Origin of the sequence: Anaerotruncus sp. G3(2012), from assembly GCF_000403395.2 — a bacterium.
Lineage (GTDB): Bacteria > Bacillota > Clostridia > Oscillospirales > Ruminococcaceae > Anaerotruncus.
The window spans coordinates 358,538-413,692 of record NZ_KE159657.1 but is presented as its reverse complement, the minus strand read 5'-3'; the positions used below and the strand labels follow the sequence as shown (position 1 = coordinate 413,692).

General features: G+C 57.1%; 63 protein-coding genes, 1 tRNA gene and 1 pseudogene (1 of these 65 running past the window's edge). 32 read left to right on the top strand and 33 right to left on the bottom strand.

Annotated features, from left to right (window positions below; genetic code table 11):
• The 13 genes from C814_RS07775 to C814_RS07735 form a co-directional block, all read left to right on the top strand.
• Positions 1-1,127 carry the 3' portion of an AAA family ATPase gene (locus C814_RS07775; RefSeq protein ID WP_016315100.1) on the top strand. Its footprint begins 253 nt before the window's first position, so 1,127 of the gene's 1,380 nt are visible here — the last part of the coding sequence; its start codon lies off the left edge, out of view; it ends in the stop codon at positions 1,125-1,127.
• A gap of 36 nt (positions 1,128-1,163) precedes the next feature.
• Positions 1,164-1,406, top strand: a complete 243-nt coding sequence (locus C814_RS22780; protein ID WP_081644929.1) for a helix-turn-helix domain-containing protein — start codon at positions 1,164-1,166, stop codon at positions 1,404-1,406.
• Positions 1,403-3,463 carry a cobaltochelatase CobT-related protein gene (locus C814_RS07770; protein WP_022788218.1) on the top strand — a complete coding sequence of 687 codons (2,061 nt, stop codon included), beginning with the start codon at positions 1,403-1,405 and terminating at the stop codon, positions 3,461-3,463. The genes C814_RS22780 and C814_RS07770 overlap by 4 nt, the downstream gene beginning before the upstream one ends.
• Positions 3,464-3,478: 15 nt before the next feature.
• Positions 3,479-3,904, top strand: coding sequence for a hypothetical protein (locus C814_RS07765; protein WP_016315098.1), 426 nt, complete (start codon positions 3,479-3,481; stop codon positions 3,902-3,904).
• A gap of 62 nt (positions 3,905-3,966) precedes the next feature.
• Positions 3,967-4,713, top strand: a complete 747-nt coding sequence (locus C814_RS07760) for a phage replication initiation protein, NGO0469 family (protein WP_016315097.1) — start codon at positions 3,967-3,969, stop codon at positions 4,711-4,713.
• Positions 4,714-4,766: 53 nt separating this feature from the next.
• A complete protein-coding gene (locus C814_RS22045) occupies positions 4,767-5,573 on the top strand; it encodes an N-6 DNA methylase (protein ID WP_016315096.1) in 807 nt (268 codons plus the stop codon).
• Positions 5,563-6,081: a hypothetical protein gene (locus C814_RS07755; protein WP_016315095.1), complete on the top strand. Its 519-nt coding sequence runs from the start codon at positions 5,563-5,565 to the stop codon at positions 6,079-6,081. Before C814_RS22045 ends, C814_RS07755 begins: the two co-directional genes overlap by 11 nt.
• Positions 6,082-6,167: 86 nt before the next feature.
• The gene (locus C814_RS23415; protein WP_155846326.1) at positions 6,168-6,353 is read left to right on the top strand and encodes a hypothetical protein; all 186 of its coding nucleotides are present in this window, start codon (positions 6,168-6,170) and stop codon (positions 6,351-6,353) included.
• 35 nt (positions 6,354-6,388) lie between these two features.
• On the top strand, positions 6,389-8,404 hold the full coding sequence (gene ligA, locus C814_RS07750) for an NAD-dependent DNA ligase LigA (protein WP_016315094.1): 2,016 nt from the start codon (positions 6,389-6,391) through the stop codon (positions 8,402-8,404).
• A 64-nt stretch (positions 8,405-8,468) separates the two neighbouring features.
• A complete protein-coding gene (locus C814_RS07745) occupies positions 8,469-9,332 on the top strand; it encodes a BRCT domain-containing protein (protein ID WP_016315093.1) in 864 nt (287 codons plus the stop codon).
• 18 nt (positions 9,333-9,350) lie between these two features.
• The gene (locus C814_RS22040) at positions 9,351-10,334 is read left to right on the top strand and encodes a YkgJ family cysteine cluster protein (protein WP_016315092.1); all 984 of its coding nucleotides are present in this window, start codon (positions 9,351-9,353) and stop codon (positions 10,332-10,334) included.
• Positions 10,335-10,384: 50 nt separating this feature from the next.
• Positions 10,385-11,749, top strand: a complete 1,365-nt coding sequence (locus C814_RS07740; protein WP_016315091.1) for an AAA family ATPase — start codon at positions 10,385-10,387, stop codon at positions 11,747-11,749.
• A 218-nt stretch (positions 11,750-11,967) separates the two neighbouring features.
• Positions 11,968-12,465: a hypothetical protein gene (locus C814_RS07735; RefSeq protein WP_016315090.1), complete on the top strand. Its 498-nt coding sequence runs from the start codon at positions 11,968-11,970 to the stop codon at positions 12,463-12,465.
• Positions 12,466-12,520: 55 nt separating this feature from the next.
• Here the strand turns inward: C814_RS07735 and C814_RS07730 are convergent, their stop codons facing one another.
• The 29 genes from C814_RS07730 to C814_RS07610 all read right to left on the bottom strand — a co-directional run bounded on the left by C814_RS07730 (position 12,521) and on the right by C814_RS07610 (position 40,683).
• Positions 12,521-13,378 (bottom strand): tyrosine-type recombinase/integrase, encoded by an 858-nt coding sequence (locus C814_RS07730; protein WP_016315089.1) that lies wholly within the window; start codon positions 13,376-13,378, stop codon positions 12,521-12,523.
• Positions 13,379-13,624: 246 nt separating this feature from the next.
• Positions 13,625-13,888, bottom strand: coding sequence for a hypothetical protein (locus C814_RS07725; RefSeq protein WP_016315088.1), 264 nt, complete (start codon positions 13,886-13,888; stop codon positions 13,625-13,627).
• Between the two features lie 200 nt (positions 13,889-14,088).
• The gene (gene dltD, locus C814_RS07720; protein ID WP_016315087.1) at positions 14,089-15,300 is read right to left on the bottom strand and encodes a D-alanyl-lipoteichoic acid biosynthesis protein DltD; all 1,212 of its coding nucleotides are present in this window, start codon (positions 15,298-15,300) and stop codon (positions 14,089-14,091) included.
• Positions 15,301-15,346: 46 nt separating this feature from the next.
• Positions 15,347-16,024: a DUF4405 domain-containing protein gene (locus C814_RS07715; protein WP_016315086.1), complete on the bottom strand. Its 678-nt coding sequence runs from the start codon at positions 16,022-16,024 to the stop codon at positions 15,347-15,349.
• A 17-nt stretch (positions 16,025-16,041) separates the two neighbouring features.
• Positions 16,042-16,674, bottom strand: coding sequence for a flavodoxin family protein (locus C814_RS07710; protein WP_016315085.1), 633 nt, complete (start codon positions 16,672-16,674; stop codon positions 16,042-16,044).
• Between the two features lie 17 nt (positions 16,675-16,691).
• Positions 16,692-19,136 carry a carboxylesterase family protein gene (locus C814_RS24065; RefSeq protein WP_016315084.1) on the bottom strand — a complete coding sequence of 815 codons (2,445 nt, stop codon included), beginning with the start codon at positions 19,134-19,136 and terminating at the stop codon, positions 16,692-16,694.
• 17 nt (positions 19,137-19,153) lie between these two features.
• Positions 19,154-19,654, bottom strand: coding sequence for a prolyl oligopeptidase family serine peptidase (locus tag C814_RS07705; RefSeq protein ID WP_016315083.1), 501 nt, complete (start codon positions 19,652-19,654; stop codon positions 19,154-19,156).
• Positions 19,655-19,672: 18 nt separating this feature from the next.
• A complete protein-coding gene (locus C814_RS24475) occupies positions 19,673-20,080 on the bottom strand; it encodes a hypothetical protein (RefSeq protein WP_016315082.1) in 408 nt (135 codons plus the stop codon).
• Positions 20,077-20,841, bottom strand: a complete 765-nt coding sequence (locus C814_RS22775; RefSeq protein WP_016315081.1) for a flavodoxin — start codon at positions 20,839-20,841, stop codon at positions 20,077-20,079. Before C814_RS22775 ends, C814_RS24475 begins: the two co-directional genes overlap by 4 nt.
• Before the next feature lie 71 nt (positions 20,842-20,912).
• The gene (locus tag C814_RS24060; protein WP_016315080.1) at positions 20,913-22,694 is read right to left on the bottom strand and encodes a flavodoxin; all 1,782 of its coding nucleotides are present in this window, start codon (positions 22,692-22,694) and stop codon (positions 20,913-20,915) included.
• Positions 22,695-22,723: 29 nt separating this feature from the next.
• A complete protein-coding gene (locus tag C814_RS07695; RefSeq protein ID WP_016315079.1) occupies positions 22,724-23,896 on the bottom strand; it encodes an iron-containing alcohol dehydrogenase in 1,173 nt (390 codons plus the stop codon).
• Positions 23,897-23,924: 28 nt separating this feature from the next.
• On the bottom strand, positions 23,925-25,262 hold the full coding sequence (locus C814_RS24470; RefSeq protein WP_016315078.1) for a flavodoxin: 1,338 nt from the start codon (positions 25,260-25,262) through the stop codon (positions 23,925-23,927).
• Between the two features lie 117 nt (positions 25,263-25,379).
• Positions 25,380-26,222, bottom strand: a complete 843-nt coding sequence (locus C814_RS07685; RefSeq protein ID WP_016315077.1) for an aldo/keto reductase — start codon at positions 26,220-26,222, stop codon at positions 25,380-25,382.
• A 12-nt stretch (positions 26,223-26,234) separates the two neighbouring features.
• Entirely contained in the window at positions 26,235-26,609 is a 375-nt protein-coding gene (locus tag C814_RS07680) for a nuclear transport factor 2 family protein (RefSeq protein ID WP_016315076.1), read from the bottom strand.
• A gap of 13 nt (positions 26,610-26,622) precedes the next feature.
• Positions 26,623-27,492 (bottom strand): aldo/keto reductase, encoded by an 870-nt coding sequence (locus tag C814_RS07675; protein WP_016315075.1) that lies wholly within the window; start codon positions 27,490-27,492, stop codon positions 26,623-26,625.
• 18 nt (positions 27,493-27,510) lie between these two features.
• Positions 27,511-27,837 (bottom strand): carboxymuconolactone decarboxylase family protein, encoded by a 327-nt coding sequence (locus C814_RS07670; protein ID WP_022788217.1) that lies wholly within the window; start codon positions 27,835-27,837, stop codon positions 27,511-27,513.
• A gap of 18 nt (positions 27,838-27,855) precedes the next feature.
• On the bottom strand, positions 27,856-28,413 hold the full coding sequence (locus C814_RS07665; protein WP_016315073.1) for a flavin reductase family protein: 558 nt from the start codon (positions 28,411-28,413) through the stop codon (positions 27,856-27,858).
• 21 nt (positions 28,414-28,434) lie between these two features.
• Positions 28,435-29,436 (bottom strand): aldo/keto reductase, encoded by a 1,002-nt coding sequence (locus tag C814_RS07660; RefSeq protein WP_016315072.1) that lies wholly within the window; start codon positions 29,434-29,436, stop codon positions 28,435-28,437.
• A 5-nt stretch (positions 29,437-29,441) separates the two neighbouring features.
• Positions 29,442-30,164, bottom strand: coding sequence for a dihydrofolate reductase family protein (locus C814_RS07655; protein WP_016315071.1), 723 nt, complete (start codon positions 30,162-30,164; stop codon positions 29,442-29,444).
• Positions 30,165-30,174: 10 nt separating this feature from the next.
• Positions 30,175-31,491, bottom strand: a complete 1,317-nt coding sequence (locus tag C814_RS22035; RefSeq protein ID WP_016315070.1) for a cyclophilin-like fold protein — start codon at positions 31,489-31,491, stop codon at positions 30,175-30,177.
• Positions 31,492-31,495: 4 nt separating this feature from the next.
• On the bottom strand, positions 31,496-32,524 hold the full coding sequence (locus C814_RS07650) for an alpha/beta hydrolase (RefSeq protein ID WP_016315069.1): 1,029 nt from the start codon (positions 32,522-32,524) through the stop codon (positions 31,496-31,498).
• 126 nt (positions 32,525-32,650) lie between these two features.
• Positions 32,651-34,846 (bottom strand): transglutaminase-like domain-containing protein, encoded by a 2,196-nt coding sequence (locus tag C814_RS07645; RefSeq protein ID WP_016315068.1) that lies wholly within the window; start codon positions 34,844-34,846, stop codon positions 32,651-32,653.
• A gap of 22 nt (positions 34,847-34,868) precedes the next feature.
• Positions 34,869-35,276: a hypothetical protein gene (locus tag C814_RS22770; RefSeq protein ID WP_016315067.1), complete on the bottom strand. Its 408-nt coding sequence runs from the start codon at positions 35,274-35,276 to the stop codon at positions 34,869-34,871.
• Positions 35,263-35,940: a hypothetical protein gene (locus C814_RS24465; RefSeq protein WP_016315066.1), complete on the bottom strand. Its 678-nt coding sequence runs from the start codon at positions 35,938-35,940 to the stop codon at positions 35,263-35,265. The genes C814_RS22770 and C814_RS24465 overlap by 14 nt, the downstream gene beginning before the upstream one ends.
• Positions 35,937-36,884 carry an AAA family ATPase gene (locus tag C814_RS07630; RefSeq protein ID WP_016315065.1) on the bottom strand — a complete coding sequence of 316 codons (948 nt, stop codon included), beginning with the start codon at positions 36,882-36,884 and terminating at the stop codon, positions 35,937-35,939. The genes C814_RS24465 and C814_RS07630 overlap by 4 nt, the downstream gene beginning before the upstream one ends.
• A 107-nt stretch (positions 36,885-36,991) precedes the next feature.
• Positions 36,992-37,885, bottom strand: coding sequence for a LysR family transcriptional regulator (locus tag C814_RS07625; protein WP_016315064.1), 894 nt, complete (start codon positions 37,883-37,885; stop codon positions 36,992-36,994).
• A 73-nt stretch (positions 37,886-37,958) separates the two neighbouring features.
• Positions 37,959-38,873, bottom strand: a complete 915-nt coding sequence (locus tag C814_RS07620) for a permease (RefSeq protein WP_016315063.1) — start codon at positions 38,871-38,873, stop codon at positions 37,959-37,961.
• Complete coding sequence (locus C814_RS07615) at positions 38,866-39,783, bottom strand: DUF362 domain-containing protein (RefSeq protein WP_016315062.1); 918 nt, start codon at positions 39,781-39,783, stop codon at positions 38,866-38,868. The genes C814_RS07620 and C814_RS07615 overlap by 8 nt, the downstream gene beginning before the upstream one ends.
• 102 nt (positions 39,784-39,885) lie before the next feature.
• On the bottom strand, positions 39,886-40,683 hold the full coding sequence (locus tag C814_RS07610) for an EFR1 family ferrodoxin (RefSeq protein ID WP_016315061.1): 798 nt from the start codon (positions 40,681-40,683) through the stop codon (positions 39,886-39,888).
• Between the two features lie 119 nt (positions 40,684-40,802).
• On the opposite strand from C814_RS07610, the gene C814_RS07605 reads away from it, so the two are divergent.
• The 18 genes from C814_RS07605 (at position 40,803) to C814_RS22030 (ending at position 52,931) form a co-directional block, all read left to right on the top strand.
• Entirely contained in the window at positions 40,803-41,633 is an 831-nt protein-coding gene (locus tag C814_RS07605) for a LysR family transcriptional regulator (protein WP_016315060.1), read from the top strand.
• Positions 41,634-41,962: 329 nt separating this feature from the next.
• Positions 41,963-43,075 (top strand): hypothetical protein, encoded by a 1,113-nt coding sequence (locus C814_RS07600; RefSeq protein ID WP_016315059.1) that lies wholly within the window; start codon positions 41,963-41,965, stop codon positions 43,073-43,075.
• 49 nt (positions 43,076-43,124) lie between these two features.
• Positions 43,125-44,159 (top strand): YqaJ viral recombinase family nuclease, encoded by a 1,035-nt coding sequence (locus C814_RS07595; RefSeq protein WP_016315058.1) that lies wholly within the window; start codon positions 43,125-43,127, stop codon positions 44,157-44,159.
• Positions 44,160-44,172: 13 nt separating this feature from the next.
• A complete protein-coding gene (locus C814_RS07590) occupies positions 44,173-44,433 on the top strand; it encodes a hypothetical protein (RefSeq protein WP_016315057.1) in 261 nt (86 codons plus the stop codon).
• A gap of 193 nt (positions 44,434-44,626) precedes the next feature.
• Positions 44,627-46,855, top strand: a complete 2,229-nt coding sequence (locus C814_RS07585; protein ID WP_016315056.1) for an SF1B family DNA helicase RecD2 — start codon at positions 44,627-44,629, stop codon at positions 46,853-46,855.
• A 57-nt stretch (positions 46,856-46,912) separates the two neighbouring features.
• A complete protein-coding gene (locus tag C814_RS07580) occupies positions 46,913-47,278 on the top strand; it encodes a hypothetical protein (RefSeq protein ID WP_016315055.1) in 366 nt (121 codons plus the stop codon).
• Positions 47,257-47,685: a hypothetical protein gene (locus C814_RS07575; protein WP_016315054.1), complete on the top strand. Its 429-nt coding sequence runs from the start codon at positions 47,257-47,259 to the stop codon at positions 47,683-47,685. The genes C814_RS07580 and C814_RS07575 overlap by 22 nt, the downstream gene beginning before the upstream one ends.
• Before the next feature lie 32 nt (positions 47,686-47,717).
• Complete coding sequence (locus C814_RS23410) at positions 47,718-47,855, top strand: hypothetical protein (RefSeq protein ID WP_016315053.1); 138 nt, start codon at positions 47,718-47,720, stop codon at positions 47,853-47,855.
• A 174-nt stretch (positions 47,856-48,029) separates the two neighbouring features.
• Entirely contained in the window at positions 48,030-48,311 is a 282-nt protein-coding gene (locus C814_RS07570; protein WP_022788214.1) for a hypothetical protein, read from the top strand.
• Between the two features lie 68 nt (positions 48,312-48,379).
• Entirely contained in the window at positions 48,380-48,706 is a 327-nt protein-coding gene (locus tag C814_RS0103755) for a hypothetical protein (protein WP_155846325.1), read from the top strand.
• On the top strand, positions 48,669-49,265 hold the full coding sequence (locus C814_RS07565) for a hypothetical protein (RefSeq protein ID WP_196809895.1): 597 nt from the start codon (positions 48,669-48,671) through the stop codon (positions 49,263-49,265). Before C814_RS0103755 ends, C814_RS07565 begins: the two co-directional genes overlap by 38 nt.
• Before the next feature lie 81 nt (positions 49,266-49,346).
• Positions 49,347-49,577, top strand: a complete 231-nt coding sequence (locus C814_RS0103750; RefSeq protein WP_022788212.1) for a hypothetical protein — start codon at positions 49,347-49,349, stop codon at positions 49,575-49,577.
• A gap of 150 nt (positions 49,578-49,727) precedes the next feature.
• Positions 49,728-50,678, top strand: coding sequence for a ParM/StbA family protein (locus C814_RS07560; protein WP_016315048.1), 951 nt, complete (start codon positions 49,728-49,730; stop codon positions 50,676-50,678).
• An 11-nt stretch (positions 50,679-50,689) separates the two neighbouring features.
• A complete protein-coding gene (locus tag C814_RS07555) occupies positions 50,690-51,088 on the top strand; it encodes a hypothetical protein (RefSeq protein WP_016315047.1) in 399 nt (132 codons plus the stop codon).
• A gap of 211 nt (positions 51,089-51,299) precedes the next feature.
• The gene (locus C814_RS07550) at positions 51,300-51,773 is read left to right on the top strand and encodes an RNA polymerase sigma factor (RefSeq protein ID WP_016315046.1); all 474 of its coding nucleotides are present in this window, start codon (positions 51,300-51,302) and stop codon (positions 51,771-51,773) included.
• Positions 51,760-51,945 (top strand): helix-turn-helix domain-containing protein, encoded by a 186-nt coding sequence (locus C814_RS07545; RefSeq protein ID WP_016315045.1) that lies wholly within the window; start codon positions 51,760-51,762, stop codon positions 51,943-51,945. Before C814_RS07550 ends, C814_RS07545 begins: the two co-directional genes overlap by 14 nt.
• A gap of 239 nt (positions 51,946-52,184) precedes the next feature.
• Positions 52,185-52,496: a helix-turn-helix domain-containing protein gene (locus tag C814_RS0103740; RefSeq protein ID WP_369750535.1), complete on the top strand. Its 312-nt coding sequence runs from the start codon at positions 52,185-52,187 to the stop codon at positions 52,494-52,496.
• A 48-nt stretch (positions 52,497-52,544) separates the two neighbouring features.
• On the top strand, positions 52,545-52,931 hold the full coding sequence (locus tag C814_RS22030; RefSeq protein ID WP_016315043.1) for a hypothetical protein: 387 nt from the start codon (positions 52,545-52,547) through the stop codon (positions 52,929-52,931).
• A gap of 25 nt (positions 52,932-52,956) precedes the next feature.
• On the opposite strand, the gene C814_RS23405 is transcribed toward C814_RS22030, so the two are convergent.
• Complete coding sequence (locus C814_RS23405; RefSeq protein WP_155846322.1) at positions 52,957-53,502, bottom strand: hypothetical protein; 546 nt, start codon at positions 53,500-53,502, stop codon at positions 52,957-52,959.
• A gap of 4 nt (positions 53,503-53,506) precedes the next feature.
• On the opposite strand from C814_RS23405, the gene C814_RS24860 reads away from it, so the two are divergent.
• Positions 53,507-53,797, top strand: coding sequence for a tyrosine-type recombinase/integrase (locus C814_RS24860; protein ID WP_022788209.1), 291 nt, complete (start codon positions 53,507-53,509; stop codon positions 53,795-53,797).
• Between the two features lie 66 nt (positions 53,798-53,863).
• On the opposite strand, the gene C814_RS07535 is transcribed toward C814_RS24860, so the two are convergent.
• From C814_RS07535 to C814_RS22765, 3 genes and pseudogenes are all read right to left on the bottom strand, one after another.
• A tRNA-Leu gene (locus C814_RS07535) sits at positions 53,864-53,950 on the bottom strand.
• A 529-nt stretch (positions 53,951-54,479) separates the two neighbouring features.
• Positions 54,480-55,006: pseudogene (locus C814_RS24855) on the bottom strand (site-specific integrase); the annotation flags it as partial.
• A 9-nt stretch (positions 55,007-55,015) separates the two neighbouring features.
• The coding region (locus C814_RS22765) for a transposase (RefSeq protein WP_016315041.1) at positions 55,016-55,155 on the bottom strand (140 nt) is incomplete at its 5' end.

Below are 55,155 nucleotides of genomic sequence, written 5' to 3'. Positions count from 1 at the left end.
TTCTGTACGGGGAGTTTCAGATCTTCGAGCCCGGCTCAGCCCCCGGTGCGCCATCGGTGGTGATCGCCCACAGCTCTTTTGCGGGGCAGCACCGGATGTCGAACCGCGGCTTTTCCCCGGCGGAAACAGGGATGATCCCGGTCCTGCCGGATTGGTATGTGATCCCCAAGGAGGTGGAGCAGGTCTGCCGGCATATTGCTCAGACCACCGGCTCCCAGAATCCCATGCGGAACATCATGTTCAGGGGGCCTGCGGGGACAGGCAAGACGGAGGGAGCCAAGGCTATTGCCGCCGGGCTGGGGATCCCCTATACCTTCCTCACCTGTTCGGCCAACACCGAGGTGTTCGACCTGCTGGGCCAGGTGCTTCCCAAGATGGACGCGGAGGCGGCGAATTGCTCCGGCCTTCCCTTGCTGATGGACATCCAGATGGACCCTGCGTCGGCCTACTGCCAGATGACCGGGGAATACCGGGAGGATGTCACCGAGAACGAGGTCCTTCAGAAGATGGTGGAGCTGAAGGCTCAGGAACTGGGAGACGGCTTAAACGGGAACAGCTTCCGTTATGTGGACACGCCGCTGGTCAAGGCCATGCGGTATGGCTACCTGGTGGAGCTTCAGGAGCCTACGGTGATCGCCAATCCCGGCGTCCTGGTAGGGCTCAACTCCCTGCTGGACCGGTGCGCTTCCATTACGCTGCCCAACGGGGAGCGGATCCAGCGGCACCCGGAAACGGTGGTCGTGGTGACCACCAACACCAGCTATGAGGGCTGCAAGGATCTGAACCAGAGTGTCATCAGCCGGATGAACCTGACCATCGACTTCGATGAGCCGGATGTGGACACCACGGTAAAGCGCGTGGCGGGCATCACCGGCTGTTCCGACCAGAAGCTGGTGCGGCAGATGGCGGAGGTGGTGCGGGACATCCAGCAGCGGTGCAGGGAAACGATGATCCAGGACGGGAGTTGCGGAGTCCGGGAGCTGATCTCCTGGGTGCAGTCGGCGATGATCCTGGGCAACCCATTTGAATCGGCCCTTTATACGGTGATCTCCTCCGCCTCAGCGGACCCGGAGAACCGGGAGGAGCTGATCAATACCTGCCTGGAGCCCATCTTCGCCAGAAGGTAAAGGAGGTGAACAGGATGAAAGAATGGAAAAGTAAAGATACCGGAAGCCTTTGACCCGTACCTGAACAACGAACTTTTTGCCAAAAGGCTCAAGGAACTGCGGCTGAGCAGATCCCCAAGGTTATCTCAGGAACGGCTTGCCAGGCGGCTGAAGGTCAGCCGGGCAACGCTGGCGAACTATGAGACTGGCCGTGTAGCGATCCCCCTGTGGTTCGTATGCGCCGCTGCCGAGTATTTCGGCGTGCCGGTCTCCGAATTTTTAGAAGACAGGAAAGGATGATGCAGATGGGGACCTCTCATCTTGAGATCAGAAAAAGGATCCTGGACGAAAAGGGCAGGATCACCGATGAGGAGTTGTTTTCTTCCCCGGCCTTTGCGGCCTATCTCTCGGACATTGGGGAGACAGTGGCCAAGCGGTATGGGCGGCCCTTCCGGGTAAAGACCTTTTGGGATACCGACCCCGGAGCGGACGCCGCCTGGACCGACAACCATACCATCACCATCAATACAGGGAATCATATCACCATGAGTTTCCCGGTCAGAGAGACCAAGGCCCTCAGTCTGGTGGGAATGCTGGCCCATGAAGCCGGGCATATCAACTACACCGACTTCCGGGCCCTTTCCACCTACCATCGGGCACTGGATCAGGGAAGATTCTATCCAAAGCGGATGAAAAACCTGACGCCAGCGGAGGAAAAGGCGGTGGAGGAATTGCAGCAGTTTGCGGCAGACGGCGACAAGGCTGCTCTGTCCGTGGTAGCTTATGTGGCTCATACCCTCTGCAATCTGTCGGAGGACACCTATATCGAGGAACAGATGTGCCGGAATTTCCCCGGCCGCTTGCGGACCGGTATCCTTATCAACCGGCAGCGAATGGGGGAACAGAGCATCAGCATTACAGAAATGCAGGACCGGCAGATGGGCGAGCTGTCCATCCTGATGAACCTGCTGATCCAGTATTGCTTCCAGGGCACCGTCAACAATGTGGATGGATACCGGGGGCCGCTTCTGGATGTGCTGAACGGCTGCATCCCCTACATAGACGACAGCAAGCTGGCGGAGGATCCCCGTGTCCGGTTTGATGCGGTCAACCACATCCTGCTGAAGCTGTGGGACTATCTGGCGCCTCTGATCGAGGAGGCCAGGAAGAAGCCGCCGGAGGAGGTCTTGCAGCAGCTTTCTGAGCAGCTTCAGGAGACCTCCAACGCCCCCAACGGAAGTGGCCGGCCGGTGGGCTACTTCGCCCCCAAGGAGAAAAACGACCCCAACAGCCGGTTCGATGTGAACGGGGTGAGCGAGCAGGACGGCGACCGCATCGCCCTGACCCAAACCGCTGACCCGGAGGCCGAGACCGGTGGTTCTGTCGCCTTCGACCAGAACTACGGCGGGGCCGGGTATGAGGAATGCGGGAAGGACATCGACCGGCTGCTCTCCAGTGTGGCGGAGGACCGTGTCAACACGCGGATGGAACAGGAGCTTACCGAAGAACTCCAGGCAGAAGCCAACCATATCCACTATGGGAATGCCCATCTGGGCATCCATGTGACGGTGAACCGGATGAGTATGGTGCCGGAATATCTGGCTCAGGAATACAGCCGAATTTCGGCGCCCCTGCTGCTGCTCTCCAAACGGATGCAGAAGCAGGTGCTGCAGGTGCTGAAGGACCGCAGGCAGGGTGGCAAACAAAATGGCCTTCTGATGGGCCGGCGGCTAGAGGCCAGAAGCCTGGTGCGAAACGATGGGCGGTATTTTTACAAGAACAATCTGCCCCAGGACAAGGCGGAGCTGGCAGTAGCGCTGCTGGTGGATGAATCCGGCAGCATGGGCTGTCTGGACCGGATCACTACGGCGCGGGCGGCCAGCATCGTCATCTACGACTTCTGCAAAAGGCCGCGTATCCCCGTGATGATCATGGGCCATACCGCAGGCGGCAAGCAGGTGGAGCTTTTCTCCTACGCTGAATTCGGCTCCATCGACGGCAAGGACTGTTACCGCATGATGGATATGTCCGCGAGAGGCTGCAACCGGGACGGCGCCGCCCTGCGCTATGTGGCGGAGCAGCTGGTCAAGCGGCCGGAGCAGCACAAGCTGCTGATCCTTATTTCAGACGGGCAGCCAAACGATGACGGATATACCGGAACAGGGGCGGAAGCCGACCTGCGGGGTATCCGCCGGGAGTACACCAACAAGGGTGTCACCCTGTTCGCTGCGGCGATCGGGGACGACCGGGAGAACATCGAACGCATCTACCAGGAGGGGTATCTGGACATCACCGATCTGAACCAGCTGCCCCAGAACCTGGCCAGGCTGATCGCCCGGTATGTTCGGGTGGCGTAGAAAGGAGTGGCCGTATTGGCAAACTACTATGGTTTTACCCGCATCAACTATTTTGCGGTTAAGGATGAAGAAAGGTTCCGGCAGGTGGTTGCTTCCTGCCAGGCCAGCAAGGAAAATCCCGAAGTCTGGGAAGAAGCGGTGGATGGTCAGACGCTGTTTGCGTTTGGCTGTTATGGCAGCCTTTCCGGCCTGCCCTGCGGCGATGAGGAAGACTATGAATGTGATCTGGGTGCTTTCCACAGCGCATTGCAGCAGGTGGTCGCCGATGGCCATGCAATCATCATTACCGAGGTCGGCTATGAAAAGCTGCGCTATCTGGTAGGCGACTGCACGGTTATCACTTCCCAAGAGATCACCTATACAAACCTGAGCGACATCGGGCTTGCGAAGGCAAGGCAACTGCTGAAAAATCCGCAGTACAATCCGGTTATGGAGTATTAAGACTGTGTACGAGCCGCATAGCGGCAGGAAATAGGCAAAAACAGAAAGCGAGGAAAAGAATCATGTTGATCGCAAAGGAAAACAGCGAGCGTATCCCCCCGATGCCCGAAGGTATGTATGAGGCCGTCTGCACCATGCTCATTGACATGGGGGTGCAGAACAATCCCCGGTTTGGCACCAGCTCCCGCAAGATCCGTCTTGTCTGGGAGGTGCTGGGCCAGACCGTCAAGATCGGCGACCAAGAGTACCCCCGGCAGATCTCCAAGGAGTTCACCAATTCCCTCTCGGACAAGAGCAATCTGCGTAAGGCGCTCCAGTCCTGGCGGGGCAAGTCCTTTACTCCCCAGGAGCTGAAGGGCTTTGACCTGCGTAAGGTCCTGGGTGCCGGGGCCGTCCTTCAGGTGATGCACAAGACCGGTGAGAACGGCGACTATGCCACCATAGAGACCATCATCCCCATGGTGGGAAAGAAGCCTCCGGCGGTAAAGCCTGTGGTCTTTGACCTGGACGATGCGGGTACTTATCCGACCTTCCAGAGCCTTCCCCGGTACATCCAGGAGGGGATCGCCAAGTCGGAAGGCTTCGAGTTTACCGGGCTCACGGTAGCGCCGAAGAATAACCAGACGCAGCCTCCCCTGCCGGATGATTCCAGTGCGCCCCCTGTTCATGGGGGTGGTATGTATCCCCCGGTGGACGACCAGTACGGGGAGCCCCCCTGTGGGCGGGTTTTACGACATCCCGGACCAGATGCCGGCAACGGTATTTTAAGGCTCCGGCTCCACAGGACGCCGCGGATGCGGCAGGAATAGAGGCAGGCGGGTAAAAAACCGCCTGCCTCTATATTTTCAATTTGGAAGGGGAAATGAGCTTGAAGAAAGATATTCCTGCGGAAATCATGAAGCAGATGGAACGGTTATCCGGCAGATTTAATAGGAGGCAGATTTTTAGGGATTTCCTTTATCTGACTGCTTACCAAATCAGTAACCGGACTGACCCGGTCCATCTGGAGAAACGGCTGAAACTGGCAAGAGAGGTTTGGAAGAACTATTCCAGCCAGGAAATCGCTTTATTTTCAAGCATCTTGGAACTTTTCCTTGACGGGATCTCTCAAAATAGCGATATGGGACAGTTAGAGGATATTCTCGGTCCTGTTTTTGAACGACTGGGAAGTGGCAGCAGAGCTTTGGGCCAAGATTTTACCCCGGCCTCTGTTTGCCGTCTGATGGCAGGGCTGACCGGTGTTCCGGCAGAGGAAAAGGTCGTCACCCTGAATGAGCCCTCCTGTGGTTCTGGTTCTATGATCCTGGCCTATGCGGAAATGATGCAAAAACATGGGCGCAACTACTGCTCAGAGCTGGTTGTTTTGGCTCAGGACCTGGACATCCACTGCGTTTTGATGGCCTACATCCAGCTTTCCCTTTATGGCATTCCGGCGGTGGTTCTCCATGGAAATACCATCACCACCGAGGAGTTCGACCGGTGGTACACACCGATCTATATTCTGGACAGATGGGTTTGGAGAAAGCCGCTGGGGATGACCGGTAAGCGTAGTCTGGATGATGAAAAGCTGAAGGTCTGCCAGGAACCAATGTACGGCTTGATTCGGTACCCGGAGTGGATAAGCGTCCATAAGGCAAATGTGGAGGAGGCGTGCTGCAATGCGGTCTGATGACAGCATAAAAGTATCCTGCCTGAATGGGAAACTACAGGTTGGCGATATGGTCCTGTCCATACCAGCCTGCGACTATCCCAACATGGTAGGCGTGGTAATTGAGATCCATCCCCTTGGTTCTCCGGAGCATGATTCGGGGAACCCGGAGGACGATGTCCTTGTAAACTTCGAGGGAGATTATTCTTTCCAGCGGATCAAAGAGATGGAAAAGCATTTTTCGGTGCTGTATGGCATTGAGAAAACATTTGAGGAGCTCCCCATTGATTCGGTGATCATGAGTCCTACGACCTTGCTACGAATCACCGGGATCGGTGAGGAGGTCTTGCAAGGGATTCTGGCGTTTGAGAAAAATGCCCAGTTATTTGGCACGACCCTTGTTAAGGGACACAAGCAGGCAGACAAAACCTTCAGCAAAACAGGTGGGATGGTGCCGTACAAAGAGCGGTCCACATCGGATGGAAAGAGCTTGACCTTCTGCTTTCAAAGCTCCTTTCTGGAATTTTAGGCAGGCAGATCACTGCTCATGCCTTTGGGGAAGAGTACAACAACTGGGCAACCTCTTTGATTTCCTCGCCCTTGAAGAAATGGGAAATGGAACTGCTGTTCCAAGTTCTCCGTGCAGGTGATTATGAGCGTGAGGCAAACTGGTATGAGATCGGCCCCATATCTGAATTAAGCCAAGGCTTGAGCAGAGAATTGGCAAGTTGTATCCTCCCTTTTTCAGCAGAGGATTCGCTGCCAGATGATGATGGAGTATGGTTCCTCTCAGGTATCTGAGGGAAGCCATACCAAATAAGGAAAGGATGTTTTATATGGATAAGATCACACAGATACATGAACTGGTTGCAAAGCTCAACCGGTACCGGCACGAGTATTACAACCTGGCGGCCCCTTCTGTCTCCGATGCCCAGTACGACCTGCTTTTTGACCTGCTGGCCTCGCTGGAGAAGGAGACAGGCTGCGTCATGGCCAACTCCCCCACCCAAACGGTGGGCTATCAGGTGGTAGACGGTTTGGAAAAGGTTTCACACCCCATCCCCCTGCTTTCCCTTGATAAGACCAAGTCGGTGAAGGAGGTATCGGCCTTTATCGGGAGCCGCCCGGTGATGCTCATGTACAAATACGATGGCCTGACCGTGAAGCTGGAATATGAAAACGGCAGTCTGGTGCGGGCCTCCACCCGCGGAAACGGCGATGTGGGCGAGGACATCACCCATAACGCGCCGGCTATTGGCGGCATCCCTCAGCGGATCCCCTACCGGGACCAGCTGGTGGTGACAGGCGAGGCATATATCCGAAAGGGTGATTTTGAAAAGGTAAAGGCGAATCTGCTGGACAGCTCCGGCAGGCCCTACAAAAACTCCCGTAACCTTGCGGCGGGCTCGGTCCGCAGTTTTGACGCTTCGACCTGTGTCCAGCGCCGCCTGCGGTTCAGCCCCTTCGGTGTGCTGGAGGGCCTGGACGACCTTGCGGCCACTCCCAACAGCAAACACGCCAAGCTGGTTGCCTTGAAAGCTCTGGGCTTTTCCGCCTGCGGCCATTTCCTGCTGAAAAATCCCACTCCGCCCATTACGGCGGATGAACTGGAACAGTGGATCGGCAACCTGCAGAACAAGGCAAAAGCAGAAGGCATTCCCATAGATGGGATCGTGGTTTCCTTTGATGAGATCGACTATTCCCGTTCTCTGGGACGGACAGGGCACCACTATCGGGACGGCCTGGCCTTTAAGTTTGACGATGAGCTGTATGAAACGGTACTGCGGGAGATCCAGTGGAATCCCACCCGCACCGGCCTTACCAGCCCGGTGGCGGTTTTCGACCCGGTAGAAATTGACGGGGCAACCGTTTCCCGCGCAACGCTGCACAACATCAGCTATATCAAAAAGCTGCGTCTGCGGCCCGGCTGCCGTATCCTGGTCTGTAAGAGGAATCTCATTATCCCCCATGTGGAGAAGAATCTGGATAGCGGCAAACGGATCGGCCCGGAGGAGCTGCCAACGGCCTGCCCCTGCTGTGGCGGTCAGGCTGTCATCCAGACATCGGAAAAGCCCAATGAGGATGGTATCTGTGTGGAAACACTGGTCTGCAATAACCCAGACTGCCTGGCTAAGCATATCGCCCGGCTGACCCATTTTGTAGCCAAGCCGGCGATGAACATAGAGGGGCTGTCCGAAACCACCCTGGAGAAATTTGTGGACCGGGGCTGGATCCATTCCTACCCAGATCTGTTCCATCTGAACGAACACAGGGAAGAAATTCTGGAGATGGACGGCTTTGGCCCCAGGTCCTATGATCGGCTGTGGTCGGCAATCCAGGCGAGCAGGAAGGTCACCCTTGAGCATTTTCTGGTGGCCATCGACATCCCCATGATCGGCAAGACGGCCAGCAAAGCTATCGCCCGGTATTTTAGCGGTGACATTGCGGCCTTTGAGCAGGCTGTCCGGGAGCGGTTTGATTTTACCCAGCTGCCGGATTTCGGGGATACCCTCTGCGGGAACATCTATGATTGGTTCGAGGACAAAGGGCATCAGACCCTTTGGGGAGCAATGAAAAGGGAGGTCGTTTTTATGGATATGGAGATCAAAAAGGCTGCGGAGAATCCGTTCTCCGGCAAAACCGTTGTTGTGACCGGCACGCTGGAGAATTTCACCCGCGCCGGTATCCAGGCCCGGATCGAGGAGCTGGGCGGCAGGGCTGCCGGCAGCGTCTCCAAAAAGACGGATTTCGTTTTGGCCGGAGAGAAGGCGGGCAGCAAGCTGTCCAAAGCGAGAGACCTGGGGATCACGGTCATCACCGAGGAGCAGTTCCTCCAGATGGCCGGAGAATAACACGAAAAAGGGGTGTCGGGGGCTCGTTCCTCCGGCACCCTGATTTTCAGAAAGGAAAATGAAGATGGAACAGAACTTCAGAGTCGTTGTCTGTGATGGCAAAAAGCTCATGCGGCTTGACCCAGCCGATTTTGGCGTTCCGGTAAGATTGGGTATCCCAAATAGGATCGGCAGAGAAAACCGGCTTGCCAACGCTGTCTATATCCTTCTTTCTTCTCCAAGGCCCCAAAGGGTCTGCTGGATGGGCGCCTTCGCCGATGAGCCTTATCAGCCCGGCATCGACCTTTATGCGGATGCCCTGCCGGAGGAAGAATTCATGGAGTATTACGAAACAGCGTGGGGCAGAGTCAGCGCCGGCCGGATCATCTTGCCAAGACAGTTCGCTCCGGATATGCTTCAATTCGCCGTTCAGATGGAAACAAAAGAGGCATATCTCATCAACCACAGCAAAATGGATTACCTCGATATGAGGAATTATATCGGCTTCAACCGTTCCGGAGACAGCTGCCCGGACCCACTCCCCCTGCTGACGGCCTGCGGGAACGGCCGGGGGGACAGAGAGTATCCGCCCTCTGCTCCCGGAGCGGAACAGATAGGCACATGGGCCTTCGACCTGCTTTCCTATACCAACAAGAAACCGGATGGGGAGTATCGGGAAACGAGGCCCTGCTTCAAAGAGAAACGAACCACCGTCCTTGGTTCCCTTGCGGGGAAAACGGTGGTCTTAACCGGGACGGTTCCCAACTACACCCGGTCGGAGGTGGAATTTATGATCCAACAGGCCGGCGGGAAAATGGGAGCTTCCGTGACCCGTTCCACCGATTACCTGGTGGTAGCGGATAAGCCCGGCGCGACCAAGCTGAACGAGGCCGCCGCTCTTGGCATCCCACAGATCACGGTTTCGGACCTTATGGCTATGCTGGATTAAAAAAAGGAGAGAGAAGAAATGGCAGGAGAATTTAGAAAAGATATTGACTATATCATGAGCCACAAGATGGGGTTGGACGATACCTTCCGGTTCCGCTGCAAAGCCTGCGGTAAGTGCTGTAAAAACCGGGAGGATGTGTTGCTGACTCCCTACGACCTCTTTCGGATCGCCCGGTATCTGGGGCGGACCCCTTCTGAAATTATAAACCAATACTGCGATACCTACATAGGGCCGGACAGCCATCTCCCTGTGGTGCGGATCAGGCCGGTCCCACCGGACAATTCCTGTCCCTTCCTGCGGAACAAAAAGTGCATCGTCCATCAGGACAAGCCGATGGTCTGCGCCGTTTATCCCCTGGCCCGGATCGCCCAGCCGGGAGAACCTGCTCCCTTTTATGTGCTGCAGCCGGGGAATCCCTGCGGCGGCACCGACCGCACCGTAACAGTGCGCCAGTGGCTGGGCCATCTTTGCAGCGAGGAGGGGGAGCAGACCGGCATGATGTGGGGAGAATTGCTCGCTCTGTTTGTACGGGCCCTCCACTTTCTCTGGCCGCAGATGCCCGATGAACAGAAGGAAAGTTTTTGTTCCTCCCTCTTTGTGTTTCTCTATCTCAAATATGATGTCAAAGAGCCCTTTGCCCCCCAACTGAAGGCCAATGCTATGGGGGCGGTGATACTTTGGCAGAAGGAATTATCCTTTTCGGAGGTTCCGGCATGGTTCCCCATTGAGGAACTGCCGACAGGCGAGCGCCAGCAACACCTGCTTCTCTTAAAAGCCTACGGCCTCTACAAACGGGACTGGTGCGCCGCACGCGGCCTCCGTCCCGAACAGATTGACGAGGAGACTGGCGTGGACGGAAACTGCTATGCCTGCCTGGAGGAGTTCCAGGACAGCGAGTACCGGGACGCTTCCTATATGGAGGCGCTGCTGGAGCCAGGGGATTTTTTGCTCTGGAAGCAATACTTCCAAGCAGACCGCTCCTGCTGCCATAAATCTTGCTGACAACGAAAAAGGCTTATGATATAATGAACATAGGAACGAGGTGATTGACCATGACTTTTATTACAGGCGAACAGCTGGGCCTGCTTACAACTCCCAAGGAGCCGCGTCGCCAGCTGAATGACCTGATGAACTATTTAGACAGCCAGAACAATGGCTGCCTGCGTGTCTGCGCCTTATACGGACTGCGGCGGACGGGGAAAACCACCCTTCTGCTGCAAGCAATCAAGAAACTGCTGATGCAGGGCGTTTCCGCCAATGAGATCGGCTATTTCACCGGGATGAAGGGCGACAACTTTGACGACCTTTACCTGGAGTTGGAGGCCCATCAGGAGCTTTCCTATATCTTTATAGATGAGATCGGCTTTTTCGCCAACTTCTTAAAAAGCGGAAGCTATCTCTACGACACCCAAGTGCGGCTTTACGGCCACAAGGTCGTGATCGCGGGGACGAATCTGCTGGCCCTTTATGTGGCCGGGAAACGGACCCTGTATGACCGCTGCGATGTGATCCGAGTCCCCTACTTGAGTTTCTATGAACACTGCCGCTTTGTGCTGCAAACCGATTCCCCCAGCTTCGACCAGTTCAAAGAGTATATGAAGTCCGGGGGGCTGTTCCAGGCCCCGGCGGATATTCCCGACTATGTGCAGACCAGCATCACCGACTCCATCGTGGAGCTGTTCCACGAACAGTCGGAAAACGAAGTCTTTGTCTGGCTGAAGCCGGAGAATGAAACGGTGGACTGGAAGGGCTATGTCAACACGGCGCTCTTTCTCTCCAGCAACTATGTTTCCAACAAGAGCTTTCAGATGCCGGTCTCTCTGATCCAGGATTTTGAGGTGCTGGACGCCCAGATCTCCAAACAGGTGGCCAGGGACTTCAAAGAATACTTCAGCCTGAACCGCACAGACCGGGGATACCGGATGAAGCGGACCGAAACGGTGGCGCTGCTGGATTTCCTGGTGGACTGCGGTGTGATCACGGTGTTGCCCAATTTGTACGAGGACACCGAGCCCTACAAATGCTATGTGCAGGCGCCGTTCCTGCGGTTCCACTTTACCGAGAAGCTGCGGAAGATGACGGACGCCCAGATTATGGATGAACACAAGCCCTTGTTCGGCGATCTGCTGGAGGCGGCTGTTGTCAGCGAGTACCAGCAGAGCCACAAGGATGCAAACATCCGGTTTGCCCGCACCCATTGTCCCCCTGGAGGCGAGTTGGTGGCGGAGATCGACCTGATTGATCTGGGTGAGAAACGGGCTTTCGAGGTGAAGCTCACTGATGGGGCCAGCTACAAGGGATTCTCCCTCCTGTCCGAACGCCGGGAGCTGAAGGGATTCACCTTCACGCTGTTGGAAGGCGAAGGGTGTATGCGGCATATCTACCAGTGGGGGAAATCCCTCTATCGGAACGGATAACCGCTTCTTTTATGACAGGATTCGACAAAATTTCGGGGATGCCTGTGGAATAATATCCCTTGCACAAACCATTCCGAGGCGGTCGTTGGTTTATGCCGACGGCCGCTTCTTTGCTTTCCCGTTGTTGATGTTTAGTTCAAAATAATTTATTTTTAGTTCCATATTGTATTGCGGGGCCAAATGGTATAAAATAGTAGAATGAAAAGGAGGCTTGGCAGATGACCAGTGAAGCTATCGTAGCACAATTCGATGGACAGCAGCTGTTTGCCATCGTTGAGACAAAAATTGAAAAGTACCCCTACGCCGAAGAAAACGACGAGTATATGCCGGATTTCCTCCGTGTTTACAGCGAAAGCACCGAGATGGACTATGACCCCCATGAGGATATGACCTTTGATTCCTGGGAGGGGCTGGTTCGGAAGGTGTATGAAGGCCGCAAGGAACAACCGCCTGTGCCAGTCCGTTCGTTTGATGAACTGCTTGGCCAGGAGATGGACGGGCAGGAGGGCGAGAAGGTCCTCATTGACGGTGTGGTGAGCTACCTCTACTGCTACGGCCTGGAGAGCGCAAATCTCTACTGGGTCCGAGAGGTTCCGGTGTATGCCGCCTTCTGTGCGACCCGGCAGGAGGCGGAAAAGCTGCTGGAGGAAAACCGCGATCAGCTGCGGGATCCCAAAGTTCAGCCCATTCTTCTGGGGAAGCTGCTGGAACGATAATTCTATCTATGGCATAGAAAAAGGGACAGTCCATTTTCTTGGGCTGTCCCTTTTTTCATAGGCTGTTAGCCTTCTCCTTCATCTTCTGCACAGAGGGATTGGTATAGCGCAGGGTAGTGCGGACATTGGCGTGTCCCGCCTGATTGGCCAGTTCGGCGATGGTATAGGCGCCGGTTTCCAGCGCATGGGAGCAGAAGAAATGCCGCAGAGTGTGCGGGGTGATGACTTGTGAATATTGGGCGCAGATCTGATTGACCCGGCTTCGGTGCAGCTTGGGCGCCTGGCGGCTCACAAACAGATAAGGGCTGTCTGTATAACGCTGCCGGGTTCGCACCGGAAGGTATTCCCGAACCGCGTGGACCACCTTATCCCCCAGATAGACGATTCGCTTTTTCCCTCCTTTTCCTTTGCGGACGGCCAGCTCTTTGCTGGTCAGGTCAACATCTGCCAGTAGAAGCCCCACCATTTCGCTGTCCCGCAGTCCCGCATAGGCAAGCAGCGTCACCATAGCGTAGTCCCGTTGGCAGAGCTCCTTCCCGGAGGCCAGGATCGCCTGCCGGAAGGCGTCCACCTCCGCCTGGCTGACGGTGCCGGGGCTGGCGTAGCTTGCCTGCACCGGGATATAGTCCGTTTCCCGGTCGATGACCAGCTGCTCCTGCCGGCCGGAGGCAACCAGGAACCGGTTGTAGCTCATCAGGGCGGCCAGCCTGGCGTTGACCGACTCCTCCTTCAGCTTGCGGATATGGATGAGGTAGGATTTATAGTCCAGAATATTGGGGCGGTACAGTTGTGTCATTTCAAGGCCGAAGCTGTCCTGATACCATTTCCGGTATCCCTCCACCGCCAGCAGGTAGGTTTCGATGGTATTGGGCGAGCGCCCAAGGGATTCCAAATAGTGCCGGTATTCTTCCATGTGCTTTTCCTCCAGATGGTCTTTTTCTATCCATAGGAGGAAAGAGGGGAATTTGCAACAGGGGTTCAATTTATTTATGTCGAACTCGTTTTTCCACGGAAGCCCGGCAGTTATGTTGAACTGGAAGGGGAAAACAACAGAAAGGAAAGGGGCCAGCTCAACATAAATAACCTTATGTTGAACCGGCCCGGCGAGCTTTTATTGACGACAGACCGACAGGGCAGCAGGATTTCTGCTGCCCTGTTGTTATCCAAAGGTTTTACCGCCATAGGAGAACTGATACTCGTGGACCGCCTTCAGATATTCCGGGAAAAGGCTGTCATCCCTCTGTTCTAACCGCTGGATGCCGAACTTTTGGTTCAGCTCCAGGCTCATATGGCGTTTGATCATCTTTATGTAGAGGGAGGTAGTTGTGCTCTCAAACTCTCTGCAAATTTTGGCGGAGAGGACCCTGGCACGCCGGTCCTTCTCTTTTTTGATATAGTACAGATGGGATCTTGAGAGTAACATTTGATGACCTCCATTCCTTAATAACAATAGGGACCAGTTTTTTTGAATATTAGCGGCAAAGGATTGCTGTCCATCATCAAAACGCACTATACACAAAAGCAATCTCCCCCTCCAGAGAGAGAAGCCAGAAAAGGAGCAATCCCACCGCCGCCAGCAGATACCAGCCGTACCGGGCGGCGGCATGGGCAAATACCCACTCCTTACCCGCCGTAATAATATTCGATAAGCGCTTTATCAACCGCAAGCCACCCCTTCCATCCCAGGTGCATGGTGTCGCACATAAAATATTCCTCGTACTCGTGCCCGGTGAGATCCAATGTCTGAACACCGTATTCCGCCGCAATCCCCCGGACATTTTGGTAGTACTCCGCCCGGCGGTCCGCGCCAAAGCCGGTGTAGTCGCTCCAGGGCCCGTGGAGCGGCACATGGATAAACAGCGGCTGGATTCCTTTTTCCCGGCAGACAGCGAAAAGCATCCGCAGGTCGTCGTATTCCTTAGATTGAGAATAGCTGAGGTCTGCGTCCCGGTCTCTCTGCCGCTCCAGCCGGGAGCCAATGTAGGTGGTATAATAGTCGTCCAGCATCCAGAAGTCGTTGTTGCCGCTCATGGCTTTGCCCTCGGTGATGGCGGCTTCTTCCTCGGCGGCCCAGTCGATGGCGGGCAGCTTTCCGGGGACAGAGAAATCCTCACCAGCTGCCAGAATATCCCGAACCGAAGCCTTGTCCTTTAATTCGTACAGCCAGCGTCTGGCGACATAATAGGGGGAAAGAATCGCATTTCCTATGCCGGAAAGAAGGGCCGGCTCTGCGGTATGCTCGGCCAAAGCGGCGATGGCCGGGTCCACCGGAGCGGCATCGGGCAAAGCCTTGTATTCCTCCATCAACTCTGCCACCCGCCGGGAAAGGTAGACCTTCACCTCGTCCGAGAGGGAGTCGTCTGCCAACAGCTCCAGGTACCCCTGGACAGAAAAGTTCGCCATAAACAGGTCCGGGGCGATGCCGCCCTCCACATAGGACTGGGGGGAGGTGATCAGCACCACCCTTTTCCCTCGAAGAGAGTCCCCGGAGGCGGCAATTTGCAGGGCGTGGATCAGCGACTGGCAGGAGCCCCGTCCGATGAGGTCCACCTGAAAGCCCGCCCGTTTCCCGGCGAAGAAATTGGCCGGGTGGGTGGAAATTTCGGCGGTCCGCAGCTCACTGGAGCCGAAAAGGAGCAGCGTGTCCTCCTGTCCGGCGGACTGCTCCACCAGATAAGTCCCGGTGATCTTTTCAGTATGGTTCACATCTCCCACGCTGTCCCGCCAGGGGGGCATGGTGCCGGTGACAGCGGCCCCTGCCCCCAGAAAGGTCAGGGAAACCGCCAGGAGCAGCGCCAAGCTGGGAAGGAAAATCTGTTTTGCCGCCTGTCTCATGCCTGTTTCTCCCGAATCAGAGCGGCAAGAAGCCGTTTCACCAGCGTCATTTTTGTCCTCCCTTCCGGGGCCGGGAAAGTTTCCGAAGCAGCAGCCCCAAATAATGCCCCGTCCAAACGAACAGGCCCATAATGGCCAGATAATCCAGGAAGAAAAGGACCAGCGGTTCTTCAAAGTCGAAGAAGGCAAACTGGATCTGCCCCAGAAGGTAGGCCCCCACCTCCCGGCGGAGGAAAGCGGTAACGCCAAAGAGGGCCACCGCGGCTCCTGCCACCGGGAGAAGGACAGCTTTTCCCCGGAAAGCCTTTCCCAGTGGGGGCAGCACCATCGACCAGTGGAGCCCCAGGTGCAGGCTCATCAGGACGAAATTCCAATAAGCCCCCAGCATATGGAGGCCGCGGGCCCAGTAGGCCCCTCCCTGGATGGGCAGGAAGGTGAACAGATGCCGGGAAAGCATTACGCCGCTTACTCCCTGGACCACCATCAAAAGGAAGATAGCCGCTGCCAACGCCGTCTGGAACACGCGGTAGGGGCTGTACCGCCCCCGGAACAGATTTTTATGCCAGCTCCGGTTCAGAAGATGGTGGGCCACAAACAGCAGCAGCATCGCAGTACCGGTAATCTCATGGGTGGTCTGGCCGATCAGCTCATAGGCCATAAGCATCAGAAGGGCCAGGGTCATCAGGGCGTCTACCGTTATTTTCAGGGTTTGTTTCCTGCCCATCGGGGGCCTCCTTTCCCTTATCGGATAAAGTTGGTAAAGGTGATCTGCTCCTGCCGGGGAAGGGGGACGCCGGCCTTCTCCCCGGCCTCCTTACAACGGAGGAACCAGGCCATGTTCCGGGCCAAAAAGCGCATACACTGCATCCCCTCCAGGTCCTCCTTTACCTGGTCGGGGGCGGCACCGTGGACCATGTTCCAGTACCGGGAGGTGACGATGGGCATCTGCATGAGGCCGAAGTATTTGTTCATCTGGTCCCAGGTGGCGGTGGTTCCGGCCCGGCGGGCGGACATAATGGCCGCCGCAGGCTTCAGGTAAAAATTACTGCGTCCGCTGCAAAAATCGGCGTAAAACACCCGATCCAAAAAAGAGGTGATGGCACCGGTAGCCCCTGCCCAGTGAACGGGGGAGCCAAAGATAAAGCCGTCAAAGTCCGCCGCCAGGTCCAAAAACTCGTTGACCTTGTCGTCGATAACGCAGGCCTTTTTCTTGGCACAGCCACGACAGCCCAAACAGCCGGAAATGGGCTTGTTGCCGATCCAGCAGATCTCGCTTTCCACCCCTTCTTCCTTTAAGGTGTCGGCGATCTGGGTAAGGGCGGTAAAGGTGCAGCCGTTCTTGTGGGGGCCTCCGTTGACCAGTAATACTTTCATCTCAGACACTCTCCTTTTCATTCTGTGGGAAGTTTTGCGTATTCTTCGTCAGAAATGCGGTCGAACCATTCCACTCCCGGTTTATCCGGATTGGTATTGACCGCGATATGAGCAAAGGTGGTTCCGGCGCTGCCGCCGTGCCAGTGCTTCACGCCAGGAGGACAGAGGGCCACATCTCCCGGATGAAGCACCTCCACCGGCTGTCCCTCGATCTGGTGGTAGCCGATGCCATCGGTAGCGATGAGGATCTGTCCCCCTTCATGGGTATGCCAGTTGTTGATAACCCCCGGTTCAAACACCACATAGTGAAGTCCTGGCGCCCCCGCTGCGTTTTGTTCCTCCAGAACGGAGGAAAGGTAAGCCGTTCCACTGAAGGTGGGGCTTTGGAAGGGCTGCTCCCCTTGATGGAACATCAGGCTGTCTCCCTGTGTACCGCTTTCCACCTCTTCGGTGGTGAGGTTTGCATACTCCTCATCGGTGACAGGAGCATCCGGGGCGGCGTCTGCGGAGGGGGTGTAATGGGAGTCAAAAATTACGATCTGGGAAAACCAGCTGTCCGGGGCGGCCCCGTGCCAATGGCGAACCCCTGCCGGGCATTCCACCACATCCCCCTTGCGGATGATCCGGGCGGGCTTTCCCTCCTCCTGGTAGTATCCCACGCCGCCGGTACCAATGATGACCATACCGCCGTGGCTGTGCCAACTGCTCCGTGAGCCGGGGGCAAAGACGATGTTGTTGGTGGCGGGGAAATTGTAGGTGTCATCGTTCTGGATCATGGGGGCAAGGTAGGCGCTGCCGGTAAAGCTTGGCCCCAGCTCCATCCCGATGGGGAAGGTCACTTCCGCTTGGGTGGTAAGAATGCCGGTTTCCCCGCTGGCAGTATAATCGTAGTCCGGGGCCAGAAGGGCCATCAATTCCCGATCGTGGCCATGGACCAGCTCGGAAACGGTATCCAGCAGCATGGTGGCCCCGCCGTCATAGGTGTAGGGCTCCCACTCCGGCAGGCCTTGGGCAGCAGGAACGCCGCTGCGGGCAAAGGTTACCCAGGCCTGGCTCATCTGTTCGGCCAGAGCGGTCTCCTCCGGGGAGCCGGACGCATTGGCAAAGACATAGGGGATCTCTGCACCGTGATAGGAATTGCCGTAGGTAAAGACATAGGCGTAGACCGGCGCGCCGTCTTGGACCGCTTTATGGGTCATGATCTTGAGAAGGGGCAGACGGATCACTGTGCTGTCGATCTGTTCCGCGGTCAGTCCTTCCTTGGTCGGATAGGTTGCCTGAACAGCGGTATCTAACTCCGCCGTATGCTGAATGGGGTCGGCAGGAAGAAAGCCGCTCCATTCATTGAGATTACTGCCAATCAGCAGGGGGACATCCCGCCCCGCCTCGGCAAAAGAGGTCTCGGTAACCGGGTCAGTGGGCAGGAAGATACCATCCACCACCGGCTCCCAATCCATCGAATATCCTCCACCCAGAGCGGCAGGGATCTGAAGCTCCTCCCCCGTCTGCTGAAGAGCCTGGGCGGCTGCCTCTTCCAGCCTGTCTGTGGCAACAGTTTGCAATTCCTCCACATTCTCAGGGGAGATCTCCAGGATGGAGAGGAGGTTTTCTGCCAGCCTTGTGCTGGAAGCCTGGGTATTGAAGCGTACCCCCATCGTCTCGGTGGCGCCGCTCTGTACGATACCCTTATGGAACAATCCCTTGGCGGAGGGAGCGGTCATCAGCGTCAGCACCTTGGCCCCGCCGCCAGACTGTCCAAAGACGGTGACATTTTCCGGGTCGCCACCAAAGGCTTCGATGTTCTTCTGGACCCACTGGAGCGCCGCCACAATATCGGTGATTCCCACATTGGCGGAATCCTGATATTTTTCCCCATAGGCGGACAGGTCCAGATGGCCGAAGACATTGAGCCGGTGGTTGACTGCCACCACTATCACATCCCCGCTGCGGCTGAGCGCCTCTCCGTCATATCCCGCCTCGTTGCCGGAGCCGGAGGAAAAGCCGCCGCCATGGAGCCAGACCATCACGGGGCGCTTTTTCCCGTCCCGGATGCCCGGCGTCCAGAGGTTCAGATTCTGGCAGTTGTTGTCGGTGCCCTCCTGGCCGTCTCCTCCGCCCAGTCCGGGGATGGCGCCCTGGGGCGAGATGGGACCGTAGCTGTCCGCTTCCCGGACCCCTTCCCAAGAGTCTGCCGCAACGGCGGGGACAAAGCGCTCCTTTGCCTGAGCATAGGGAACGCCCAGATACCGGAGAATACCGTTTGTATCTGTACCGCGAACGAGTCCGGCAGTGGTTCGCACAACGCCCTCCTCCAGAACCTCCTTCGAGGCGGAGGAAGAAGCGGGAGGTTCCGATTGAGAGCTTTGCTGGGAAGAGGGGGCCGGCTGCTGTCCGCAGGCGGTCAGGGACAGGATCATCGCTCCTGCCATCAGGACGGATAAAATTTGCTTTGTCCGTTTCATGTAGATGTTCCTTTCTGCTAGGATTTTTGGTGGGAAAGGATCCAGCGGAGGACTTTTTCATCGTCAAACACGACCGACCCGCCGCCGTGATAATTATAAATGCCCAAGGCATTGAAATAGGCGTTGTCCGGTATCTCCGCCTGCAAAACCGCCGCGGTCTGCTCCTCTGTGTATCCGGCCTTTTGGTATGCCCCATATAGATTGTTGTAAGCGTCGCGGGCCTTCTGGGAGCCATAATATTCGTCGTTCTCCGCCATAAAGATATAAACCGCCACACCGTTTTCCGCCACCGGCGTGTAGTCCCCATCCCACTGGGAGCCGCCGTGGAGGTAGGCGGCATACAGGTCGGGCCGCATCGCCACCGCTCTGGACATGGTTTCCCCGCCCGCCGAATACCCGGCGGCGTAGACACGGCTTTTGTCCACCGCAAAATTCTCGATAAAATGCTCTGTCAGGCAAACAGCCTGCTTGGCGGAGGTCTCTCCCCAATCGGTAAGCTGGGCGGATACCACGATCATCTCTTCCGGGTACTCTGTTCAGGCGGTAAAACCGTTCCAGGTGAGGTTGCTGCCGGAGGAATCTTCCCCGAACCACATCCGGTCATAGCCGGGCATGGTCATTACGAGAGGGTATGCTTTTTGGCCGTCGTAGTTCTCCGGCAGGAAATAGCTGTAATGGATGGGGCTTTCCTCGCTGTCCAAAAGCTGCTCCCGGACAAGGCCGGTCTGCATGGCCGGCAGGTCGGTTTCTGCTGGAGCGGAGAAACTGCTTTCCCCGACAGAAACTTCCGATCCCGGTGAGAGGCTGCTCTCCGGCCGGACCTGGGAAGAGGATGCCATAGAGGGCGCGGCTTCGGCAGGAAGGCCGCTTGTACTTTCCGGCGCCCCGCACCCAGTCAGAAGCAACGCCAGCGCAAGAGCCGTTCCTTTTTCCTTCCAGCTCATTTGTATCCCAGCCCTTCTACCCACTGGGCAACATCGGCCTGTGCCGCCGCCACCGTTTGTTCGCTGACGGTAAATCCGTCCTCGACCACGGTGGCCCCCGGTTCTAATTCTTTAATGGTGCCAATGGTGCCGGAAAAGCGGCTGCCGTTGTGGACATTAAAGGGGACGATGGTCTTTCCGGAAAAATCGTACTCGTCAAAAAAGCTGTACAGCACCTGGGGCAGATCGTACCACCATGTGGGAAAGCCGACGAAGATCACATCGTATTGGTCTAAGTTTTCAATATGGCTGGTCAGCTCCGGGCGGGCATTGTCAGCCTGCTCCTGGGAGGCGTAGTTGATGAGTTCGCCGCCATCGGCAGGATAAACAACAGAGGTCTGAATAGAGAACAGGTCGCCGCCGGTTTCTGCCTGGATCATATCCGCCACCGCCCGCAGACGGCCCACCGCTGTTCCGTTTATGGTGGTAAAGCTGGCGGAAGCGATAGCGTCCACCCCGCTGTTTTCCGCTGCCGTAAAGTAGGCGATAAGGATGTTGCTGCTGGAGCCGCCCTCTTCTCCCTCTGCGTCTTCCTCCCCTTTGGAGGACAGGGAGGGTTCTGTGGGCTCCGAAAATTCAGTGGAAGAAGAGGGCGTATCCGCAGCCGGAGAAGCGGCATCTGCCGCAGGAGACGGTGATTGGGATGAGGGAGCATTCCCGCCACAGGCGGCAAGGGAAAGGACGATTGCCGCAGCCATAAGCAAGAGAAGGAGCTTCTTCATGTTGTGCCTCACTTTCCGAAATGGGGGAACCGGGTTTTTATCTTCCCGGCTCCCCCTCATCACAAATTTTCTTAACCGGCAAGGTTTAAGCTGTTCACCCACTGGGTAACAGCGCTTTCATTCAGGTTTTCGCCAAAGCGTTCACCGGCAAGCCAGTTGGCGTTGGGAGCCATTCCCTTTAAGGTGTCGCCGCTGCTGCCGAAGGGGCTGGAGGTGGAGGTGCAGAAGGGGATCATGGTCTTGCCGGAAAGATCGGCGTTCTCCACAAAGTTCCAGACGATGCTGGGAGCCTCCCGCCACCACAGGGGGTAGCCCAGGAAAATCGTATCATAGCCGGAGAGGTCCGGAGTGCCGGCCAGGGCGGTGCGGTGACTGGGGTCATTGTGCTCCCGGTTGACCCGGCTGTTTTCATCGGTCCAGTTGAGGTCGGCGCTGGTATAAGGCTCCGCCGGGGTAAGCTCATAGGTGTCCGCTCCGACGGTTTTGGCGATCACTTCCGCCACCGCCTTGGTGTTGCCGCTGGCGGAGAAGTAGACCACCAGCGTTTTTCCGCTCTCAGGCTCCACGGGGGCTTCAGGGGCAGGCTCGCTGGAAGAAGCCGGGGCCGCTGTTTCCGGTTCGGGTTCGCTGCCGGAGGGCTGCTCCTCCGGTGCCGGTTCGGATTCGCTGCTGGCAGGAGCGGAAACCTGGATGGGCGCATAGGTCCCGTCGGCGCTGACATTGGCCCCGATCCAGTTTTCCACGTGGTCTGCGATGACATCGTTGTTCAGGTCCTGGAACAGGAAGTGGTCGTTGCCGGTGATGCCCTCCTGGGGAAGATCAACGACGGTGCAGTTTCCGCCCTGGGCGTTATAGGCATCCCGGAAGGCGTAGCAGGCCTGGCGCATCATCTGCCACATTCCGGTTGCCTGGATGGCGGGATCGCCGTTGTCAATGTAATCGCCAAAGTAGATGGTGACGGGGATATTTTTGGAAAGCACCGCCGCAAAGTCAGGGCTGTCCGCTCCGGGGGCGCCGCCGGGCTCGATGGCGATGATAGCCGCGATATGGTCGGTGTAATTTGCCGCTGTCCAGCCGGGACCGCCGCCCTGGGAATGGGTCACCAGGATGGAATTTTTGCCGGTGCGGGCATAGACCTCGTCGATGGTGGCGGCGACAGCCTTGGAAACGGTTTCGTTGTCAAAATCCCCGCCCATGTCGCTGCTCATGCCGGTGTCCGGGGTCATCTGGCGGAAGAACTGGTCCACCGAGGCGTCGTCGTTGGGGAACTGGCTCCCCTCGTTGGCCACCGATTTCCCGTCCACCCAGCGCCCGATGCGGAACTGGGTGTACCACCGCTGATCCAGGGTCTTGGTACTGATGGTTCCCGCTACCGAAGTGCCGCCAGCCTCTCCCCGCCGGGGCTCGTCGATGAGGAAAACGCTGTGGCCTTTTTTGAGAAACAGATCGGACCAGCCCTCCCGGCCATCGGGGGTGGTCATCCATCCCATCCGGGACTGGCCGTAGCCGTGGAGGAACACCATAGGCAGGCCGGTTTCATCGGCAGGGATCTGATAAAAGACATTGGCGTGGTCCACATGAGCGGTCTGCCCGGCTCCGGTGTCCTCCCACTGGTTCTCCGGGTAAAAGGTTCCCTCCGAGGTGACGGTGATGCCCCCGGCGGAGAAAAGGCCCTGTTCCCGGATGCGGAGAACGCCGTCCTCCTCCGGCTGGGAAACCTCCGGTGCGGAGGAAGGCTGTGAGGAAGAAGATGGTTGGCTGGAGGATGAGGGTGCCGTCTGGCATCCTGCCAGCATGGAGAGGGCGGTGACGCCCGCTAATAGAAAAGTCAGAATTTTTTTTATTCTTTTCATGGTGGCTCTCCTTTTGAAAGAATTAAATGTTACAGACACTCCCGGAAGATCTCATAGATCTCCTCATGGCTCAGTTTCCTGTAGCTACCGGAGACGATGGCGCAGGAGTTGGCCACCGCCAGAAGGTCGGTGTTCTCCGGGGTGATGCCCAGCTCCTTCAGGGTGGCAGGCATCCCGATCTCCCGGATGAAGTCCGCCAGCGCCTCCACCCCGGCCCTTGCCAGCTCCTCCTGGGTCTTTCCCTCCGGGGAAACGCCCCAGACCCGGACAGCGAACCGGGCGAACTTCTCCGCCCCGGCTTCGCAGATACGGCGGTAGTAGGCGGGGTGCAGCACCGCCAGCCCTTCGCCGTGGTTGCAGTCGGTGTAGGCCCCCAGGGAATGCTCCATCATGTGACACTGGAAGTCAGTCTGCTTGCCCAGCTTGATGATGCGGTTCTCCGCCATGGTGGCCTCCCACATCAGGTTCGAGCGGGCGGTGTAGTCCAGGGGGTCTTTGACGGCGGCCCGCAGGTCCCGGATCACCCCCCGCATCAGCCCCTCGGCGATGTCGTCGGAGACATTCTCCTCATCCGGGCGGCTAAAGTAGATCTCCATGATATGGGAAAGGGTGTCAAAGCCGCCGGAAACCATCTGCCGCTTGGGGACGCTGAAGGTGTAGGAGGGATCCAGCAGGGCAAATTTGGGGTTGCATCTGGGATAATCCCTGCCGGTCTTGATTTTCAGCTCCTCGTTGGTGATGACCGCGCCGCCGTTCATTTCGCTGCCAGTTCCGGCGGCGGTGACGATGACGCCCAGGGGAAGAGGCTCAAAGTCGATGATGCCGGGGCGGGCCCAGAAGTCCGCCCAGACATCCCCCTCGTAGACCGCCGCTAGAGAGATGGCCTTGCAGCAGTCCATGACGCTACCGCCGCCCACGCCGAGGATCAGGTCGATCTGATTTTCACGGGCCAGCCGCGCTCCCTCCAGAACCTTTTGGTAGGTGGGGTTGGACATGATGCCGGAAAACTCGGTGACATTCTTCCCGGCTTTGCGGAGGCTTTCCATCACCTCGTCATAGACGCCGTTCTTTTTGATGGAGCCTCCGCCGTAGCAGAGCAGGACATTTTTTCCGTAGTGCTTGGCAAGGCAGCAGAGGTATTCCCCGACGCAGCCCTTGCCGAAAAAAGTCTTGGTGGCATTTTCAAAGATAAAGTTATTCATAACCGCTCCTCCTCGTTTGCTCATTCGCTTACTGATTGACCGGTAATCCGTTTACCCAGGTGACGATCTCCTGCTCCGCACCCCCAATGCTGTTCCGGGAGATGGTGAGGCCGTCCAGAACCTCGGCCCCCGGCTCCAGCTGGCGAATGGTGCGGATGGTGCCGGAGAAGCCGCTGCCGCCGTGGACACAGAAGGGAACGACCGTCTTGCCGGAGAGATCCACAGCGTCCAGGAAGGTGTAGAGGATCATGGGCATATCGCCCCACCAGTTGGGGTAGCCCAGGTAGATGACATCATATCCGGAAAGGTCAGGCAGTTCCCCGGCGATGGCAGGGCGGTCGTTGTTTCTCTGCTCCTGCTGGGCCTGGTCGATGAGGGGCTGATGGTCGCGGGGATAGGCGTTCTGCTCCACGATGCGGTAGCTGTCCGCCCCGGTCTCCCGCTGAATGATCCCCGCCATGTACTCCATGTTGCCCAGGGCCGTACCATTTGAGACCAGTACGCTGGCCCCAGCGATAGCGTCCACACCGGTGGTGTCCACATCCTCCGGGACGGAGAAGTACACCACAAGGGCATTCGTTCCCGTCGATGCGGGTTCAGCCGAAGTGCCCTCCGGAGCGGCGGGCTGGCTGGATCCATCGGCTTCCAGCTCCAGGCTGTTTACCCATTGGGTGACGGCGGACTCGTTTAGGTTTTCCCCGAACCGGCGTCCCTGCATCCAGTTGGCGGCGGGAGCCATGCCCCGAAGGGTCTCCACGCTGCCCTCAATGCCGTCCGAGGTGGAGGTGCAGAAGGGGATGATGGTCTTGCCGGAAAGGTCGGCGTTCTCCATAAAGTTCCAGACGATGCTGGGGGCCTCCCGCCACCACAGAGGATAGCCCAGGAAGATGGTATCGTAGGCGGCAAGGTCGGGAAGCTCCCCGGCGATGGCGGTGCGGTGGGCGGGGTCGTTGTGTTCGGTGTTTACCCGGCTGTCGGGATTTGTCCACCGCAGATCATCGCTGGTGTAAGGCTCAGCAGGGGTCAGCTCGTAAAGCTCGGATCCGGCAGCAGTTGCAATGGTTTCCGCCACCGCCTTGGTGTTGCCGCTGGCAGAAAAGTAGAGGACCAGGGTCTTACCGGTCTCCGGTTCAGCCGGAGCGGATTCGGAGGATGCCGAAGCTGGCTGGCTTTCCGAAGGTGCGGCGTCCGTTTTAGAAGCAGGATTTTCCGAAGATGAAGAAGCCGGGCTGCCGGAGGGGGCCGCCGAAGAAGGCTGGCTCTGGGACGTACTGCCGGAGGAGGATTGCTGGCTGCATCCCGCCAACAGGGAAAGGGCGGTCATTCCCGCTAAAACAAAGGTGAAAAATCTCTTGAACTGGGACATCGTTTGTTCTCCTTTCAGACGGAAAATGTTTTTTCCATATCTCTATTATAAAAAAATCGAGACTCCCGGAGAAGTCTCGATTGGTTAGTGGGTTTATACCTTTGGGTTTGCAGTCGGCTATCTTTTCAGCCCGGTGATCATTTCCACAGTGGCGGGGTCATAATGGGAGAAAAACAGGCTTTCCCCCTCGTCCAAAGTGGCAATGGCGGCCATATCCTCCGGCGGGAGCTGGAAGTCGAACACATCGAAATTCTGGACCATCCGCTCCTTATGGGTGGACTTGGGAATCACCACCACGCCGCTTTGGAGCAGGAAGCGCAAAGCGGCCTGGGCAGCGGTTTTTCCGTGCTTTGCCCCGATTGCTGTCAGGGTGGGATTGGTAAAAAAATCCTTGCGTCCTTCGGCAAAGGGGCCCCAGCTTTCGTGCTGGACCTCGTATTTCAGCATATACTCATGGGCCTTTTTCTGCTGCTGGAACACATGGGTTTCCACCTGGTTCACCGCCGGGGTGACCTCCACGAATCTGCACAGGTCAATAAGCCGGTCAGGATAAAAATTGGAAACGCCAATAGCCCGAAGGTAGCCTATCTTATAGGCCTCCTCCATCGCCCGCCAGGTGCCGTAGTAGTCGCCAAAGGGCTGATGGATGAGCAGCAGGTCGATATAATCGGTTCCCAGCTTCTTGAGCGACTGCTCAATCGATGCCTTTGCCTTTTCGTAACCGGCATTGGAAATCCAGACCTTGGTGGTGAGAAACAGCTCGCTGCGGGGAACGCCGCTTTTCTTCACTGCCCGGCCCACCGCTTCCTCGTTGCCATAGGCCTGGGCGGTATCAATGGAGCGGTAGCCCACCTCTATGGCATCCAGAACGCACCGTTCGCATTCGCTGTTTTTTACCTGATAGACCCCATAGCCCAGCTGGGGCATTTTTATGCCGTTATTCAGTGTGACAAAATCCATATAATTCCTCCTTTATTTTGATGATGGATAAACAAGAGCAGTAAAGCTAAACTGTACAAGCCTCCATTGGCCCTCAATAAGGCTGTAAACCTCGGTTACGGCAAAATGGTGCGTTGTTGGCTTGCCGTCAAGCAGCAAGCCGTAATCGCAGTCGGTAATCACAACGGCCGTATCACCGTAGACGCGGGCGCTCTTGCTATGAAATACCAGTTCCGTGGGCTTGAAAAGGCCGCTTGTATAGCACTCAATTTCCTTATCAAGCCCACAGGTAACGCCGATGTGGACAAAGGTACAGTCCGGCGCCGCAAGAGCACGCATACCGGCCTCATCGGCGGTTTCCATCGCTTTCCAGAATTTATCCGATATGGTGATTATCCGCTTTGTCATATCGGGGTCCTCCCTAATCATGAATTCTTCGAGTGACGCACATCCGGACAAAATCCGGATCGAAGTGTTTGATTGCCGTGCCGGTATAGCCCATATCCAGCGCGTCTATCTGCCGCATTTCCTCTCCGCTCAGTGAAAAATCCCAAATATCCAAATTTTCCACAATCCGTTCCCTGTGGGTGGATTTGGGGATCACCACCACGCCGCGCTGCACATTCCAGCGCAGCATAATCTGCCCGATGCTTTTGCTGTGGGCCTTTGCGATGGCGGACAGGCTCTCGTTCTCAAAGGGCGCATACCGCCCGCCGCCCAGCGGGGCCCATGCCTCCGGCTGTACCTGATAGTACCGCATGGTTTCCAGTGCCGCTTCCTGTGAAAAGAAGGGGTGCAGCTCCACCTGATTAACGGCAGGCTTTATCTCCACCGTTTCGCAGAAATTGGTCAGGATATGCGGGTAAAAATTGGAAACGCCGATGGCTCTCAGCTTTCCTTCCCGGTAAGCATCCTCCATGGCTCTCCAGGCGCTGAAATAATCCTTCATTGCCTGGTGAAGCAGATAGAGGTCCAGATATTCCAGCCCCATTTTCTCCAGGGAAGCATGGATAGCCTTTTTTGCCGTGTCATAGCTCTGCATATCCTGTACCCACATCTTGGAGGTAATGAATAACTCCTCCCGGGTGCAGATCCCTTCGGCAATCGCCTCCCGCACCGCCTGGCCGACGGCATCCTCATTGGTATAGGAGGCCGCCGTATCAATCAGCCGGTAACCCGCACGGATAGCATCCAGCACCGACCGTCTGCATTCTTCCTTATCCCGTACTTGAAAAACACCAAAACCCTCCAGCGGCATCTTTATGCCGTTATTCAGTGTAACAAAATCCATTCTCAAACACCTCCTGGTTCATTTCTGCTCCCCATAAACTTCCTTCGCCATCCGCAGAGCCGCCCAGGCCTTGGGCCAGCCGGCATAGAAGGCCAGCTGGGTCAGCGCCTCCGCCATCTCCACGGCGGTGACGCCGTTGGCCTTTGCCCGCTGGATATGGTGCAGCAGGGAGGAATCCAGGATACCGCTGGCCATCAGGGCGGAAACGGTGATGAGGCTGCGATCCCTGGGGGAGAGCTGCTCCTTCCTGGACCAGACCTCCCCAAAGAGGACATCATCGTTGAGTTCGGCAAATTTAGGGGCAAATTCGCTCATGGCGTCTCTGCCTGCGGTCACTTTTTCCATCATAAAGCCTTCCTTTCCTTATTGCAGTTTCGCCCCATCGCTGAAGGCATTCCCAACTCTTTCCCCCAGCACCAGATAGCCGTTTCCCACCGGGTCGAAGGCGATAGCCCGGAGCTTGGCGGGGTCGGGCTTTCCGTCCTCCCCCAAAATGCGCTGGTCGGCGCTGACATTCACGATCTGCCCGATGATATTCCCGTCCTCGGTGACCTTCAGGAGCCTGCACTCCAGGGTCAGGGGAAATTCGTCGATGAGGGGAGCGTCCACAAATTCGCTCTTTGTGGTGTGCAGCCCCGCCTTTTCCAGCTTCCTTGGCTCCTGGTTGGCGGAAACCAGCCCCACATAGTCCGCCTCCACCACATGGGCGGCATCGGCAAAGCTGACGGTAAAGGCTCCTCTGGCCTTGATATTCCGGGTGGTCTTATGCCCCGCGCTGAGGCAGAGCTCCACCTTGTCCCGGTCATACAGCCCGCCCCAGGCGGCGTTCATGGCGTCGGCAGTACCGTCCTCGCCATAGGTTCCGATGATGAGCACCGGCAGGGGATAAAACCAGGGGTTCGCTCCAAAATTCTTTCTCATAACAATACTCCTTTTCTTTTATCATCGCTTGGCGATCCGGCTTCCGCCGAACACCTCGGACATCTCCATCCTGTCCAGGGCCCGGTCGATGGCCCCCACCTCCTCCGGGGTAAGGATCACCTCCGCCGCCCCGGCGTTCTCCACCATCCGCTGGAGCTTTCTGGTTCCGGGGATGGGGACGATCCAGGGCTTTTTGCAGAGCATCCAGGCCATGGAAAGCTGACCGGGGGTGGCGTTCTTCTCCGCTGCGATATTATGCAGCAACTCCAGCAGGGGGCGGTTTTTTTCGGTTCCCTCGGCGGTAAATTGGGGCATGACGCTGCGGTAATCGCTCCCCTGTTCAAACCGGGAGCCGGCGTCATACCGGGCGGTGAGAAAACCGTTGGCCAAGGGGGAAAAGGCCACATAGCCGATGCCCAATTCCTCCAGCGTGGGGAAAAGGGTCTCGTGCCACCGGGCCATCATGGAGTAACGGTTCTGGATGGCAGTAACCGGGCAGACGGCATGGGCCCTGCGGATGGTCTCCTCGCCGGCTTCGGAAAGGCCCCAGTGGGTGATCTTCCCCTCCCGGATGAGGTCAGCCATCACCCCGGCCACCTCCTCAATGGGGACATTGGGGTCGGGCCGGTGCTGGTAATAGAGGTCGATGTAGTCGGTCCCCAGCCGACGGAGAGAGGCTTCCACCGACGCCCGGATCACCTCCGGGCGGGAATCCGGTACCAGGGGTTTGTTGACCTCCGAGCTGGTCTGGTCAAAGCGAATGCCGAATTTTGTGGCGATGACTACTCGATTCCGGCAGTCCCGGAGGGCCTTGCCCACCAGGGTCTCGTTTTGGTGGGGGTCGTCCGGGGTGCCGTAAACTTTGGCGGTGCCAAAGAAGGTATAGCCTGTCTCCGCCGCCTGGCGGATGAGCCCCACCGCCTCCTGCTCCTTTGTGGGGGCACCGTAGGCGTGGGAAAAGCCCATGCACCCAAGGCCCACCGCCGAAACCGTCAAATCTTTCCCAAGGATTCTTTGACGCATAGCGTTTACTCCTCCCCTTTCTTGAGTTGATACCGCAGCCACAGCCCATCCCCGTCCAGCCGTTTTGCCTCCAGCAGAGAGAAGACGGCGGGCTGCTGGTTCGGCAGAAAATCAAACCGCTCAAAGCTGGAGACGGATCTGGTATTCCCGTCCGCTACCGGGGCGACCACCAGGCTCACCTCGTCGATAAGCCCCCCTGCCAGAAAGGAGCCGTTGCTGTACCCGCCACCGGCCAGCATCAGCCGGTGGATCCCCAGCAGCGTTTTTGCCTTGTGAAGCAGCAGGGCGCAGTCCAGCCGCTCCTTTCCGGCAAAAAGATAAGAGACGCCAAAGCCCCGGAGATAGGCGAGGTAGTCCTCCGATACCTGCTCGGTCAGCACCTCCACCGCGTGGGCCTTGGGCCGGCCCTTTCTCTCGATATAGGCACCGCTCCATGCCAGCTCCCCCTTGGGGTCCACCGAAAGGATATAGTTTTTCACCTCGTTGGGAGCCAGCCAGTCCTCCTTGGGATAACGGGTAGGGCTGTGGGGAATATGGGGTTCCCAGCCGTCGGCAAAGCCTCCCGCCATGGTGACAGCGCCGTAAAGGGTGGCGTCACAGCGATAGAAGCTCCGCAGGTTTCCGTACTCGGTGCGGGCGGGAACAGCGGCGGGATGGCCCATAAAGGCCCCGTCGATCTTCCCGTCCATAGATACAAACATATGACAGACGACAAACGGTTTTTCCACACTTTCCTCCTTACTTCTCTGAAAACACATCCGTCAGAAAACGGTCGTACTCCTCCAGCCAGTCGCCCCGGCTGCCGAAGCCGTGGGGCATTCCGTCCAGCTGCAGCCGCTGTACCGTGACGCCTGCCTCCTCGGCGGCACTGGCGTTGGCCAGAAACTGGCGGTAAAAGGGATCCTCTGTTCCGTAGCAGTAGAAGGTGGGCGGCAGTTCTCCGGAGCGGAGAAGCTCCACATCGGTGGTCCCCACGCTGGGCCGCCCGTAGAAGGAATAGATCATCCCATCCGCAGCCGCATCGGCGGAAACAGCGTCCAGCTCATCGGGGAGATAGCTGCTGTCCAAGGCGGCGGGACTGACCGTACCGTCCCAATGCAGAAGCATCTCCCCGGCCAGAATGCCTCCAGCGGAAAAGCCCATCACCGCAATATCTTTCGGATTGATGCCGTAAAGATCCGCATTTTTGCGGACGAAACGCACCGCTCTGGCCAGGTCCAGCGCTCCCTCCTGCTGGGTATAGGGGCGCAGGCGGTAATCTACAACAAACGCCTGATACCCTAACTTTGCCAGAGCCTCCGCCACAGGGGTCCCTTCATTCTCATCGCTGCGGAACTGAAAGGCCCCTCCGGCGCAGACCAGAACGGCCCCTTTGACAGAGGTCCCCTCCGGGACGGGGAAGCTGGTGATGGTGGGACGGAAATCCGGCTCGTCAAAGTAACCGCCGCTGTTCACCGTGTACTCGGTCACTGCCGGAGCGTTCCCCTCTTCCCACAGATAAAAGGTCTGACGGATACGGGGATCCGGCAGAGCGGTGAGAACAGTGTCTCCGCCCCTGGCAGGAGGCGGGGCCTCCTCTGCCTTTACCTCTTCGATATGGACCGGCTGGTCGTAGCCAAAAAAGATGCTCACATCCCCATCCAGCCGTCCGATAGCGGTCACCGGGACCACCGTTTCCTCCCGGTTGTCGTTGTAGATGATCGCGATGGAAGGCCCCTCATCCCAATAAGCGAGGCTTCCCAACTCGTAGGCGCGGGTGCGGACCGGGGCGTCTGTGATCCGCCGGGGCAGGTCAAAGGCTCTGGCATAGCCGGGAGCCGGGTCCCAGAGAGGGGCATCCAGGGGCAGCAGTTCCGCAAAAGCCCTGGCGGTCTCGTTGTCGAACAGCACCCCGGAGAGAACCGTCTCCCCGGCGGTGAGGGTGATCTCGGTCAGCGTTTCCTGGGACTCCGGCGTTTCGTGGGAGACGGGGCCGCTGCTGTTCCCTCCGCAGGCGGTCAGTGAGGTAAGCAGGGCCGTGCAAAGGGCAACGGACAGGATTTTTCGTATGGTCATCGTTTTATCCCTCCATCTGTTTTTCCCAGAAGGTCACAGCGTCGTCCAGCCAGCCCTCTGCCGCCGTTCCTGTCCCCAGCCCAAAGCCGTGGCCCAGGCCGGGGTAGTGGTGAAATTCAGTGTCGATCCCCAGGGCTGACAGCTGCGCCAGCCGCTGCTCCATCACGCGCCAGCTGGCGATGCCGTCGCTTTCCCCCACACAGGAGTAGGTGGGCGGGTCGTTCCGGGAATATTCGCTGTGGCCGGTGTACTGGATGACTGCCGCGCCGGGCCGGGGAAGGTCATCCCCGCCAAAGCCCGCCGGGCCGTAGGTACCCAGGTAGGCGGCCATCCGCCCTCCCGCCGAGCCGCCCCAGAGGGAGTAACAGTCGGTGTCCACCTGTAATTCTTCTGCGTAAGCAAAGATAAAGCTGATGGCCCTTGCCAGGTCCTCGCAGGCGGTCTGGGCCCCCGGACGGTAGATCAGGGCAAAGGCGTTATAGCCCTTTTTGGAAAGCTCCAGGGCGTGGGGAAAGCTATCGTGCATCGCCCCCACATAAGCAAAGCCGCCCCCGGCGTTGCAGACGGCGAACTTTGCTCCCGGTTCTCCCCGGAAGAAGAACAGCCCGGTGTCCCGTTTGGCCGGGTCCGCCGCCTTTTCCTCCTCGGTGTAGATGTCGTAGAAGATGGTCTCCCCCGCTTCGGCACGGGCTTTCATGTAGTTTACGATTTCCACCGTCTTGTCCGGGTCGACATGGCTGTACCAGGTGAGGTGCAGCTCCTCCAGGGTGTTTCCGCTCCAATATCCGGTGTTGGCCGGGAAGATGAGCCTTCCGTAGTCCCCAAAGGCGGGGTCGGACATTACCGCGGAAATGGGGGTGCTTCTGGTGTAGCTTTCGGTTTGTGCCGCCGTTTCTGTCACCTCCGCAGGCGTTATCTCCGCCCCGGAGGGCGGAGGGCTTGCTGCATCGCTGATCTGCCGGCCCTGACCCCCGCATCCCGCCAGACAAAGGAGGGTGCAGAGCAGTAGAGCGGGCAATCGGTTCTTTCTCAAAATCCACCACCGCCTTTTTCGTTTCTATCCCCATTATAAAGAAAACGAGACCCCCGGAGAAGTCTCGTTTGGTTCGGATGTTGTTACCTTTGGGTTATAAGTCTTGCCGGGAGAATGGTGAACGGCTCATAGGAATCCCTTTCCAAAGCGGAAAATCAATTTCCTGGACCAGGGGAGCCGCCGGAACATCTCCCGAACCGCTCGCCGGTAGACCTTCCGGACAAAAGCGTCCCCGTCAGGCTCCGGCCCCTCTTGGCCATAGGCCGCGGCGGAAATGATTTGAACAGCCTCGTTCCAGTCTGCCAGGGAAACGGCAGGAATCGCTTCTGACGCTCTTTGAGGAAAATCGGCCTCCGTTCCATTCAGATCGGTCAGTATCCCGCAAAAGCGGAAAGCCGCCAGCAGGTGTCCAAAGAGTTCCCGGCAGTCTGCCAGGTCCAGCCTGCGGAGTTTTTCGACACGCCGGGCATCGGCGGCCAAAAGGAGAAAAAGAACCGCACAAAAGCCGAGATACCCCCACAGCACCCCCCACTGCTGCGGCTCTGGCCGGGCAGGGCTGCGGGAGGGACTATCGAAAGCCACAGGGGCCTCCGGCCTTTCGCCGCCCTCAAAGGCAAGCGCAGGCTCCCATTGGGGGAGATGAGAGGAGAACCAGGTAAATCCGGGATAATGGACCTCCATCTCCCCTTGAGAATTTGGAGTGACCTCTACCGGGGTCCAGCCGTGATCCGGCAGGAAGATTTCCGCCCAGGCATGGGCGGCTTCATCGGTAACAGCTGCTGTCCAGTTTCCGTCCTCCCCAGGGGAAAATTCCTCCGGCGGAACAAGATACCCGGCGGCATACCGCGCGGGGATACCGTATAAACGATACAACAGAACTGCCGCAGAGGCATAGTGAACGCAGTAGCCGCTGTGCTTTTCAAAGAGGAAATCCTCCACCACATCTTCTCCCATAGGGGTCCAGCCGGGGGTCTGGCTGTAGGCCGCCCCGTTATGCAGGGTGTCCAAAATAAAAGCGGTGATCTCGTCCATATCCCGGAGGGGATGTTCTTCCGCCAGCCGCACAAGCCTCAGAAGGCTTTCCCTTGGGACCCCGGTATAAGCGGCAGGGGCCAGCTGCGCATAGGTTTTGTGTACACGGCGGTTCCAGTCCCGCTGCATGGCGAAATGGTCGGGGACATTCTCCCAGTCCAACTGCATATCCTTGGGTTCGTAAAACTCACAGGTGTACCCGTCCTCCGCGGTGAGCCAGTCGCTGGTCAGGCGGCTGTAATAGGGGGCAAAATGGTTTGGATATTGATTCCCGTTGTAGCGGATGGTGATGCTTATGGGGACTGGTGGCGTTTCCCAGATCATCTCCCGGTTGACGACATAGTACATGGTGTGGTACATTCCGTCCACCATATTGCTCCAGTTACCCCAGTCCAGGATTTCCTTCACCTCCTGCAGCAGCGCCTCATCATCCGCCGGGGCCCACTCTCCCTTCTGATACTCTCCACCGCTGAAGCCCCGAAGATAGATCGTCTCCGAGGGCCTGCGGGAAGTGGTGATCTCCATTTGAACCGCTCCGGTCAGATACCGGTTCCCCCGGCTCACGCTGCCGTCTGTATAGGGGTCCGAAGCAGTACCGGAAAGCCCCCGCCAGATGCGGTAGGCCGCCCCCTCGGCCCAATAGGCGGGTTGGCCCAGCTGGGTGAAAAAGCCGGCGGAAATAGCCCAGGCCAAAAGCAGGGCGGCAGCGATCATAACGGCGGCAAGAGAAACGCCTTTCGGGCAAGGAAAATCGCCCAGCCCCCAGAGGGCCCACGAACCGATGAACCAGAGGAAAAGAAGGGCCAGGGGCAAAGGCCCCACCGGGATGCCCGCCAACACTGCCAGAACCGGCAGGGCCATGGCCAAAAGAGCGGAGAACCAGCGTTGCCCTATTAAAAACAGCAGCAGGAGGGAGACGGCAAGCAGGAGCAGGACCGCACCGGTGGTATTGGCAGGGGCAGCGGCCGATTGGGAAAGAAAAAGCTCCCCCATATACCCAAGCTGGCCTGTCAGATCTTTCCGGAAGACAAAGCTCCCGATGGCGGTAAGCAGCACGCTTATGCCCCATGCTGCCCAAAACACTCCTTTGCCTTTGCGGCGGGAGTACCACAGCCCTACGCAAAGCAGGGCCGAGGCAGGATAAACCACCCACCCGGCAAAGGAAAGCCCCGGAACCTCCAAAAGCAGAAGGAGGAGGCCCAGCACCCCCAAAAGAGGCAGCAACAGCTCCGGCCATGGGGCCGTTTTGCCGCTTCGCTTTTGCCAAACGATTTCCCGGCGCTTTGCCATCCGTTCTTCCCCCTTCCCGTTATCACAGCAGAAAACGCTTCTCCCGGATCTCCTGTTCCAATCCATCCGGTGAAAAGCGATGGAGCAGGCGGTCCCCCCAGTACAGCCCCAAACCGGTGTCCAGAAGAAAGGCGTCCTGCCGCTCCTCCGGGGCGGGAAGGTACCGGGGAAGGTTCCCCCTTGCCGCCAGCCGGTACAGTTTCACCAGCAGCCGCCTGCATCCGTCTTCGTCGGTGGCCTCGTCCCAAACGGGGCGTCCTTCCTCCTCCCGCCAAAAAACGCTCAGGCGGGGAACGATTTGCAAAAGCCCGTGAATCAATGCGGACAAAAGCCGGAAAAAGCTGCTCTGCTGCGGAAGAAGGAGCATTTCCTCTTTCCAGACAAGGAGAAGGACTAAGGAGCGGTCGCGTTCCTCTTCAAATTCCTTCATCCACAGCCTGTCGGTTCTGGCGCTGAGGTTCCAGTGGATAAAGCGGTTCCGGTCCCCCCCTGCGGTATTCCCGCAGCTGCCGGATCTCGTGGTGATCCTCCGACAGCGGAGTCCCGGCCCGCTCCGGCATGGAAAGGTTGGCATCTTCCGCCGGGCGGGAAAGCGTAATGGACAGGCTCTCCCAAGGAGGAAAAACCGCCGCCTTCGCCTCTGCCGCCAAAGCCTTTTTGGCACAGAAGAGGGAAAGGCCATCCCACACCGCCAGCCGGTCAAGCCGGAAAAGAAGCAGCCCGCAATAGGGAGCCGAAAGGGAAAAGCACAGCTGTTTTTCGCCCTGTTTTGCCATGGCTTTCAGGCGGATGGTATCACCGGGGCCTGCCTGCCCGGCGTAGGCGGCTCTTATCGTAAGGCTGCAGTACCCCGCCCCCAAAGGGCAGGCGTTGGCGATTTGCACTGAAAACATCCGCGGGCCCCCGAAAACCACGGTTTGCAGCCCGTGGGGAAAGGTGACGGAGAGCCCTTTCCGAAGCAGCCGGGACTGCACAAAGGAGGCCATGGCCAGAAGCAGCATCCCCAGGCAGAAGGCCATCAGCGGCTGGCTGCGGTACATGGCCGCCAGGTAATAAGCCGCCGCAAAGAGGGCCCAAAATAGGGCGCGCTTCATCGGTCAGCCTCCATAGGGGGCGGAGGGACCTGCTTTACTATCTCGTCAACGATCTCCTTGACCGGGACCCCTTCCATTCTGGCGGAAGAAGAAAGAATGAGCCGGTGAGAGGCCACAAAGGGAAACTGCTCCCGAATATCCTGGGGGGTGACAAAATTCCGGCCCGCCATCCAGGCCGACGCTCTGGCGATCCGGGCGAGGGCGATGGTCCCGCGAGGGCTGCAACCCCGCTCTATCATAGGGTGTTCCCGCGTGGCCCGAACAAGCCCTGTAAGGTATTCCCCCACGCCGCCCTTCATAAACACCCCGACGACCTCCCTTTGGAGGGCCAGCAGCTCCTTTCCCTCCATCACCGGAACGACCTGTGCCAGCCGTTCTTTTCCCATAGGGGAGAGGGCAAGGGAAAGCCCGCTTTGCGGGTCCGGATAGCCAAGGGATAGGCTGATGAGGAAACGGTCCACCTGGGCCTCCGGCAGCGGCTGGGTCCCGGCAGTTCCGGCCGGATTTTGGGTAGCAATCACCAAAAAGGGCTTTGGAACCGCTCTGGTGACCCCTTCCACCGTTACCTGCCCCTCTTCCATCACCTCCAGCAGCGCGGACTGTGTTTTGGGGGAAGTGCGGTTCAGCTCGTCCGCCAACAGAAGATTGCAGAATACGCTCCCCGGCTGGTAGACAAAGGTTTCGGTCTCCCGCCGGTAGATGGAAAAGCCGGTAAGGTCGGAAGGAAGAACATCCGGGGTGAATTGGATGCGGCGGCGCTCCAGCCCCATGGCGCAGGAAAAGACCAGGGCCAGAGTGGTCTTCCCCACGCCAGGAATATCCTCCAGCAGAACATTTCCCCCTGCCAGAAAAGCCAGCAGGATCTCCCGATTCTCCCGCTCCTTCCCTAAGATCACCTGATCGACCTGTTCCAGAACCCTTTGAAGCATCCGGCGGTTTTCCATACGCTTCCCCTTTCTTTTTCAGTCTTTGCTTTTATTATAAAGAAAACAGGACTCCCTGGGGAAGTCCCGTTTGGTTTATAGGTTGATACCCAAAGGTTATTACCCCTTCATCCCTGCAGCACGGTCTGGGTGGCGGAAAGGAATTTCCGCACTGTTTCCGACGGCTGGGGCGAATGGAGCAGTCCGTAGGGAATGGCGTGATCCCACTCCACCGGGATGACCTTTAACAGCGGGTGGACGTTCTCCCAGGCCTGCACCGCCATGAGGATACTGCCGCCGTTTTCGCACCGGTTAAAGACCTCCACGCTGTAAAAATCGAAGTCCTCAATGCGGATCTGGGGATGGTTCTGCCAGATGTCGTCCCGAAGCTCGTCCACATAGCGGCTCCAGTCCCGGCGCATGAGCATCAGCTTTTCGCCGTAGAGCTCCTGGACGGTAAGGCTGTTTTTCGCCGCCAGGGGATGGTGGATGGAAACGGCGCAGCACAGGGGTTGGCGGAAAAGTTCAAAGCCGGCGCACTGGCGCAGCTCCAGCATGGTTTCATCGAAGATGCCCGCCACCACATCAATGTTCTGCCCCAGGTTTTTCAGAATTTCCCTGGCGTTTTCCGGGGTGTTCTCAAAGGGGATCAGCTGGAACTTGATCTCCGGGCAGAGGGCGTGGATCTTAGGCCAAAGCTCCACCAGCACCTGGGCGGGGGTCATGGGAGAGGTTCCAATGCGGATCACCCCCACATCCTCCTGCATGGCGTTTTTGGCCCGTGTCACCGAATCCCGGCAATACTGGATGATGTACCGGGCGTCCTTATAAAGGGACTGCCCTGCTTTGGTGAGGGTAAGCCCCCGGTGGGAGCGGACAAACAGTTTTACCCCAAGGGAATCCTCCAGGAGATTTACCTGCTTGATGACCGCCGTGGGGGTGATGAAGGCTTCCTCCGCCGCCTTGTTGAAGCTGCCGGCATCGGCCACCTTGAGAAAGGTCTCCAGCTGGGGATTGTACATAGGGCGTCACCGTCCTTTTCCGGTTAGATGATATTATGATAGGGGACAAAGGGGCTGGCGTCAAGCCCCGGCTTTATCCCGTGAGCCCGATCACTCCATTTACCGCCAGTCCGCAAAGGAGGGCAAAGGCCATCACAAAGGCGAGGTACAGCAAAAACCGCTTTATCCCCAGCACGATCTTTACCGCCCCCAGGTTGGTGATCTTGGTGGCCGGGCCGGTGATCATAAAGGCCGCCGCGCTGCCCATAGACATCCCGTCCAGCAGCCAAGCCTGTAAAAGCGGAATGGTTCCCCCGCCGCAGGCGTAGAGGGGCACCCCGATGGTGGCCGCCATCAGCACCCCAAAGGCCTCGTTTCCCCCAAAGAGGGAGGTCATCAGCTCCTGGGGAACATACCGCTGGAACAGAGCGGAAAGAATGATGCCAAACAGGAAATAAAGCCCGGTGGCTTTGATGTTCCGTCCCAGATTTTTGAGGAAGCGAAGCAGAATATTGGGGTCGGTATCCCGGCTTTTCGGCTCATCAAAGCCGGTGAAGTTGAAGAAAGACTTTTCCCGGTAGAATACCCGTACCAACAGGCCCGCCAAGATCCCGCAGAGAAAACAGGACAGGATGCGTACCGTGAGGGCGGTAGTCCTCAGGGCGGCGCTGTAAATGATCAGCTGGGGATTGAGAAGGATGGAACTCATCATAAAGGCGGCCAGCCAGTCGTCCCGTATCCCGCTGCGGGAGAAGGAGGCGGCGATGGGGATGGTGCCGTACATACACAGGGGCGAGGCGATTCCCAGGGCGCTTGCCGCCACAATGCCCAGCACCCCCACCTTCCGCTTTCCCAAGGTGCGGAAGGTGTTGTGGATGCGGTCCTTGGCGAACACCGAGATGGCGGAGCCCAGCACCATTCCCAATACCCAGTACCAGAAGATCTGACGGAACTGGATGTCGAAGTAATACCACAGATACACCGCCTCCCGGCGGATCACCTCAAGCATCCAGATTCTCCAGCCGGTAGCTGCGGCTCCCCAGGCCGATCTTCTCCCCATGCTCCACCACATGGATGGCGTTACGGGATTCCATCCGCTGGATGAGGGAGGCGGTGTCATTCTGGGAGGCATAGACCAGATCGACGCAGGCTTGGTCCAGGGCCACCGGGTCGGCGGAGGCCAGAATGCCGATGTCGTGCATATCCGGCTGGGCGGGATTGCCGTTGCAGTCACAGTCCACCGAAAGATGGTTCATCACGCTGATAAAGAGGATGTTTCCGTCCAGGCTGTCTACGACGGACTTCCCGGCCTCCGCCATGCTCTCGGTGAAGGGATCCTGTTCCCCGCCCCAGGGGCTGTCGTGGCTCTTTCCGGCGGTGTGGATGAGGCACTTGCCCTCCTGGCTTCCCAGGCCGATGGAGATGTTCTTGATGGCCCCGCCCATTCCCGCCATAGCGTGGCCCTTGAAGTGGGAAAGGACCAGGTATCCGTCATACTCCGGGAAGTGGGCGCCCACCAGATTTTCGGTGAGCTGCTCCCCGCCGTTTACCGGCAGGCTTACCGAACCGTCCTCGTCCAGCACCACAAAGTCCGCAATATCGGTAAAGCCGTGGTCTTTGGCCACCTGGTAGTGCATGGCGGTATTGGCCCGCTGACCGCCATAGGCGGTGTTGCATTCCACAATGGTGCCGTTTACCTGCTGCACCAGGTCCTTGATGAGATTCGGGTCCAGGTAGTTGCTGGCCGGAGGCTCCCCGGTGGAGAGCTTCACCGCGATCTTTTCCCCGGTGACTTCCTGGCCAAGGGCGGCGTAGATGGAGGTCATAGCCTCCGGGCTGATTTCCTTGGTATAGTAGACGGTGGAGGACGCCCCATCATTCTGATGCTCCAGAGCGGAAAGGACTCTTTTCGCGTTCATGGGGGATACCTCCATTTTCTGAAATGTTTATAAGATACAGGATAAAGTGAACTCCAAGTCAAGTAAAATGTTTGTGAACGAGAGTACCTCCTAAATTTTTCATCAGTAAGTGTGCTGCGCGCTGACCGTGATTCCCTGGTCGTTGGCCGCCACGATTTCTGTCAGCCGGATATGCCCGTTGTGATACCGAGCGTCCGGATTTTTCTCCGGTATCGTAAGCCGGATCGCGTTTTCGGGACAGTGGTGGATACAGGCCATACAGACCTGGCAGTTTTCCCCGGTGTTCACCGCCATTTGGTTTTCCAGACGGATACACCCCGCCGGACAGACCCTGGTGCAGACGCCGCAGCCGATGCACTCCTCGGTGATCCGGTAGAGGGAGCGCCGCTGGCCTTCCGATGCCCCTGCCGACCGCTCCAGAAAGACCCGGTGCCAGCTTCTGTCCTTTTCTGTAACCGGCTGGCGGTATTTCCGGCGGCTGTCGATGTCCGCCTTAATGGCTGCGATGTGTTCCTCCGCCTTTTTTCCCGGCTCCGAAGCCAGCTGCTCCTCCATATCAAAGGCGGGCAGGAAATTGTCCACCATGAGGACAGTGTTGATATAGTCGGCTTTCTTACCGCAGGAGGCCAGAAACTGTTCTGCCAACTCCGCCGCCCCGCCGTGGATGTTGCCGTAGGTGTGGACCAGATAGAAATAATCGGTCTTAAATCGCGCCTTTTGCAGAAACTCCTTGACCATCCCCGGCATTTCGTGTCCATAGACGGGGCAGACCACGCCGATGGACTCCTCCTCGAAGGTCAACCCCTCCAGATGGATCACCTGGGGGATGCTGATGCGGGTCTCGTCCAGCTGCTTTGCCACATACAGGCTGTTGCCAGTCCCGGTAAAATAAAAAACCATCCCTTGTTTCCCTCCATCCTGCTTTTCTGCCTTTATTATAAAAAACTTTTCAGAAAATGTACAATATGGATTCTGCATTGTGCTATACTGTAAATGAATACTGAAAGGAGGAAGAGCCGATGATCGAGCTATTCCAGCTGGAACAGCTTGCGGCTTTTGGAAAGTACGGGACGCTGTCCAAAGCTGCCGAGGCCCTGCATCTGTCCCAGCCAACCCTAACCCGTTCCATGCAGAAATTAGAAGCTGAATTTGGGGTATCCCTGTTCCGCCATGCAAAGAACAAGCTGGAGTTCAATGAAAACGGGGAACTGGCCGCCGAACATGCAGTCCGTATTTTGAACCAGACGAGGGATATGCTGGAGCTGGTCCGGGCCAAAGACCGGGCCAGCCACACCCTGTCCTTTGGCACCTGCGCCCCGGTGCCGGCGCTCATCCTGCTTCAGAACGCGGCTCAGGCGTACCCTAACATGGCGGTCTCCACCGAGTCGAAGGATAACGAAACACTTCTTGCGGGGCTGAGAAATGGGGAATATCAGGCCATTATCCTGCCCTACCAGCCGGAAGGGCAGGACCTGTGCTGGAAGGAATACGGGACCGAAACGCTGGCCTTCGCCCTTCCTCCGGGGCATCCGCTGGCAAACCGGGACGGCCTCTATATGCGGGAGCTGGACGGGGAAAATATGCTTCTTTATGCGGATATAGGCTTCTGGCATGAGCTTCCCGCCCAAAAGATGCCCCATTCCCGGTTCCTGATCCAAAGCGACCGTTTTGCCTTTACCGAGCTGGTCCAGTCCTCGGTGCTGCCCTCCTTTGTGACCGATGCCGCCATGCGGCTCTACGGCCCGCCGGAGAATCGGAAGGTCGTCCCTATCCTCGACCCGGAGGCGACGGTTGCTTATTATGCGGTTTGTTTGAAACAGGGATTGCACCGGGTGAAAAGGCTGTTCTGACAGGTCAATATCCAATTTTCACTATATATAGTCGATTATTTTTATTGACAACAAGATATAGTATATGGTAAACTAAAAGAGCAAATTGTTGTTAGGCTATCCCCCTCATCTGAGGGCGGTACCCAGGTAGAAGTTTTTGTAAAGCAGCGCCAGTGGGGTCTTTGTACCCTGTTGGCGCTTTTTTCATTTATTCCCGGCCTAAAGAGCCGGCAAGCGAGCGGAATTGACCCAGGAGGAAACCTCCGGGCGGTTCCGCTCTTTTTTTGTGTCTGAACGCGCTGGCCATCCGGCCGGTGCTTCAAATAATTTTCAGAAAGGCGGAAAACAGAATGAGCGAAACCATGTGCTATGCGGACAACTTCTCCAGGAGCTTTGGAGAACAACAGGAGTGTCTGGAGTTCCTGCGGGAACGGGAGGAGAACGCCTCCTGGCGCTCCATCCCCACCAGAGAGGTGCGGTTTGAGGCCATTGACGAAGGCTCCACCTCCAGCAAGGTCCTTTGCGACTGGTACCGGCTGATGGGCAAGGAGGGGATCCTCCAGGACACCATGGCCAATACCAAGCTGCTCCTCCGGGCGGAGGACGCCCTTTACCCGGTACGCAGCTGCGCCCTGTCCACCATCCTCAGCCGTGCCCGCATCTCCGGGCACGCTTTGAGCAAGGTGAGCAAACCGGTGTTGGCCCAGATCCTCAACCACTGCGTCAGTGTGGCCAGCGGGAACGCCCTGCTGCGCCTGAGCAATGAAAAGATTTCGGCAATGCACGGCGGGGACGAGAGCGAGTATGCGGTGCTGGAGATCCCGGAGCTGTTCCAGGCGGTCACCGACCAGCTGGATACGGATTTCGGGAGCTGCCGGTTCATCAGCGGTCACTATGAACACGCCATGATGACGGCGATCTGGTCCTTTCCCAACAACCGGGAGCTGGTGGAGGCATATGAGGCAACTGCCAAAAAGCACGGTGTCTATGCCGGGCAGTTCGTCCCGGCCCTGCGCTTTTCCACCTCGGATGTGGGGATCAGCGGCGCGAATCTCTACCCCATGCTGATGGAGGAGAAGTCCGGCCGTAGCGTTGCCCTGGGGAGCGCCCTCTGTCTGGAACACAGCAACCAGGCGAGTATCGCCGATTTCAAAAAGCAGCTTTCCCTGCTTTATCCCAAGTACGGCGACGCCATCGCCCGGCTGGGGAAGCTGATGGAAACCGGCATCGACTACCCCTACAACACCATGCTGCGGGTGATGAAGCGTGTCGGCGTCACCAAGCGTCTGGCCTACCGGGCTGCGGAGCTTTGGCAGGCCCAAAACGGGGAACGCCCCTGCACGGCCTACGACCTGTATTTGGGGATCTGCGAAGCGGAGTTCCTGCTCCAGTGCGACGGAGCCAGCGCCCCCAGGGTGGCCCAGATGGAAGAAAACATCTCCCGTGCCCTGAAGGTGCACTAGGAGGACTACGACTACGCCGGGGAAGTGAAATGGTAAAGGAGGGAGCATCATGTTAGACCTGAACTATGAGCCGTCTGTTCTGGTGGAGGACATCACGCAGCTCACCGAGGAAGAATGGCTCCGGGAGCGCACCAAGGGCATCGGCGGCAGCGATGTGGCGGCGGTCCTGGGCATCTCCCCCTGGAAAACCAGGCGGGAACTGTTCTATGAAAAGACCGGCGTGCAGCCTATGCAGCCGGATGAAAGCAACTGGGTCGCCAAGGAGGTGGGCCATCGCCTGGAGGAGCTGGTGGCGGAGATCTACCGGAGAAAGACGGGCTATACTGTCTATCCCATCCGCAAGATCTTCCAGCACCCCCTCTACCCCTTTATGATCGCCGATGTGGATTACTTCGTCCAGAAGCCCAACGGTAAACGAGGCGTGCTGGAATGCAAGACCTCCAGCTTTATGGCAAAGGACCGGTGGGCGGACGACGGTATCCCCCGGCACTACGAGGTGCAGGGGAAGCACTACCTGTCTGTCACCAATCTGGACTTCTGCGCCTTCGCCTGCCTGTTCGGCAATTCCGAGGGGGATTTCCTCATGCGGGAGATCGACCGGGACCTGGAGGAGGAGATGACCATTCTGGAGCTGGCCCACTTCTGGCAGGACTTTGTAGCTGCCAATGTGGAGCCGCCCTACACCGAATCCGGAGACCTGGTGCTGGAGAGCATCCGGCGCTACCAGGGCAAGGCCGACCCCTCCCTGCCGCAGATCACCCTGTCCTCTGCGGACGCCCTGCGGCTGGAGCAGTGCCTGAAGCTCCGGGAGGAGAAGCAGGCGCTGGACAAGCGGGGCCGGGAGCTGGAAAAGGAGATCAAGGGCGTCTATGCCCCCATTGTGGATCGGATGGGCCAGGCTTGCGCCGCCATCTGCACCGATGGGAAAACCGAGTACCGGGTGACCTACAAGCCCACCAGCAAGACCAGTATCAAGAAGGACGAACTGGAACGGCTGCGGCTTGACCATCCGGATATTCATGACCAGTACGCCACTACCAGCGAAAGCCGCAGCTTTGCGGTCAAAAAGCTGGAAACCGCATAAGGAGGTGAGCCATGTGCAGCCAACCAAGCTCTCCCGATACTACGGGAAGGCCTTTGAACTGACTGATTTGGGAGAAGGCAAAACAGCCGCCAGGTTCCTGCCCAGCGGTCGGACGGTATTCATCGCCTGTAAAACGGGGCCGGTGACATACCAAAAGCTCTATGTCTGTTCGCCCTCATCCGCCCCCTCTCCGGAGGGGATCGAAGCCAACATGAGAAAGGCCCGGCAATATATGCGGGAAACCGCCGCGCATTATGGCTGCCGCGAATATTAAATGACTACATCCCGGCGGATCGTGCGCTTGCCCTGTCCTTTGGCCGTAAGCTGCTCTTTTTCTGCGACGGCATCGTTCTTTGCGGAAATACCATCTCCAAAGGCATGGCAGAGGAGATTGCTTATGGAATCTCACTGGGGAAACCAATTCTGCTGATGCCGGATCTGAAGATCGAAAGCTGGTGTATGGAACTATGAGATGCACCTGGCACAGCACCATTTTTCAGAGCAAGGAAAACGGGTTTGCCATCTGCCGGTATATTACGGCTGACCCCGGTCTGCCGCTGGCGGCGCACAGCAAATTCTCTGTTGCGGGCCGGCCGGTCTTTACGGCCAAGGGCTACAACCTGCCCACCACTGACGCAGTGGATTTCGAGATCACCGGCCAGTGGGAGGACAGCAAGTACGGCCTTCAGCTGAGCGTCGAGTCCTTCCGGGAGCTGGTCCCCCAGACCAAGGAGGGGATCATCGGCTATCTGAGCTCTGGGCTCATCAAGGGCGTCGGGCCCAAAATGGCCGCCGCCATCTATGGAGTCTTTGGGCTCCAGACGATGGAGGTGCTGGAAAACCGGCCGGAGGAGCTGCTGCGTATCCGCGGCAGCTCCCCCCAGAAGCTGGAGAAGATCCGGCTTTCCTTTCAGGACAGCCGGGCGCTGCGGGACATTGTGGCCCGCCTTTCCCCCTACGGGATCAGCGTCAAAAAGGCGGCTAAGGTGCTGGAAGCCTTCGGCGGAAACGCCATGGACATCCTTCAGAACCAGCCCTTCCGCCTCTGCGAGATCCGCGGCTTCGGCTTCAAGATCGTGGACGCCATCGCCCGCGCGGTCCGGTGCAGCCCCACCGACCCTCTGCGGATCGGCGGCGGGCTGTGCTACCTGCTGGACGAGGCGGAGCAGGCCGGGCATCTGTTCCTCCCCTATGAGGAACAGATGCAAAAGGCCCACCTGCTGCTCAACGAGGGCTTGCCCCAGGAGGAGGTCACCCGCCCCGTTGTGGAGGCGCGGCTAAACCAGCTTCTGGCGGAGAAAAAGCTGTTCTGCGATATTCAGCGGGTGTATAAGCCCGACCTGAGAAAGGCGGAGGTGGATGTGGCCCGCAAGGTGCTGCAGATGCTTTCCGACAAAAACAGCCTGCCGGCGGATATGGATGCGGAGCTTGCCCGTTCCCAAAGGTCCCTTGGCCTGACCCTTTCGGAAAAACAGGCGGAGGCGGTGCGGATGTGGGCCAAAAGCCCCCTGAGCATCATCACCGGCGGCCCCGGTACCGGCAAGACCACCACCCTGCGGGTGATCCTGGACATCTACAAACGGGTCAGACCCAAGGGGGAGATCCTTCTTGCGGCCCCCACAGGGCGGGCCAGCAGGCGGATGGTGGAATCCACCGGGCACCCGGCGGCCTCTACGCTCCACAGCGCGTTGGGTCTTTATGCCAATGACGGCGAGGAATATTTCGGCGGCAGCATACCGCTGGAGGCCGACCTGGTGATCGTGGACGAAGTCTCCATGATCGATATGCGGCTGTCGGCAGAGCTGTTCCGCCGCGTCGAAACAGGGACACAGCTTCTTCTGGTGGGTGACCCGGATCAGCTGCCCTCGGTGGGCCCCGGCAATGTGCTGCGGGAGCTGCTGCGGTGCCGTCTGATCCCCACCGTCCACCTGGACATCGCCTACCGCCAGAAGAATGCCAGCCGGATTGCGCTGAACGCCCATACCATCAACGAAGGGGACAAGGATTCCCTGGCCTATGGAGAGGACTTCCGCTTTCTGCCCGCCGAACAGGCGGATGAAGCGGCGCAGATCGTCCTGGCTGTCTATCAGGAGGCTGTTACCCACCAGAACCTGCTGGAGGTGCAGATCCTGGCCCCCTTCCGCAGCCGGGGCGAATGCAGCGTCAAGCGGCTCAACGAGGAAATTCAGAAGCGGATCAATCCGCCGGACCCCTGCAAGAAAGAGATCAAATACGGCGCCCAGGTGTTCCGGGAACTGGACAAGGTGATCCAGACCAAAAACCGGGAGGCCGTCAGTAACGGGGATGTGGGGCTCATCGTCAGCATCACCCAGGATGAGGAGGAGGGCGACACCGTCCGGGTGCTGTTTTCCGATGAACGGGCGGTGGACTATTCCGCTGAGGAGCTTTCCCAGCTGGAGCTGGCCTACGCCACCACCATCCACAAGAGCCAGGGGAGCGAGTACCACACGGTCATCATCCCCATCCTCAAGGACCAGTACATCATGCTGCGCCGGAACCTGCTCTACACGGCGGTCTCCCGCGCAAAGCAGCAGGTGTCCCTGGTGGGACAGAAGCAGGCGCTCTATATCGCCATTGATAGGAATGATGTGGATCGGCGCAATACCCTGCTGGCCGACCGGATCGTCTCCTATTACCGGCAGATGAACGCCGGAAAAAGCAAAATTTCCGCTTAGGACCTGTCAGGTTTTGCAAGCTGGCGGGCTGATTATTTTGTGAGAGGAGTTTTCAGAATGAACGCAAACGGAATGTACAATGATGCCGCCCTGCGGCCGGGCCTTTACCAGTCGGGGTTTGACCCCCGACAGTTCCTCCGGCTGAACACCAACGAGGAGGGCCGCCGGGAATGGTCCCTGGACACCGCCTTCAAAAAGCTGTGGTTCCGGACCATCTACCCCAACGGGCGCATCTGCACCACTGTTCTGGAAAAGGACGAGCGCCATATCTGCATCAACGCCAGAGTCTACGCCGACCGTATGGACCCGCCGGACTCCTATCTGGCGGAGGCCGGTTCGCTCCGGGCGACCCGGCCTCCGCCAAGCCCTATGAGCTGTACTTTGCTGATTGGGCGGAGACGGTGGCCATCGGCCGGGCGCTGACCAATGCCGGCTTTGATGTGCCTTTCGTCAATGTCCTTCAGGACGGGCTGCTGCTGGACCCCTTCACCGGAGAGGTGCTGGAGGAAAACGGCGGCCCGGCTGCTGCCCCGACCCCGGCTCCCCAGCCGGCGGCAGCGCAGGCAGCCCCGCCCCGGCAGTATTCCAGTGTGACCTCTCCGCCGGTGCAGCAGGCCACACAGGCCGTTATTTCCGGCCAGCAGACCCCCGCACAGCGGCAGCAGACTTCCCAGAAGCTGGGCATGACGGTACAGCAGCCGGGCGCTACTGCTTCGATGGCAAGCAGTGCCGCTACGAAACACCGCTGCTCATCTTCCCGGAAAATCCAAAACCGCCAAAGGAGGGACAGTCGGTTTACCGCCTGCCCTTTTCTATTCAGGGGGAGCTAAGGTTTCCCGCTGAATCTTTGGAGAAAGCCTATATGGCACTTGGACTCTTTGATTCGGAGGATTTCCTTTCCCACCTGCTGACGCTGTTTCAGAAGAACGGGATTGGAGCCTATCTTCGGCCTGATGAGATGAAGAAAGCGGAGGGAGAAGTAGGTGCGCTTATTTCGTGATCTGACAGAGAGTCATTTTCTCACCGTAAGGAGTGCCCTGCCAGGATGGTTAGATCCCTTCCAGCGGGCGCAGCTGAAAAAGGCGGCGGAGCAGAAGATGCCTTCCGAGTTTATCGCCGTTATCACAACGGGGTACTCGGATAGGGGGGGCTTGGGACTCGCAGCGCCAGAGAGATGGGACGGATACGCCGGCTTCTGGCCTGCTATCAGATGAGGTTTTCCTGCATCAGCCTGCTTGCCCTCAGTGACGAGTGCCTTCTCCTCTATGCCAAGGGCTTTGAGCGCGACCTACCCCTCCGGGACATCCGCTCGGTGGTCGGCTGGTACAGCGAGGAGGTACGCAAACTCCAGACCGCCTGCCTCTGGATGGACCGGCGGCAGCAAAAGAAGCTGCTGATCCGGGCCTATGAGGATGCAGCGCAGACCTTGTCCCACTATGCAGTTACGGCTGCTTGATGGCAGCAAAGTGTTTGGGGGAGCCTGGGAAGCCGGGCTCCCCCAATAATGACGAAGGAGGTATCCCGGTGAATAGACAAAACTTTTATGATATGGAAGCGGACCGCCATTGGCAGCAGGTGATGGAGTTGGCCGAACGGTATGGGTTTATCCTCAATGCCGCTGGGGGAACAGCGATGCTGGCCACCCATAAGAACCAGCTGGAACAGTTGGGGGAAAAGGAATACCTGCATATCCAGCAGATGAATGGGCATTGTCCCAAAGACTTTGGATACGAGGGGTGCCTGGAGAAAGACAGTATGTTAAAAAACTGCAGGGGTTGCTGGGCCAGCAAGCATGGTGCCAAATGGGTCGGCTTTGAAAAGAATGAACGCTATATGCAAAAGAGATGCTGAAGGAGGTCTACTTATGCACATTCTTCACAGGATATTGGTTCACTTACCCGGAGATGTCCCAGCAAGCGAGGGAGAATCTCGCAGGGAGTATCTGGAGAGGATACGCTTTTATGCGGAGGTAGAAACCGAGGAATTTTATGAAACCGCCTATGACTGGCGGGAAACTGCTACCGCTGGAAGGTGGCGCAGCGAATATCCCGAAAATGTTCTCCTTGGTTCTGAGGATGGGGGAATGCTCCTTCGGGAGTTGAAGGAGATCCAGGAAAGTCAGGCTCTGGAAATCGAATACTGTATGGATACTCTGACAAAATGCTTTGGCGACCAGTTAAGCGGTATCATATCCGGCATCCAGAAAGGTGCCATGGACGGTTCCCCGATGCAAATATCACACGCTTTTCTACTGAAAAAGATGGCAAAGCTGCTGGATGGCGAGTATTTCTACGATTCCTGCTTCTACGATACCGCAAAGTATACTGCTCGGCTGGATGAATCCACGATGAGAGAGATCCAGGAAAAGCCCCAGGATTGGGCGCTGGTCTTCTTTGATCATCATTTTTGAATAACCGATTCTTATCCCATACCGAAAGGATGTGAGCCTATCTTCTGTCAAAAATGCTTATCCACAGAACTGATCGAACCGGTGGATCAAAGCGCTGTTTCCTGCGAATACTGCGGCAAGGATCTCAGCGAGGCCCCCGAAGGGACCATCATCTGCAAAGGCTGCGCCGACCTGCGGCAGCTTTGCCAACGGTGCGGGCGGCCGCTGCGGCTGGCAGACTTTAAGGGGATCTTTGTTGGCACCGGCGGCGCAAGGTTGCACCGCCGGGCCGAAAAGCAGATCATCGCGCTTTTGCTGGGACGGCAGAAATAAACCGAAGGGGAGGGTGTCTTAAAATACCCTCCTCTTTTTGCTGCAATTTTTCCGTAAAGAAAGCGCAAAAAGCTGTTGCAAATTTACCTCATTCTTCCTATGGGTAAAGCAGAAACGCGATTTCATCAAACATCTGAAGGAGGAGATCCCATGATACAAAGCCCCTGCCTGTCCGGCACTGCCGTAACCGAAAGCCTGCTGGTCCCGGTGGATACCGGCAACAAGCAGATCAAGACCCCACGCCACATCTTCACCGCCGGCCTGACCTGTCACGATAGTTACCCGCCGTTTGGGAAGGATGTCATCCAGTATAAGGGAAAATACTACACCCTCAGCGACCAGCGTGTCCCCTATATGCGGGACAAGACCGCCGACGAGCGGTACTTCATCCTCAGCCTGTTCGGCATCGCCTGCGAGCTGCGGGATGCCGGGCTGGATACCGAGGAGTGCGTCAATATCGTCCTCCTCCTGGGGCTGCCTCCGGCCCACTTTGGCACCCAGGAGGAGCGGTACCGGAGCTATTTTCACGAATACAGCCAGATCGACTTCCGGTTCAACGACCGGCCGGTTTTCCTTTTCATCAGCGAGGTGCGGGTCTATCCCCAGGCATATGCAGCCGTTGCCCCGATGATCTTCCAGCTGCAGGGGTATTCCAAGGCCCTGGTGGTGGACATTGGAGGCTATACGGCGGACATTCTGAAGATCAGCAGCGGGATGCTGGACCTTTCTGTCTGCGACTCCCTGGAGTATGGCACCATCAATTTCTACAACCTGGCCATTAAGCGGATCAATTCCACCTTCGACCTCCTTTTGGACGAAAACGATATTGATACCGTCCTCCGGGGAGGCAATTCGCTGCTGGAGGAACCGGTGGCTATGCAGATCACCAAGATGGCCAGAGAGTTTGTGGAGGACTTCTTCAACCGCCTGCGGGAGCAGGGCATCGACCTCAAGACCTACTATACGGTGTTTGTCGGCGGCGGCTCCATCCTGTTCCGGCCGCTGATCGAAAGCCCGGACAAGCTGGGGCGTTGCACCTTTGTGGAGGAGATCAAATCCAACGCCATCGGGTACCAGCGGCTTTACCAGCTGGGGCTGTGAGGTGATGCCTCATGCCGGATGTAAAAGGCAATCCCTACCGGTTTACTCTGCTCTTTAACCAGACTGACCCGCGCCACCGCCGGACCGTTGAGATCCTAAACCAGCAGGGTAAGAGCAAGAGCCAGTACATCGTCACCGCTATTCTCCATTACATCGACTGCAATAAGCTGCCAGTGGACTCCACCGGTGAGCACCAGTCCCTCCAAAGCCTTGCAGACCGGATCATCGAGCAAACGGCCAAAAGAGTCCTGGATGGGCTGGAAAAGGTAACTGTCAGACCCTCTCCGGGACCCGTGATGCCGGCACAACCGGTGGTCAAGGAGCCAGCGGCGACTGTAGAAATTTCGGAAGCAGAGCGCGATCTGCTGGCGAACGGATTAGGCTCGCTGCGCTCTCGAATTAACCGGTAAATTAAAAATTCCTTGTCGAAACCTGTCACCAGAGGACAGGTTTCTTTTTTTTCGCTTCTCCATATCCAAATTTTGACAGTAGATTTCGTCAAAAAATCCTACCCTGTGCCCAGCTTGGTCCAAAGAAGGTGACAGAACATAGCTGGGTACAGGAGCCGGGCCCCGCCCTCTTTGCACATTCCCGCAAAAAATGTGCAAAGGAGTCCGGTATATGGAGGACAACAGAAATATCCTGGCAGAAGAAGCCGAAGACGAACGGCTCCACAACCAGTTTACCGCGTATTTTCTCACTGCGCTCCGGCGCAGAAAGGGTAAGTACCTGATGAAATACTACGAGCATCAAAGGATGGTGACATCATTGGACGAATTGCTGGACCGGCAGGAGGAGATGCCGGGCGGCCCTTTGGATAAGAACCTGGCGGTTTATGAGGACGAGGTAGAACGGATCCTTCGGGACGGGGCCTTGGAGGAAGTGATCTGCAGCGACCAGCTGCTGATCGCCGTCTTGAAGCTGAGCGACCGGGAACGGAAGATCCTGAACCTGCACCTGGTCCACAAGATGAAGCACGCTGAAATTGCAGCCATTTTGGGGCTTAGGACGAACACGGTGGAGCAATGCTACGCCAGGACCATCAAAAAACTGAGAAGGTATATGGAGGAGGAAGGAGAGGATGAAAGGCTTTAAGCGGCTTTTGATGAAGGCTCAGCTGGGGGATAAAGATGCGCTCCGGGTGATCCTGGAGCTCTACCGGGGGCTGATCGTCAAGGAAAGCAGTATTGAGGGGACCTTTGACGAGGACTTGATGCAGAACCTTTACGATACCCTGCTGGCCTGTATCCGGCATTTTCACATCTGAGTGTGGGGGCGGTCGAGAAAAATTTTTTCGGCTGCCCCTTTTTCTGTCAGTTTTTATTGCTCACCTGGTTGATTACTTAGCGAGAGGGTAATTTTCCCCTCCTGCACCTTGACAGCTGAATACCATCTGCTTCGGGACCTACCCGGTTTTTCTGTCTGCCAGGACCTTTTCAGCGAGCGGACAGGAGACCAGTGACAACCCGCCTAATGGTCACGCCAGGCCGGACGGGGATGGCTCCGATGAGGGATGTCAAAAAAAATGGAGGTGATATTCACCCTATGATTTATAGCGATTTGAAAGACAGGGAGGCTTATCGCCTGTTATTTCCTAATTACCCAGATGTGGTAGATATACCACATCTGGGTGAAATGCTGGGAGGAATCAGCAGAAAAACCGCCTACAAGCTCATGCGAGATAACGAGATCGCCCATTTGAAGGTTGGGAGAGCCTATAAGATCCCCAAGTGTCATATCATCGCGTACCTTCAAAAATGCGGTATGCCGGAAAAAGAAGGGAGTGTTCCACTTGAAAGCAAGGGGCCGTTTCGATAAAATAGAAGTGTCAATTTCATAGCGGCCTGGAAAGAAAGGAGTTATTTTATGGCTAACAAGTTAGTCGCAGGCCACTTATGTACACAGCACGACCTTTACTATATGGTTTTGTCTTTGCCCGATTCGGTAACAGGAAAGAAAAAGCCGGTTTGGTTTCCCACCGGTCTTAAAGCGAAGGGGAACAAGACGCAGGCCAACAAAATGCTGCAGAAGGCCAGAAGGGAGGCAACGAAGGGGATCCTTCCGCCCCGTCCAAAAGCAGGTAAAAGCGACCAGGATTACCTGCCGGTCGTTGCTGCTGGGGATTTGCGGAGCAGTATGCTGTTTTCCCAGTATATTTTATACTGGCTTCAGGCAAACCGCACGACCTGGGAGGAAACCGACCTACGCTGCCTACTATGGAGTAATTGTACACGTCATAGCGCCTTACTTTGAGGAACGGCTGGTTCCCCTGGATAAGCTAATAACGATGAACACCTAGAATTTTACAGCAGCTTAAAGCAGAAGGGGGGGCAGCGGGAACACAATTCTGCACTACCACGCAAATATCCGAAAAAGTCTGGCCGATGCAGTAAAAAAGTACAAGCTGATCCCTTACAATCCGGCCGCAGATGTCACCCGCCCCAAAATCGGCAACTTTGTGTCCAACTATTATGATGCACAGCAGTTGGCTATCATGCTGGAGGCGTTCAAAGGCAGCTCGATTGAACTTCCTATCATGCTTGCCGCTTTCTACGGCTCCCGCCGCAGTGAGGTATTGAGTCCGAGGTGGAGCGCGATCGATTTCAAAAACAACACCATTGCAGTCAGCCACACCGTTTCCAGAGCAAAAATTGATAGAAAAACACAGCTGATCCTGAAGAATCGAACAAAGAACAAATCCAGTTTCCGCTCCCTTCCACTCATCCCCCAGGTCAAACGGATGCTGATGCGGGTGCGAGACAAACAGAAGCGAAATCAGAAGACTTGCAAAAAGCAGTACAACACTGACTTTTTTGGAATACATCTGTGTGGATGATCTGGGGAATCTTCCCTTTCCGGATAGAGTAAGCCGCGGATTCAGTGAGAAAATCAAAAGGCTGGATCTGCCCTATATCCGGTTCCATGATCTCAGGCATAGTTGTGCAAGCCCGCTGCTAGCCAATGGCATCAGTCTCAAGGAGATCCAGCTTTGGTTGGGGCATAGCAATTTTGCAACCACAGCGAATATCTATGCCCACCTGGATATGAGCAGCAAGCAGGCTTCCGCTGCTACGATTGCGGGCTGCTTAGCTCTGGAGCCTTCCACATCGCCGGAATAAAAGGAAAAGGAGCCTCAAATCCTTCTCATCTAAAGAACGGATCTGAGTGCTCCAATGCCCCCAAAATGGTGCCGCCGACGGGACTTGAACCCGTAAGGGATTGCTCCCGGCAGATTTTAAGTCTGCTACGTGTGCCGATTTCGTCACGGCGGCAAATTTCAAAAGTTGGACCGCGAAACGACTGGCAAAACAGCAGACCAACTTTTGTATTCAGTTTTCAGAACCTTGCGAAGCCGCTTAGAATCAGCATCCACAGAAACAGTCCTTAAAAACACACACAAGATTTTAAGTCTGATGCGTATGCCAATTTCGCCACAACGGCAAATTTCAAAATTGAACCATGAAACGACTGATAAAATAGCTGTCTTACTTTAGAGCCATAAAAAGTTGCTTAAAACTAACACTCTCAAAAAACGGCTCTTAAAAACCATAAAAAATCATTTTTATGATTTTTAGTGTACAATATTATAAGCTGTTCGTCAAGTGAAAAATATGTGAAGTAGTATATTGAAAATTATTGGTAAAATCAGATTATCTCTTTAGAAATTCTTATATGTCGGAATAGCCTGTATTTCCGGGCTTTTCCGGCATTTTAGATATAGGGAGAAGTTCACATATACCCTCATAAACCTTTAGGTTTTCTCTCTGGTCGGTAGTAAAAAAGTAGTAAATTGTTCTGCGGCTATGCTGCAATCAATCTTTCCATTTCAGCCCTTGCGGAAGCGAAAGTTGCGTGTGCGTAATAGTTCAGCGTCATGGTGATATTGGAATGTCCCATGATATACTGTAACGCTTTCGGGTTCATGCCCGCATTGGCTAAGTTAGTGCAGAATGTATGGCGCAGGGTGTGGGGTGTCATTACTTTGGGTAAGGCTTCCTCATGGCACTTGTTGTACTTCTTTGCAAGCCCCCCCGGAACATGGTAGCATAGTTCACATTCGTTTTCGGGCAACCGTCCCGGTTGAGGAAAAGAAAATTGCTGTAACCGTCAATCATGGTCGCTTTTGCTCCTTTGCGTTTCTCCAAAACGCGCCCCAACGCTTCATACACTTTTTCACTCATTGGGATTTGTCTGATACCGCTTTGCGTTTTGGGCTTCTCTATGTAGTAGCCTGTTTCCGCGCTCCGTAAAAGCTGGTGGTCTACATTGATTACTCGGTTTTCAAAGTCAAGGTCGGTTTCAGTCAGCCCGCAGAGTTCGGAAATCCTAGGTAGTGTTCACATAAGCACATCGACAATGAGAGCAAAAAAGACAAAAGCCAAAAAGATAATATCCAGTTTGTCATAGCGGGTAAAAATGCGACGAAATCGCTTGATACGGCGAAAAAGCCTCTCAACTTGGTTGCGCTGTTTGTACA

What these genes read in the sequence shown, in the direction of transcription:
- C814_RS23410 (WP_016315053.1), top strand. Translation starts at nt 47,718, where the DNA reads ATGGCACTTGGACTCTTTGATTCGGAGGATTTCCTTTCCCACCTGCTG.
- C814_RS23405 (WP_155846322.1), bottom strand. Translation starts at nt 53,502, where the DNA reads ATGTATTCCAAAAAAGTCAGTGTTGTACTGCTTTTTGCAAGTCTTCTG.
- C814_RS07615 (WP_016315062.1), bottom strand. Translation starts at nt 39,783, where the DNA reads ATGAACGCGAAAAGAGTCCTTTCCGCTCTGGAGCATCAGAATGATGGG.
- C814_RS24465 (WP_016315066.1), bottom strand. Translation starts at nt 35,940, where the DNA reads ATGAAGCGCGCCCTATTTTGGGCCCTCTTTGCGGCGGCTTATTACCTG.
- C814_RS07735 (WP_016315090.1), top strand. Translation starts at nt 11,968, where the DNA reads ATGACCAGTGAAGCTATCGTAGCACAATTCGATGGACAGCAGCTGTTT.
- C814_RS22770 (WP_016315067.1), bottom strand. Translation starts at nt 35,276, where the DNA reads ATGAAGGAATTTGAAGAGGAACGCGACCGCTCCTTAGTCCTTCTCCTT.
- C814_RS07740 (WP_016315091.1), top strand. Translation starts at nt 10,385, where the DNA reads ATGACTTTTATTACAGGCGAACAGCTGGGCCTGCTTACAACTCCCAAG.
- C814_RS24060 (WP_016315080.1), bottom strand. Translation starts at nt 22,694, where the DNA reads ATGAAAAGAATAAAAAAAATTCTGACTTTTCTATTAGCGGGCGTCACC.
- C814_RS0103740 (WP_369750535.1), top strand. Translation starts at nt 52,185, where the DNA reads ATGAGGGATGTCAAAAAAAATGGAGGTGATATTCACCCTATGATTTAT.
- C814_RS07760 (WP_016315097.1), top strand. Translation starts at nt 3,967, where the DNA reads ATGTTGATCGCAAAGGAAAACAGCGAGCGTATCCCCCCGATGCCCGAA.
- C814_RS07645 (WP_016315068.1), bottom strand. Translation starts at nt 34,846, where the DNA reads ATGGCAAAGCGCCGGGAAATCGTTTGGCAAAAGCGAAGCGGCAAAACG.
- C814_RS07620 (WP_016315063.1), bottom strand. Translation starts at nt 38,873, where the DNA reads ATGCTTGAGGTGATCCGCCGGGAGGCGGTGTATCTGTGGTATTACTTC.
- C814_RS24470 (WP_016315078.1), bottom strand. Translation starts at nt 25,262, where the DNA reads ATGTCCCAGTTCAAGAGATTTTTCACCTTTGTTTTAGCGGGAATGACC.
- C814_RS07755 (WP_016315095.1), top strand. Translation starts at nt 5,563, where the DNA reads ATGCGGTCTGATGACAGCATAAAAGTATCCTGCCTGAATGGGAAACTA.
- C814_RS07605 (WP_016315060.1), top strand. Translation starts at nt 40,803, where the DNA reads ATGATCGAGCTATTCCAGCTGGAACAGCTTGCGGCTTTTGGAAAGTAC.
- C814_RS07580 (WP_016315055.1), top strand. Translation starts at nt 46,913, where the DNA reads ATGAACGCAAACGGAATGTACAATGATGCCGCCCTGCGGCCGGGCCTT.
- C814_RS07560 (WP_016315048.1), top strand. Translation starts at nt 49,728, where the DNA reads ATGATACAAAGCCCCTGCCTGTCCGGCACTGCCGTAACCGAAAGCCTG.
- ligA (WP_016315094.1), top strand. Translation starts at nt 6,389, where the DNA reads ATGGATAAGATCACACAGATACATGAACTGGTTGCAAAGCTCAACCGG.
- C814_RS23415 (WP_155846326.1), top strand. Translation starts at nt 6,168, where the DNA reads ATGGAACTGCTGTTCCAAGTTCTCCGTGCAGGTGATTATGAGCGTGAG.
- C814_RS07545 (WP_016315045.1), top strand. Translation starts at nt 51,760, where the DNA reads ATGAAAGGCTTTAAGCGGCTTTTGATGAAGGCTCAGCTGGGGGATAAA.
- C814_RS07625 (WP_016315064.1), bottom strand. Translation starts at nt 37,885, where the DNA reads ATGTACAATCCCCAGCTGGAGACCTTTCTCAAGGTGGCCGATGCCGGC.
- C814_RS07705 (WP_016315083.1), bottom strand. Translation starts at nt 19,654, where the DNA reads ATGATCGTGGTATCCGCCCAGCTTACCGATTGGGGAGAGACCTCCGCC.
- C814_RS07570 (WP_022788214.1), top strand. Translation starts at nt 48,030, where the DNA reads ATGGGACGGATACGCCGGCTTCTGGCCTGCTATCAGATGAGGTTTTCC.
- C814_RS07680 (WP_016315076.1), bottom strand. Translation starts at nt 26,609, where the DNA reads ATGACAAAGCGGATAATCACCATATCGGATAAATTCTGGAAAGCGATG.
- C814_RS07675 (WP_016315075.1), bottom strand. Translation starts at nt 27,492, where the DNA reads ATGGATTTTGTTACACTGAATAACGGCATAAAGATGCCGCTGGAGGGT.
- C814_RS07725 (WP_016315088.1), bottom strand. Translation starts at nt 13,888, where the DNA reads ATGTTACTCTCAAGATCCCATCTGTACTATATCAAAAAAGAGAAGGAC.
- C814_RS07600 (WP_016315059.1), top strand. Translation starts at nt 41,963, where the DNA reads ATGAGCGAAACCATGTGCTATGCGGACAACTTCTCCAGGAGCTTTGGA.
- C814_RS07610 (WP_016315061.1), bottom strand. Translation starts at nt 40,683, where the DNA reads ATGGTTTTTTATTTTACCGGGACTGGCAACAGCCTGTATGTGGCAAAG.
- C814_RS07770 (WP_022788218.1), top strand. Translation starts at nt 1,403, where the DNA reads ATGATGCAGATGGGGACCTCTCATCTTGAGATCAGAAAAAGGATCCTG.
- C814_RS07715 (WP_016315086.1), bottom strand. Translation starts at nt 16,024, where the DNA reads ATGGGCAGGAAACAAACCCTGAAAATAACGGTAGACGCCCTGATGACC.
- C814_RS07745 (WP_016315093.1), top strand. Translation starts at nt 8,469, where the DNA reads ATGGAACAGAACTTCAGAGTCGTTGTCTGTGATGGCAAAAAGCTCATG.
- C814_RS07550 (WP_016315046.1), top strand. Translation starts at nt 51,300, where the DNA reads ATGGAGGACAACAGAAATATCCTGGCAGAAGAAGCCGAAGACGAACGG.
- C814_RS07585 (WP_016315056.1), top strand. Translation starts at nt 44,627, where the DNA reads ATGAGATGCACCTGGCACAGCACCATTTTTCAGAGCAAGGAAAACGGG.
- C814_RS24065 (WP_016315084.1), bottom strand. Translation starts at nt 19,136, where the DNA reads ATGAAACGGACAAAGCAAATTTTATCCGTCCTGATGGCAGGAGCGATG.
- C814_RS22045 (WP_016315096.1), top strand. Translation starts at nt 4,767, where the DNA reads ATGAGCTTGAAGAAAGATATTCCTGCGGAAATCATGAAGCAGATGGAA.
- C814_RS07660 (WP_016315072.1), bottom strand. Translation starts at nt 29,436, where the DNA reads ATGCGTCAAAGAATCCTTGGGAAAGATTTGACGGTTTCGGCGGTGGGC.
- C814_RS07630 (WP_016315065.1), bottom strand. Translation starts at nt 36,884, where the DNA reads ATGGAAAACCGCCGGATGCTTCAAAGGGTTCTGGAACAGGTCGATCAG.
- dltD (WP_016315087.1), bottom strand. Translation starts at nt 15,300, where the DNA reads ATGAGACAGGCGGCAAAACAGATTTTCCTTCCCAGCTTGGCGCTGCTC.
- C814_RS07665 (WP_016315073.1), bottom strand. Translation starts at nt 28,413, where the DNA reads ATGAGAAAGAATTTTGGAGCGAACCCCTGGTTTTATCCCCTGCCGGTG.
- C814_RS07685 (WP_016315077.1), bottom strand. Translation starts at nt 26,222, where the DNA reads ATGGATTTTGTCACACTGAATAACGGCATAAAAATGCCCCAGCTGGGC.
- C814_RS07695 (WP_016315079.1), bottom strand. Translation starts at nt 23,896, where the DNA reads ATGAATAACTTTATCTTTGAAAATGCCACCAAGACTTTTTTCGGCAAG.
- C814_RS24475 (WP_016315082.1), bottom strand. Translation starts at nt 20,080, where the DNA reads ATGAGCTGGAAGGAAAAAGGAACGGCTCTTGCGCTGGCGTTGCTTCTG.
- C814_RS07670 (WP_022788217.1), bottom strand. Translation starts at nt 27,837, where the DNA reads ATGGAAAAAGTGACCGCAGGCAGAGACGCCATGAGCGAATTTGCCCCT.
- C814_RS07730 (WP_016315089.1), bottom strand. Translation starts at nt 13,378, where the DNA reads ATGGAAGAATACCGGCACTATTTGGAATCCCTTGGGCGCTCGCCCAAT.
- C814_RS07595 (WP_016315058.1), top strand. Translation starts at nt 43,125, where the DNA reads ATGTTAGACCTGAACTATGAGCCGTCTGTTCTGGTGGAGGACATCACG.
- C814_RS22035 (WP_016315070.1), bottom strand. Translation starts at nt 31,491, where the DNA reads ATGACCATACGAAAAATCCTGTCCGTTGCCCTTTGCACGGCCCTGCTT.
- C814_RS07555 (WP_016315047.1), top strand. Translation starts at nt 50,690, where the DNA reads ATGCCGGATGTAAAAGGCAATCCCTACCGGTTTACTCTGCTCTTTAAC.
- C814_RS22030 (WP_016315043.1), top strand. Translation starts at nt 52,545, where the DNA reads ATGGCTAACAAGTTAGTCGCAGGCCACTTATGTACACAGCACGACCTT.
- C814_RS22775 (WP_016315081.1), bottom strand. Translation starts at nt 20,841, where the DNA reads ATGAAGAAGCTCCTTCTCTTGCTTATGGCTGCGGCAATCGTCCTTTCC.
- C814_RS22040 (WP_016315092.1), top strand. Translation starts at nt 9,351, where the DNA reads ATGGCAGGAGAATTTAGAAAAGATATTGACTATATCATGAGCCACAAG.
- C814_RS07710 (WP_016315085.1), bottom strand. Translation starts at nt 16,674, where the DNA reads ATGAAAGTATTACTGGTCAACGGAGGCCCCCACAAGAACGGCTGCACC.